The sequence below is a fragment of the Paraburkholderia lycopersici genome (genome assembly GCF_900096975.1).
GTDB classification, from domain to species: Bacteria; Pseudomonadota; Gammaproteobacteria; order Burkholderiales; family Burkholderiaceae; genus Paraburkholderia; species Paraburkholderia lycopersici.
Genome location: NZ_FMYQ01000044.1, coordinates 1 through 41,099 on the forward strand (window position 1 = coordinate 1; position 41,099 = coordinate 41,099).

Annotated in this window: 41 protein-coding genes and 5 pseudogenes; 19 read left to right on the forward strand and 27 right to left on the reverse strand. The window is 63.7% G+C overall.

The genetic code is table 11. The annotated features are described in order from the left end of the window. Nucleotides 1-320: 320 nt before the first annotated feature. Nucleotides 321-749 (forward strand): annotated as a pseudogene (locus tag BLU17_RS30260) (LuxR C-terminal-related transcriptional regulator); the annotation flags it as partial. Here BLU17_RS30260 and tnpB read toward each other — a convergent pair. Continuing rightward, the gene (gene tnpB, locus BLU17_RS34690) at nucleotides 661-981 is read right to left on the reverse strand and encodes an IS66 family insertion sequence element accessory protein TnpB (protein WP_092005829.1); all 321 of its coding nucleotides are present in this window, start codon (nucleotides 979-981) and stop codon (nucleotides 661-663) included. The pseudogene BLU17_RS30260 and the gene tnpB overlap by 89 nt on opposite strands. Further along, nucleotides 978-1,373, reverse strand: a complete 396-nt coding sequence (gene tnpA / locus BLU17_RS34345) for an IS66-like element accessory protein TnpA (protein ID WP_176929237.1) — start codon at nucleotides 1,371-1,373, stop codon at nucleotides 978-980. The genes tnpB and tnpA overlap by 4 nt, the downstream gene beginning before the upstream one ends. A 434-nt stretch (nucleotides 1,374-1,807) precedes the next feature. Between tnpA and BLU17_RS30275 the strand changes: the two genes are divergently transcribed. Next, nucleotides 1,808-2,854, forward strand: a complete 1,047-nt coding sequence (locus BLU17_RS30275) for a flavodoxin family protein (protein WP_245747093.1) — start codon at nucleotides 1,808-1,810, stop codon at nucleotides 2,852-2,854. Next, nucleotides 2,851-3,456, forward strand: coding sequence for a PIG-L deacetylase family protein (locus BLU17_RS30280; protein ID WP_245747087.1), 606 nt, complete (start codon nucleotides 2,851-2,853; stop codon nucleotides 3,454-3,456). The genes BLU17_RS30275 and BLU17_RS30280 overlap by 4 nt, the downstream gene beginning before the upstream one ends. Nucleotides 3,457-3,719: 263 nt before the next feature. On the opposite strand, the gene BLU17_RS30285 is transcribed toward BLU17_RS30280, so the two are convergent. The 9 genes from BLU17_RS30285 to BLU17_RS30325 form a co-directional block, all read right to left on the reverse strand. Continuing rightward, nucleotides 3,720-4,664: a glycosyltransferase family 2 protein gene (locus BLU17_RS30285; RefSeq protein WP_092005838.1), complete on the reverse strand. Its 945-nt coding sequence runs from the start codon at nucleotides 4,662-4,664 to the stop codon at nucleotides 3,720-3,722. Then, nucleotides 4,643-5,686, reverse strand: a complete 1,044-nt coding sequence (locus tag BLU17_RS30290; RefSeq protein WP_092005841.1) for a UDP-glucuronic acid decarboxylase family protein — start codon at nucleotides 5,684-5,686, stop codon at nucleotides 4,643-4,645. The genes BLU17_RS30285 and BLU17_RS30290 overlap by 22 nt, the downstream gene beginning before the upstream one ends. A 37-nt stretch (nucleotides 5,687-5,723) precedes the next feature. After that, entirely contained in the window at nucleotides 5,724-6,680 is a 957-nt protein-coding gene (locus BLU17_RS30295; protein WP_092005937.1) for a glycosyltransferase family 4 protein, read from the reverse strand. After that, a complete protein-coding gene (locus tag BLU17_RS30300; protein WP_425434161.1) occupies nucleotides 6,677-7,807 on the reverse strand; it encodes a glycosyltransferase family 9 protein in 1,131 nt (376 codons plus the stop codon). The genes BLU17_RS30295 and BLU17_RS30300 overlap by 4 nt, the downstream gene beginning before the upstream one ends. A gap of 11 nt (nucleotides 7,808-7,818) precedes the next feature. Then, nucleotides 7,819-8,880 (reverse strand): glycosyltransferase family 2 protein, encoded by a 1,062-nt coding sequence (locus BLU17_RS30305; protein WP_092005843.1) that lies wholly within the window; start codon nucleotides 8,878-8,880, stop codon nucleotides 7,819-7,821. Next, nucleotides 8,877-10,634 carry a carbamoyltransferase family protein gene (locus BLU17_RS30310; RefSeq protein WP_092005846.1) on the reverse strand — a complete coding sequence of 586 codons (1,758 nt, stop codon included), beginning with the start codon at nucleotides 10,632-10,634 and terminating at the stop codon, nucleotides 8,877-8,879. Before BLU17_RS30310 ends, BLU17_RS30305 begins: the two co-directional genes overlap by 4 nt. 35 nt (nucleotides 10,635-10,669) lie before the next feature. Further along, a complete protein-coding gene (locus tag BLU17_RS30315; RefSeq protein WP_342713885.1) occupies nucleotides 10,670-11,731 on the reverse strand; it encodes a glycosyltransferase family 9 protein in 1,062 nt (353 codons plus the stop codon). Between the two features lie 134 nt (nucleotides 11,732-11,865). Further along, nucleotides 11,866-12,522, reverse strand: coding sequence for a D-glycero-alpha-D-manno-heptose-1,7-bisphosphate 7-phosphatase (locus BLU17_RS30320; protein WP_092005852.1), 657 nt, complete (start codon nucleotides 12,520-12,522; stop codon nucleotides 11,866-11,868). Between the two features lie 12 nt (nucleotides 12,523-12,534). Then, the gene (locus BLU17_RS30325; RefSeq protein WP_092005855.1) at nucleotides 12,535-13,824 is read right to left on the reverse strand and encodes a glycosyltransferase family 4 protein; all 1,290 of its coding nucleotides are present in this window, start codon (nucleotides 13,822-13,824) and stop codon (nucleotides 12,535-12,537) included. A gap of 374 nt (nucleotides 13,825-14,198) precedes the next feature. Between BLU17_RS30325 and BLU17_RS30330 the strand changes: the two genes are divergently transcribed. Continuing rightward, a complete protein-coding gene (locus tag BLU17_RS30330; RefSeq protein WP_092005940.1) occupies nucleotides 14,199-16,889 on the forward strand; it encodes an ATP-binding cassette domain-containing protein in 2,691 nt (896 codons plus the stop codon). Nucleotides 16,890-16,903: 14 nt separating this feature from the next. Here BLU17_RS30330 and BLU17_RS30335 read toward each other — a convergent pair whose 3' ends face one another. The 3 genes from BLU17_RS30335 to BLU17_RS30345 form a co-directional block, all read right to left on the reverse strand. After that, a complete protein-coding gene (locus BLU17_RS30335; protein ID WP_092005858.1) occupies nucleotides 16,904-17,767 on the reverse strand; it encodes an SDR family oxidoreductase in 864 nt (287 codons plus the stop codon). 88 nt (nucleotides 17,768-17,855) lie between these two features. Next, the gene (locus BLU17_RS30340) at nucleotides 17,856-18,992 is read right to left on the reverse strand and encodes a glutathione-independent formaldehyde dehydrogenase (RefSeq protein WP_092005860.1); all 1,137 of its coding nucleotides are present in this window, start codon (nucleotides 18,990-18,992) and stop codon (nucleotides 17,856-17,858) included. A gap of 165 nt (nucleotides 18,993-19,157) precedes the next feature. Then, a complete protein-coding gene (locus BLU17_RS30345; protein ID WP_092005863.1) occupies nucleotides 19,158-19,871 on the reverse strand; it encodes a phophatidylserine decarboxylase associated domain-containing protein in 714 nt (237 codons plus the stop codon). Between the two features lie 180 nt (nucleotides 19,872-20,051). Between BLU17_RS30345 and BLU17_RS30350 the strand changes: the two are divergent. The 8 genes and pseudogenes from BLU17_RS30350 to BLU17_RS30380 all read left to right on the forward strand — a co-directional run bounded on the left by BLU17_RS30350 (nucleotide 20,052) and on the right by BLU17_RS30380 (nucleotide 24,847). Then, a pseudogene (locus BLU17_RS30350) lies at nucleotides 20,052-20,578 on the forward strand (Dps family protein). Between the two features lie 82 nt (nucleotides 20,579-20,660). After that, nucleotides 20,661-20,855 carry a hypothetical protein gene (locus BLU17_RS30355; RefSeq protein WP_092005866.1) on the forward strand — a complete coding sequence of 65 codons (195 nt, stop codon included), beginning with the start codon at nucleotides 20,661-20,663 and terminating at the stop codon, nucleotides 20,853-20,855. Between the two features lie 179 nt (nucleotides 20,856-21,034). Further along, the gene (locus tag BLU17_RS30360; protein WP_245747088.1) at nucleotides 21,035-21,520 is read left to right on the forward strand and encodes a phosphoglycerate mutase family protein; all 486 of its coding nucleotides are present in this window, start codon (nucleotides 21,035-21,037) and stop codon (nucleotides 21,518-21,520) included. Between the two features lie 116 nt (nucleotides 21,521-21,636). Continuing rightward, nucleotides 21,637-21,792, forward strand: coding sequence for an NAD-dependent epimerase/dehydratase family protein (locus tag BLU17_RS34485; RefSeq protein WP_342713887.1), 156 nt, complete (start codon nucleotides 21,637-21,639; stop codon nucleotides 21,790-21,792). 206 nt (nucleotides 21,793-21,998) lie between these two features. Next, complete coding sequence (locus BLU17_RS34490; protein ID WP_342713888.1) at nucleotides 21,999-22,511, forward strand: Rossmann-fold NAD(P)-binding domain-containing protein; 513 nt, start codon at nucleotides 21,999-22,001, stop codon at nucleotides 22,509-22,511. 97 nt (nucleotides 22,512-22,608) lie between these two features. Continuing rightward, nucleotides 22,609-22,886: pseudogene (locus BLU17_RS30370) on the forward strand (SDR family oxidoreductase); the annotation flags it as partial. Nucleotides 22,887-22,997: 111 nt separating this feature from the next. Continuing rightward, the gene (locus tag BLU17_RS30375) at nucleotides 22,998-23,270 is read left to right on the forward strand and encodes a DUF4148 domain-containing protein (protein WP_245747089.1); all 273 of its coding nucleotides are present in this window, start codon (nucleotides 22,998-23,000) and stop codon (nucleotides 23,268-23,270) included. A 266-nt stretch (nucleotides 23,271-23,536) separates the two neighbouring features. After that, nucleotides 23,537-24,847 (forward strand): DNA topoisomerase IB, encoded by a 1,311-nt coding sequence (locus tag BLU17_RS30380; protein WP_092005875.1) that lies wholly within the window; start codon nucleotides 23,537-23,539, stop codon nucleotides 24,845-24,847. A 43-nt stretch (nucleotides 24,848-24,890) separates the two neighbouring features. Here BLU17_RS30380 and BLU17_RS30385 read toward each other — a convergent pair whose 3' ends face one another. The 3 genes and pseudogenes from BLU17_RS30385 to BLU17_RS34695 all read right to left on the reverse strand — a co-directional run. Beyond that, nucleotides 24,891-26,303, reverse strand: a complete 1,413-nt coding sequence (locus tag BLU17_RS30385; protein ID WP_092005878.1) for a hypothetical protein — start codon at nucleotides 26,301-26,303, stop codon at nucleotides 24,891-24,893. A 15-nt stretch (nucleotides 26,304-26,318) separates the two neighbouring features. After that, nucleotides 26,319-26,933 carry an alpha/beta fold hydrolase gene (locus tag BLU17_RS30390; protein ID WP_176929239.1) on the reverse strand — a complete coding sequence of 205 codons (615 nt, stop codon included), beginning with the start codon at nucleotides 26,931-26,933 and terminating at the stop codon, nucleotides 26,319-26,321. 7 nt (nucleotides 26,934-26,940) lie between these two features. Further along, nucleotides 26,941-27,060 (reverse strand): annotated as a pseudogene (locus BLU17_RS34695) (alpha/beta fold hydrolase); the annotation flags it as partial. Between the two features lie 1,161 nt (nucleotides 27,061-28,221). Between BLU17_RS34695 and BLU17_RS33400 the strand changes: the two are divergent. The 3 genes from BLU17_RS33400 to BLU17_RS30415 all read left to right on the forward strand — a co-directional run bounded on the left by BLU17_RS33400 (nucleotide 28,222) and on the right by BLU17_RS30415 (nucleotide 30,347). After that, nucleotides 28,222-28,557: a hypothetical protein gene (locus BLU17_RS33400; protein WP_092005887.1), complete on the forward strand. Its 336-nt coding sequence runs from the start codon at nucleotides 28,222-28,224 to the stop codon at nucleotides 28,555-28,557. A 396-nt stretch (nucleotides 28,558-28,953) separates the two neighbouring features. Further along, entirely contained in the window at nucleotides 28,954-29,958 is a 1,005-nt protein-coding gene (locus BLU17_RS30410; protein ID WP_092005890.1) for a GNAT family N-acetyltransferase, read from the forward strand. Between the two features lie 68 nt (nucleotides 29,959-30,026). Then, entirely contained in the window at nucleotides 30,027-30,347 is a 321-nt protein-coding gene (locus BLU17_RS30415) for a hypothetical protein (protein WP_092005893.1), read from the forward strand. A gap of 207 nt (nucleotides 30,348-30,554) precedes the next feature. Here the strand turns inward: BLU17_RS30415 and BLU17_RS30420 are convergent, their stop codons facing one another. The 3 genes from BLU17_RS30420 to BLU17_RS30430 form a co-directional block, all read right to left on the reverse strand. Beyond that, a complete protein-coding gene (locus BLU17_RS30420; protein ID WP_092005896.1) occupies nucleotides 30,555-30,824 on the reverse strand; it encodes a DUF1488 family protein in 270 nt (89 codons plus the stop codon). A 416-nt stretch (nucleotides 30,825-31,240) separates the two neighbouring features. After that, nucleotides 31,241-31,771, reverse strand: a complete 531-nt coding sequence (phaP, locus tag BLU17_RS30425) for a phasin family protein (protein WP_092005901.1) — start codon at nucleotides 31,769-31,771, stop codon at nucleotides 31,241-31,243. A gap of 129 nt (nucleotides 31,772-31,900) precedes the next feature. Then, complete coding sequence (locus BLU17_RS30430; protein ID WP_092005905.1) at nucleotides 31,901-32,098, reverse strand: hypothetical protein; 198 nt, start codon at nucleotides 32,096-32,098, stop codon at nucleotides 31,901-31,903. Between the two features lie 1,558 nt (nucleotides 32,099-33,656). Here BLU17_RS30430 and BLU17_RS30435 point away from each other — a divergent pair. After that, the gene (locus BLU17_RS30435; protein ID WP_092005908.1) at nucleotides 33,657-33,998 is read left to right on the forward strand and encodes a hypothetical protein; all 342 of its coding nucleotides are present in this window, start codon (nucleotides 33,657-33,659) and stop codon (nucleotides 33,996-33,998) included. A gap of 283 nt (nucleotides 33,999-34,281) precedes the next feature. On the opposite strand, the gene hfq is transcribed toward BLU17_RS30435, so the two are convergent. From hfq to BLU17_RS30450, 4 genes are all read right to left on the reverse strand, one after another. Beyond that, nucleotides 34,282-34,605, reverse strand: coding sequence for an RNA chaperone Hfq (hfq, locus tag BLU17_RS30440; RefSeq protein ID WP_092005911.1), 324 nt, complete (start codon nucleotides 34,603-34,605; stop codon nucleotides 34,282-34,284). Nucleotides 34,606-34,817: 212 nt separating this feature from the next. Continuing rightward, the gene (locus BLU17_RS34105) at nucleotides 34,818-35,189 is read right to left on the reverse strand and encodes a CHAD domain-containing protein (RefSeq protein WP_245747090.1); all 372 of its coding nucleotides are present in this window, start codon (nucleotides 35,187-35,189) and stop codon (nucleotides 34,818-34,820) included. Between the two features lie 122 nt (nucleotides 35,190-35,311). After that, nucleotides 35,312-35,509 (reverse strand): hypothetical protein, encoded by a 198-nt coding sequence (locus BLU17_RS34110; RefSeq protein WP_245747091.1) that lies wholly within the window; start codon nucleotides 35,507-35,509, stop codon nucleotides 35,312-35,314. A 56-nt stretch (nucleotides 35,510-35,565) separates the two neighbouring features. Then, nucleotides 35,566-36,861, reverse strand: coding sequence for an Nramp family divalent metal transporter (locus BLU17_RS30450; protein ID WP_245747092.1), 1,296 nt, complete (start codon nucleotides 36,859-36,861; stop codon nucleotides 35,566-35,568). 265 nt (nucleotides 36,862-37,126) lie between these two features. On the opposite strand from BLU17_RS30450, the gene BLU17_RS30455 reads away from it, so the two are divergent. After that, nucleotides 37,127-37,483 (forward strand): response regulator, encoded by a 357-nt coding sequence (locus tag BLU17_RS30455; RefSeq protein WP_092005917.1) that lies wholly within the window; start codon nucleotides 37,127-37,129, stop codon nucleotides 37,481-37,483. A 559-nt stretch (nucleotides 37,484-38,042) separates the two neighbouring features. Continuing rightward, a complete protein-coding gene (locus BLU17_RS30460) occupies nucleotides 38,043-38,204 on the forward strand; it encodes a DUF1328 family protein (RefSeq protein WP_092005919.1) in 162 nt (53 codons plus the stop codon). 126 nt (nucleotides 38,205-38,330) lie between these two features. Here BLU17_RS30460 and BLU17_RS34745 read toward each other — a convergent pair. Then, nucleotides 38,331-38,498 (reverse strand): annotated as a pseudogene (locus tag BLU17_RS34745) (hypothetical protein); the annotation flags it as partial. Between the two features lie 148 nt (nucleotides 38,499-38,646). On the opposite strand from BLU17_RS34745, the gene BLU17_RS30465 reads away from it, so the two are divergent. Beyond that, the gene (locus BLU17_RS30465) at nucleotides 38,647-39,663 is read left to right on the forward strand and encodes an SDR family oxidoreductase (protein ID WP_092005922.1); all 1,017 of its coding nucleotides are present in this window, start codon (nucleotides 38,647-38,649) and stop codon (nucleotides 39,661-39,663) included. Nucleotides 39,664-39,734: 71 nt separating this feature from the next. Here BLU17_RS30465 and BLU17_RS30470 read toward each other — a convergent pair whose 3' ends face one another. Both BLU17_RS30470 and BLU17_RS33405 read right to left on the reverse strand, forming a co-directional pair. Beyond that, on the reverse strand, nucleotides 39,735-40,829 hold the full coding sequence (locus tag BLU17_RS30470) for an enolase C-terminal domain-like protein (protein WP_092005925.1): 1,095 nt from the start codon (nucleotides 40,827-40,829) through the stop codon (nucleotides 39,735-39,737). Next, nucleotides 40,826-41,017 (reverse strand): hypothetical protein, encoded by a 192-nt coding sequence (locus BLU17_RS33405; protein ID WP_092005928.1) that lies wholly within the window; start codon nucleotides 41,015-41,017, stop codon nucleotides 40,826-40,828. The genes BLU17_RS30470 and BLU17_RS33405 overlap by 4 nt, the downstream gene beginning before the upstream one ends. Nucleotides 41,018-41,099 lie beyond the last annotated feature (82 nt).

Sequence of the window (41,099 nt, forward strand, 5' to 3'; positions counted from 1 at the left end):
GGCATCGCTTCCTGTCGGGCAAAACAAGACAGGAAGTTAACACCAAGTCAGAAAAGTTAACAGCCCAGAAACTTAATTTCGCAACAGCTTCTTAGCTGAAGTCGCGGGAGCAGTGGAAAGAAATATATTTGCCAACTGAATCTCTTGTGTGCCGCGTTCCTAAAATATGCTTGGGATCGTCGGGTATAAAGTGAGGGTGATATGCATAAGTAGAGAATCATTTCGGGCCAGTGACTCCCGGGCAGGACGGTGAGCGATGAGCGCCTGAAAAGCGATTTTTAAAAGTAAAAATAGCAGTTCGAGAATCGCAAGTGGGCGAGCCCTCCCTGCGGATTCTTGTGGTAACGATGCATACGGGCCCCGCAAATGCGGCACGCGCCTTCAGGGCCGGGGCCTCCGGCTATCTGACCAAGGAAAGCGCCAGCAGGGAGTTGATCAGCGCAATGACCAGAATCGCTTCCGGCGGGGTCTATATGAGCAACGCGGTCGCTGAGCGTCTTGCGCGGAACCTGAACGAACCCATTGAGACAATGCCGCATCAACGACTGACAGACCGCGAGTTCGAGATTTTCAGGGCAATTGTTGAGGGAAAGAGCCTGACGGAGATCGCGGCTGAACTGCAACTGAGCGTGAAAACCGTCAGCAGTCACAAGGCGCACATCATCGAGAAGATGGAGATCCCCAATGATAACGGCCTGATCCGGTACGCAATCCGTCAAAGGCTTTTCGAAGATCCAGGTGCTGCTTAGGCTGCCATGCCCTCCAGTACCTTATGTGTCGCCGACCGCCGAGATCAGAGCCATGGCATAACAGCCTGCTTGCCTCCTCGCGGTCGGCCGCAACATATTTCGCGGAGACACATAAGAACGGATCTTTCGCCAGCACGGTCTGCACCTTCGCGGCCAGGCCGTCGAAGCCACAGCGCATATCCGTAAATCCGGCGGCAACCCAGATGCGTGTGTTCGCCAGCGAGCCGATCATCGGCTCAGGCACTGGATCACCACGCGCAGTGTGTCGGGATCGATGCGCCCTTCAACGTGTATCTCGCCTCGAGGCAACTGGATGCGTATCTTGCCGTTCGTTGGTGCGGCAGGGGTGGATGCTGCCGGTTCGGTGACGCCGCTGTCGCTGGTCTCATTTACGCTGACAGGCAGCAAGGTACATTCGCGCGCATCGGCACCAAGCCGTCCTTCGAGATACTGCTTACGCCAATCGAACACCTGATTCGCGTTCACTTCGTGACTACGCGCGATCTCCGCCACCGAACGTCCACTGGATAACGTCTCCTCGACGATCTGGCGCTTCTCGTCCGGTGTACGCCGCCGATACTTGCGGGCGCCTTGGACTTCGGTGAATTCGGTCACTGTGTCCATGATTTCCTTTATGGGCACAGTGACATATGTGCCCCGGGAAAAGCATGGCGACAGCTTCATCAGGCGTCTATACGGTCACAGTCGGACGGTTACCCTTCGAGCTTGCTCGCGGCCACGATGGATGGGCCTGGGCCGGCCGCGGTCTCACTGCCTTTACCGACGATACGCGCGCCAGTCTGCGGGGAATCGGCGTTCGTCGCCATGATAGGCTCCTGAGATGATCGAAGGTTGCGTGATGGATTCGCATCGCCTGCGCGCAGACGGTGCATCGATCGTTTCGCAACCCGCGCGCCCGGGCCGGGACGCCATGGCAGCGAGGCCAGGCCGGAACGCCAATTGCGCGACAGAGACGTTCGACGAGCCCTATCGCGAAGGAATCCACCATGAAACAGAAGTTGGGAGAAGCGCGCACGCCGCAGGTGCGAAAAGGACAGATGAGGCAAGGTCTGTCGCGCGAGGCGTTTCGGGTGCGCTATATGGCGCGCTATCACGATCCCGCGTTTCGAGCCGAGGACGCCGCGCTCGCGCGCCTCGAAACAATTGCCTGGGACGCCTATAGCGAAGGACGCAAGGCGCCGATGACCTCGAGGGCGGGGGAGGGTTACGCCGATCCGGAGTATGATCTCTCCACCGAATGGCGTCTGACGCACGAGCGCCTTGAAGCCGCGCAGCGGCGCCAGCAGCAGAGCGATACGCGCTCCCGCGTGCTCGTGGTTAATGCATCGTCGCGCAATGACTATACGTGCCCGGGAGAAATGTCGAAGAGTTTCCGGCTCGCGCAGATCTGCGAGCATGAACTGACGCAGGCTGGGATCGAAGCCGACATGCTGGACCTCTCGCGCCTCGCCGCCGAACCCGATCTCCACATTTATCCGTGCAAGGCCTGTGTTTCCACGGCAATGCCGCTATGCCACTGGCCGTGCAGCTGCTATCCGAACCATTCGCTCGGTCAGGTCAACGACTGGATGGCGGAGATCTATGAGCGCTTTGCGGCCTGCCACGGTGCGATTTTCGTGACGCCGGTGTACTGGTATCAGGTGAGTAGCCCGCTCAAGCTGATGATAGACCGGCTCGTATGCGCGGACGGCGGCAATCCCGACCCTTCCTCGACTCACGGGAAGCATCCGGACGAAGCGAAAGCGCTTGAACTGGCGGGCTGGCATTATCCCAAGCATCTTGCGGGACGAGCGTACGGCGCGATCGTGCATGGCGATGTGGCAGGCATCGAGGACACGCGCCGCGCGCTTTCCGACTGGCTCGACTGGATGGGATGGGTGGACGCCGGTGCGTCGGCGCGCATCGACCGCATGGTGGGCTACTACGAACCCTACGCGAGCTCGCATGACACGCTCGACGCCGACGTGCGCTTCCAGCAGGAGGTGGCCAACGTGGCGCGTGCGGTGGGGAAAGCGGTGGTCGCGCTCCGCGCGGGCAAGCTGCATCGCGCCGACGAAGGTATCGAGCCGCCACGTGCGAAATGAATCTGGTCAGCATTGCACAGGAATGTGCAGTTGTACAAGCTACGGGCGAGCGCTTCAAGCTGTACGATTGGGACCCGCCGCGCCATCTCGCGTGCATGCCATTGTGCGTCTGGACTCCAAAAGGAGAGACGATGTCGCTTGTTTTGCCTCACGACGTGAGCGACGGCGCGCCGCGGCTGATCGTGGTTTCGCCACATCTGGACGACGCAGTGCTCGGCTGCGCAGGTCTCATCGCAAGGTGCCCTGGTTCGATCGTTTGCACGGTGTTCGCGGGCGAGCCCCCGGCGCCGATGCATACGCAACGGGATGAAGCCAGCGGCTTTGCCGATGCGCAGGAAGCCGTGCGCGCGCGCAAGCGGGAGGACGAGCGAGCGCTAGCGATGTGTGGCGCCACGCCGTTGTGGCTGGATTTTCTGGATGGCCAGTATGGCGCGACGCCGGACGTCAAAGACGTTGCGCACCTTGGCCGACCAGTTCGCGCGTTTTGGCGCCTATTTGCCCGTATGCCCATTCGGCCTGTGGCATTCCGATCATCAACTCGTTGGCGCCGCGTGCCGTTTGCTGCTGCAAAGGGAGTGTCTTGCACGATATATCGCCTATGAGGACGCTATTTACCGCGCAATGCCCGGTGTGCTCGATGAGGGTTTCCAGCGCCTCGAAGCAGATCGCCTGCGGGTGAGCCCAATCCGAGCGCAGGCATTCGGCCGGTATCCGGCTCGGCGGCTCGCGGCGATCAAGCGACGCGCAGTGGGGGCATATCCGAGCCAGATGCGTGCATTCGGGCCGTTTCCGCCGGATGTGGAGCGGCCCGAGCGTTACTGGCAGGTGGAACGGCATGCATTGCCCACATAGGCCAGCGCCGCCACTACCAATCTGAAGCGGACGTGTCCGCTTGTTCGAACGCCCCACGCGGCGCGCAATCGCCTCGGTTTCTTTCTGCCTCTCGCACGTCCGCGCGCATGCGCAGCACGTGAGCAGCAACGGGCCGTCGGCGGCGCATGGCCCAGTCAATCCCCCGCCAAAGCTCCCAAAGATCCTCGCCTGGCCGACCCGCACGGCACGCGCCGCCGAGAGCCCGCCACGTCGCCGTCAGCGCTTCGCCACGTGGCAGACGCAGCCACGCGACGAGCGCCGCATTGCGCGCGAGCATTCGGCGGCGCAGCGCGCTGTCACGCGCGAGCGAAGGCCGATGGTGCACTGCGAGCTCGCTCGCATAAGCGATATCGTAGCCGTCCTGCAAGACATCAAGCGAAAGTAATGCTTCCTCGCCGCCGATGAAAAGACGCGGTTCATAGCCGCCCAACGCGTTAAAGAGCGTGGTGCGGAACACGCATGCGCCTGCCATGAAGCCGACCAGATTCGGCAGAGGATGAGCTGCATGCGCCAATGGGCTCGCGGCCATCAGCGCGCAGGTGGGATCGAGTTTGTAGTCCTTGCCTACGCGTACGGACGCGGAGAGCACGCCAATGCTTGCATGACGGTCCAGCAATTCGACAGCGCGCGCAAGCGACCCCGGCTGCCAGTCGGTGTCGTCGTCACTGAACGCCACGTAGTCGGTGGTCACACGTGAGGCGCCTGCATTACGCGCAGCGGCACCCAGATTGGCTTCGCAGCGCAGCACGCGCAAACCCGGAAACGTCTGGGCGAGCAGGTTTGGCGTGCCGTCAGTCGAGCCATTATCCACCACGATGACTTCGGGCCGCTCCGGCAGACGCAACAGCGAGGCGACCGTGCGCATGACTTCGGCGCGCCGGTTGTGCGTGAGCACGACCACGCTGATGCGGCGGTTCAGGAAGAAGAGACCTTGCATACCTGCGTCTCCGCTCGGTTTGTCGTCGCCGCTGCTGCGGCGGTGCTCACAAGCAAGCCTCCTGGATCAGCGCTTGCGATCTCGCGCTGGAAGTACGCAATGGTCGCGTTCAAGCCGGCATCGAACGACGTGTGCGGCGACCAGCCGAGCAGCACGCGCGCGCGTTCAATGGAAGGGCAACGGCGGCACGGATCGTCCACGGGCAGCGGTGCGAATGCGATCTCCGAGATCGATCGCGCGGCGGCGATGACGCGGCGGGCCGTGTCGAGCATCGAGATTTCCTGCGGATTGCCGATATTGACGGGGCCGTCGGGAGGCGTTGCGCGGCTCATCAGCAGCACGAGGGCGTCGATCAGATCATCCACGTAGCAGAAACATCGCGTTTGCGATCCGTCGCCATAGACGGTGAGCGGTTCGCCGGCCAGCGCCTGCATGACGAAGTTCGAGATGACACGGCCGTCGCGGGGATGCATGCGCGGCCCGTAAGTATTGAAGATCCGCGCAATGCGAATATCGAGGCCATGCTGGCGCATGTAGTCCATGCACAGCGTTTCGGCGCAGCGCTTGCCTTCGTCGTAGCACGAGCGCGGGCCAATGGGATTCACGTGGCCCCAGTAGTCCTCTGTTTGCGGATGGCGGCGCGCGTCGCCGTAGACTTCGCTGGTGGAAGCCTGCAGCAGTTTCGCCCGCACGCGCTTGGCGAGCCCGAGCATGTTGATCGCGCCGTGCACGCTCGTTTTGGTCGTTTGCACCGGATCGTGCTGATAGTGCACCGGCGAGGCGGGGCAGGCGAGGTTGTAGATCTCGTCCACTTCCACGTACAGCGGAAAGGTGACGTCGTGGCGCATCAGTTCAAAGTTGGCGTTGTCGAGCAGATGCGCCACGTTGCGCTTGGAGCCGGTATAGAAGTTATCCACGCACAGCACGTCGTGGCCAAGCGCCACGAGCCGCTCGCACAAATGCGAGCCGAGAAAGCCCGCGCCGCCGGTGACGAGAATGCGTTTGCGGTTCAGTTCTTTCACGTTTGTCGTCCTTTGAAAAGTGCTGCAAGCCACACGTTCACGCGGTCACTTCCCGCAACGCGAGATCCCAGTCGTGCGCGAAGCGATCGATGGAAAAGCGTTCGAGCGCGTCGCGCCGCGCGCGTTCGCCGAGGCACCGTGCGAGTGCGGGATCACGGATGAGCGCGCGCATGCAGTCGACCAGCCGGTCGATGCGTGTATCGACGAAGCCGTTCTCGCCATCGCGTATCACGCTTGCGAGTTCCGTCGTGGCGAGCCCGACAATGGGCAGTCCGACCATCATTGCCTCGACAATGGCCAGACCGAGGCTGGTCCAGCGGATCGGATTGAAGAAGAAGCGGTAGCGTGACACGAACTGCGCGAGCTCGATATTCGAAATCTCGCCGATGCCGCCGAGGCTTTGCGCGTCCATGCCCACGAGATCGAGCGGCACCCTGTGACGAACCTGCTCGAACACATCCGCACCGAGTCGCCGTCCGCGCTCGCGCAGATGATTGACGACGACGATGCCGCGCGACGTTGCGCCCGTGTAGCGCGCGCCTTCAGGCACGAGCACCCCATGCTCAATCACACGGGTAGGCGTCGCGCCGCTGTCCCACATCAGCGCGTTGAAGGGCGTCACGTGCACGAGCAACGCGCCGCCGTCGTCTACCCAGTGCCGCTGCGCAAACGGCGCCTCCTGCGGCGGGTCGTGCTCGATATACACGCGCGGCAAGCGGCGCTGCGCGTCGCTCAGCAGCTCGAACCGGTCATGCTCCCAATGGCTGCGCTGCTGGTACACGACTACGTCGAACTCATGCGACGCAACGTCTTCGGCAGCGACCTCATGGACGTTCGCGCCCCAGGGAAGCACACCCGCGCGGCCCGCATAGCCCGCCGGCCGCCCCGGTTTGGTCACGACATGGAAGTCGTGCGGCGCCTGCGTGAGGTAGTAAAGATAGTTGCCGTGCACGTGCCAGGAAAGCACACGCAAGGGCCGCGTGTTTCGCATCAGCATGGCGGGGTCCTCCTCGTCGGCATGGCGGCACCGTAGCCCCGGGCCGTGAAGCCGGCCATGCCCTGGGTGTCGAGCAAGTGAGCTTGCGCAACGGCCGCGACCTGCTCCGCGCTCACGTTGAGCGCGCAAGGGTGGCCGTACGGGCAGGCATGGAACGAGCAAGGGCGGCAAGCGGGCCAGTCGGCGAGCACGCGGTGCCGGGCGCGGTCGAGCGGCGCCCAGCGCCGCGTATCGCTGCCAGAGGCGACGACCACGCTCGGCGTGCGCATAGCGGCCGCCACATGCGAGATGCCCGTGTCGTTGCAGAGCACGAGCCGGGCCTTGCGCACGAGCGCCGCGAGCGCACCGAGCGTGGTTTCGCCCGCAAGGTGATGAGCGGTCTGCGTCATGCCGCCCAGTACGCTCGCGGTCAACTCCCGTTCGCCTGCGGTGCCGGTCACGGCGATCTGCCAGCCGTCAAAGGCGAGTGCGTCGGCAACGGCGGCGAAGCGCTGGGCCGGCCAGCGCCGCGAGGGCAGCTGCGCACCCGGATGCACGAGCACGAGCCGCCCGGGGTCGAGTCCAAAGCGCTCGACGAGGTCGTCGCACGCAGCGTAGTCCGCGTCGTAGAGCGGAAACCAGAGGGTGTCGTCGCGCAGCGCATGGCCTCGCGCGCCCAGCGCGTGCATCAGCGCGAGGTAGCGCTGCGGCTCGGGCAGCGCGTCGGGCCACGGCAGGTAACAGCCGGGCGGCGGCGCTTCGCCGGGCTGGCTAAAGCCTCCGAGCGCGCGCGCGCCGAACTCATCAACCAGCACGTTTGCCACGCCTCCGCTGCCATGAAGCTGGATCGCGAGATCGAAGCGGCGCATGCGCATCGCGTCGAGAAACGCAGGCAGGCCGCGCTCGTCCTCGGCCTGTTCGGGAAAGCCGCGCGCGCCGGGAAAGACAATGTGCTCATCGACCAGCGTGGGGTAGCGCGCCACAAAATCGGCTGACCACGGCAGACCGACGAGGGCGATGTGCGCGCGGGGGCAGGCTGCACGCAACGCGCGCAACGCGGGCACGCTGCAGAGCATGTCGCCGAGCTGCAGCGCGCGGAAGATCACGATGCGGCGGGGGGCGAGGGCGTCGAGCAGAGTCGGCATGGGCACATCCGTTAGAGGAACCACACGCGGTAACTGGCGGCTCCCTGGAGCCGCCAGAAAATCGAAAGAAACGGAATCCACAGCGACGTCCAGATCATTTCGGCTACATGGAGCGCGTCGCGACGCGTACCGCGCAAGCGGCGTACGCAGAACGCAGCGGTGCAGGCGATCCATGCGGCGAACGCAGCCAGGGCGACCCTCGGCTGACCCCAGGCGAGAGAAGCTAGCAGCACGAGTACGCTGATCAGCACCGCGTAGTAAAGGAGCGGCGGCCCCGCCCCGATGCGCTCGCGATACAGCGCCGGATGCTTGCGGAACAACAGCGCCTCGAAGCGGCTCTTGCGCTGCTGCGCGAGACTCACACCCCAGCGCGCGGGACGCACAGGGTGCACGACCACGGCATCGTCGGCGCGTACTACACTCGCGCCCGCCTGCAGCAATGCGAACTGCAGGTCCGAATCCTCGCGCCACGCCGCTGTGAAGCGCTCGTCGAAGCCGCCGATCTGCGAGAGCGTCGCGCGCTGCACGAACGCATTGGCCGTAGCGAATTCGGCGTGCGCAAGGCCGCTTGCGTCGCGCTCATAATCGCTCGGTGCCACGCCCAGCGGTACGACGATGCGGCCCGCGGCGGCTTGCGCGTGCGCGAGCGCGGCAAGCCCCGCGCGCAGCCAGCCGGGGTCGGCAATCGTGTCGTCGTCGGTGAACGCGATGAGCGGCGCGCGCGCCGCGCGCCAGCCCGCATTGCGCGCCGCAGCCGGCCCTTGGGTGGCGCGCACCGGCACGTAACGGATCGCCAGCCCGCGGGCGGCTTGCATCGCCGCCATGCGTTCCACCGTCGCGCGCGTCTCGTCGTCCGGTCCGTCGTCGCACACGACGATTTCATAGTCGTCAGGCGAGAGATCCTGCGCGCACAGCGCGGTGAGGCACTGTCCGAGCAGCGTCGCGCGATGGTACGTCGGCACGACCACGGCAATGCGCAGGTGTTCGAGCAATGCGCCCGCATAGCCATCGAACCGGGGTTCCTCCGCGCCGATGGGCCGCGGCTCGCGCAACTCGACGTCGGCGGGTCTCATGCGCGTGCCTCGCTCTTGCGCACGAGGAAGGGGCCGATCACGAGCGCATCGAGCGGCGAGGTCCAGAACGATTCGAGCGCGTCGCGCGGCGAGTTGACCATCGGCTCGCCGCGGGTATTGAACGACGTGTTGACGAGCACCGGCACGCCGGTGCGCCGTTCGAACGCCGCGATCAGGTCGTAGTAGAGCGGATGCTGGTCGCGGTTTACGGTCTGGATGCGCGCGGTGCCGTCCACGTGGCGCACGGCGGGAATGCGTTCGGCCTTCCCGGGCTGCACGTCGAAGATGAACAGCATGAACGGCGCGCGCCTCGCGCCCACGAACCATTGCGCGGCGCGCTCTTCCAGCACGACCGGCGCGACCGGCCGAAAGTCCTCGCGGTCCTTGATCTCGTTGAGCTTCGCCTGCATGCCGGGATCGACGGGCGAAGCGAGTATCGAACGGGCGCCGAGCGCACGGGGGCCGAACTCCGTGCGGCCCTGATACCAGCCAATCACATGTCCGTCGGCGAGCAGTTGCGCGGCTTCCTCGGCGATATTGTCAAGCCTCCGGTAGGAGGTTTTCGACCAGCGCAGGAACTGCTCGATGGTCTCGTCGTCGAACGCCGGCCCGAGGTAGGCGTGGTCCATCTGCCAGCGGCGTTCCGCGCGTTCGCCTGCGGCTTGCGCCGCTTCGCTGCGCAAGCGGTAGTCGGTCCAGAGCGCAGCGCCGAGCGCGGTGCCTGCGTCGCCCGCGGCGGGCTGCACCCAGATGTCGTCGAACGGGCCGTTATCCCGCACATACGAGTTCATCACGCAGTTCAGCGCTACGCCGCCCGCCATGCACAGCTTCGGCAGTCCCGTGCGCGTATGGAGCCAGCGCGCCATCTCCAGCACCGTTTCTTCCAGCACGCACTGCAGCGAGGCGGCGATATCGAAATGCCGCTGCTCCAGGGGGCCGCCGCGTTCGCGCGGTACGCCGAAGCGGTCCACGAGGTGCGGGTCGGCGACGGTGTAATGGCCATTGCCGTTGTACTGTACGATTTCGCGGAACTGGTCGGCATAGGCCGGTTCGCCAAACGAGGCGAGGGCCATGACCTTGTACTCGTCGGAAGAATGCAGGAAGCCGAGCCAGCCTGTCACGGCTTCGTAGAGCAGCCCGAGCGAATGCGGCAACTCCACCTGGGTGATGCGCTTGTACTTGCCGTCGCGAAATTCGCCAAGGCTCGTGGTGACGCCTTCGCCGCGACCGTCCATGGTCAGAACGGCGCATGCGTCGAAGGGGCTTGCGAGAAACGCGCTCGCTTCGTGAGCGAGGTGGTGCTCGACGTTATGCCAGACGAAGCCGTTTTCGCGGTCCACGCCCGCAAAGCGCTTGCGCAGATGATGCGGCGCGCCGTCCAGCAACTGCGCCTTCGCATTCACGATATAGCTGAGAAAGAGCGGGTCCCATGGCGACGCGTTGGCTTCGATGCGCGCGCGCGAGGGGTCGAGTGGCAACGCGATGGTCGCGCCGGGCCGGGTCGGCATATCCGGAAAGAGAGCCGGGTCGTAGGAGTAGGCAACGTGGTCGACGTCGGCTAGCGTGATGCCGGCTTCCCTGAGGCAGGCGTCGATGGCGTCGAAGGGCAGTTGCCATGTCGAGAACGGCACGGGACGCTTGGCGTGCTTGACGTGCGTGAAGCGCTCGTCTTCGGCGGCGGCGATCACCACGCCGTCATGGACCAGCGCCGCGGCGCTGTCGTGATAAACGGCATTGATTCCGAGTGTGTACATGAACGGTCTCCCGTTGCGGGCGGTGGGTTGCAGGGTCAGGCGGGCTGCGGCGCATGCGCGCCGGCTTCCTCGAGCAGTTCGCGCGCCGCTCGCGCGACGTCGCCCGGGGGCACGCCGCGCAGGCAGGCGTGGTGGCCTTCGGGGCACTCGCCGCGATAGCACCATCGGCACGCCACGTCCCGATAGAGCAGGCGGTGCGGCGTCATCCACGGCGAGTGCTGCGGATTCGTGAGCGCGTAGAGATCGACCACGGGTTTGCCGAGCGCGGCGGCCAGATGCGCCGGCCCGCTGTTGTTGGCGATGAGCAGTGAAGCCTGGTCGAGCAATGCGATCAATTCGCCGAGCGTGAGCGCCCCCGCGAGATCGACCAGGCGCGTGCTGCCCGGAGAGCGCGAGAAACGCATCACGTCGCGCGTCAACGCGCTTTCCCCGAGGCTTCCGGTGAGCAGCAACGGGCAACGCACTGTGGGCGCGAGCAGATCGAGCGCTTCGGCGAAGAGCGCCGGGGGATACCGCCGGGAAGGCGCGCTCGCGCCCGCATGCACGACGATGCAAGGCTCGGCAGGATCGACGCCATACATGCGCAGCTTCTGCGCGAGCGTGATGCGCGCGGCGGGGTCCACGCTCATGCGCATGCGTGAATCGGCCGGGTCGGCGAGATCGGCGCCCACGCTGCGCACGAGCGCGAGCTGCCGCTCGACTTCGTGGCGCACGTCCGTCTGCGGCTCGCGCTCCGGCAGCCAGTTAGTCAGCAATGCGTAAGGATTCTCGCGGCAATGCGCGAGACGCCGCTCGATCCCCGCGAAGAAGCACAGCGTTGCGGCCGGCAGCGGATTCTGGCTGTAGACCGTGAAGATCGCCGCGGCGTCGAAGCGCCCGGCGCGCACGCGCGCGAGCACGGCGTCTTCGTTGCCCGCGCCGTCGGCGTGTCCTTTGGCTGATGCGTGAGCGCCGTTGGCCCATGGCGCGTCGTATTCGATGACGTCGTCCACGTCGGGCAGATAGGGCGCCATGGCCGCGCCTGCGGCCGAAGTCAGCAGGGTGATATGACGGCGCGGCGCGCTTTCGCGCAGCGCGTGCATTGCGGGCGTGGTCATCAGCACGTCGCCTAGTTGATCGAGGCGTACGCAGAGAATGCGTCTGACCTCGGTCCCCCAGGGCCTGCATGCAGGCTGCCGGCGTGGCGAGCGCGAGTGCGCATCGCGCGGCGTGATGGCAAAGGCGGTTCCGTTCATCGCAGCGCCGCCTCCTGTGCGCCGTGGTGCGTTGGCACCCGTACGCGCCGTTCGTGCTCGTAACGCTCGATGATCAGCTGTGCCGCCTCGTGCAGATCTGCAACGATCGCGTAGGGCAGGCGCGCTGGCGCGCTTTGCCACAAGGTCTCATTGCCGCAATCGGCGAGGATCGCGCGGCAACCCGCGCGATTGCCCGCTTCCACGTCGTCGAGGATGTCGCCGACCATCCAGCTGCGCGCGAGGTCGATGCCATGCTCGCGGCTCGCGCGCAGCAGCATGCCGGGCGCAGGCTTGCGACAGGTGCAGTTGCACGCGTAGGGCGCTACATGGCCGAGCGGGTCGTGCGGACACCAGTACGCAGCATGCAGCGTGGCGCCGCAGCCGACGAACATGCGGCGCAACTGCGCCTCCACGCCGCCGAGCGCCGCGTGCGCGAAGCGCCCGAGCGCAACGCCGCGCTGGTTGCTCACCACGAATAGCGGTAGTTGCGTTCGCGCGAGCAGCGCGAGCGCCCGCGCGGCGCCTGGGGCGAAACGCATGCGTGAGGGATCGACGTTGTGCGGCACGTCTTCGAGCAGTGTGCCATCCTTGTCCAGGAACACCGCTGGGCGGGTAGCGAGCAATCCGCGGGGCCCTGTGGTTCGTTTCAGCATATGGTTCGCTCCTCAGCCCACGGCGCGCAGCACGCGGCCCTGGGTGGTTTCCCTCGCGTGCTCGCGCGTGTCGAGGCGCACTCCGGCAAGCTGCGCATACACGTCTTCGAGTTCGAGACCGATCTGCCGCCACGTAAAGTACGCCTGGGCGCGCTTGCGTCCCGCTTCGCCCATCGCGCGGGCGTGCGCGGGGTCGTCATGAATGGCAAGCAGGCGCTCGGCGAGCGCCTGGGGATCGCGCGGCGGCACGAGCCATCCCGTTTCGCCGTGACGTACCGAATGGCGAATGCCACCCACATCCGCGCCGATGACAGGCGTGGCGCATGCCATTGCCTCCACGGGCGTGATGCCGAATGGCTCGTACCACGGCGTGGTCACGAACACGTCGGCGGCGCTATAGAAGTCGCGCAACTGCGAACGCTCACGGCGGCCCACGAAGGTCACGCGTGGCTCGATCCCGCAGCGGTGCGCAATTCCGCGCAGTCGGGCGATCTCGGGTGTGGCGATTTCGTTTGGCGTGTCCGCGTCGCCGCCAACGACATAGAGCCGGGCTTTCACGCCGTGGCGCGCCTCGAGCGCGGCCACACCGCGCACGACGTTGTCGATACCCTTGCGCTCCACGAGGCGGCCGAGTTGCAACACGCAGAATTCGCTGGTGGCCCAGCCCAGACGGCGGCGCGCCTGCCGCTGGTCCACGGGCGAAAACTCGTCGGGATCGAAACCGCAGGCGATGACGGCAATCCGCGCGGGGTCGGCGCGATAATGCTCGACGAGGTCGGCTTCGTCGGCCGGACACTCGGCGACGATACAGTCCGCGCGCCGCACGAGCTCATCTTCGATCGCAAAGCGCTCATCGGGAAAACCGTCGTTCGCACCCTGGTGCAGGCGCCGCACGCGTCCGAGCGCATGGAACGTCATGACGAGCGGCACATGAAGCGCGTCCTTGACCGCGAGCGCCGCCAGGCCCGACATGAAGAAGTTGGCGTGAATGACGTCGTAGGGACGCCTTTCGGCGCGGCAAAAGTCCACGAGAAACTCGGCGAACCGGGGCATGTGGGGCAGCAGCAGTTCCTTGGGCAGCTGCATGGGCGGCCCGGCGGGGACGTGAATCACGCGTACGCCGTCCATCTCCAGAAGGGGCGGCAGCAAGGCGCGGTCGCGCCGCGTGAAGACGTCGACCTGATGTCCGGCGCGCTGGAGTTGACGCGCGACATGCGCGACGTAGATGTTCTGTCCGCCGGTATCGACGCCGCCCGCCACGGCGAGCGGCGATGCGTGTTCACTGACGAGTGCGATTTTCATGACGTGTCCTCGCGAGAAGTGGGTGGCGAGCAATGTGCCGCATGCAAAAGGGGGCACGGAACAGCTCCCCGAATGTTGCACCCGGTGCAACGGCGCAAGCGCATTTGCTGTGCCGTTGGTTGGGAGTGCGCAAGGATGGGAGGCGCGGCGCGCGAGTCATGCGGGTACCGCTCGAAGCGGGTATCTGCGGACCGTCCGCAACGAGGCCGTCATCGCGTGACGAAAACCGGTACACATGTGTCAAAAGGCGACGCGTTTTTACATCGGGCCGCAAGACGTTTCGACACGCTCGGGCAATGCCAGCTGGCTGGCCGTCGCGGGAGCGTCGATTGCGCAACGGTCCGCTCCACTATCACTTCTGGGGCATCAGCGCGATGAATGGAGCAACGCCCAGTCGGCGTGCCGTGCGCTCGCGCATCCTGCACACGCTCGGCGAGGCGCTGTGGCGGCATCGCAGTGCCACCGCAGCGGCGGCGTCGCTGATGATCCTGGCGCGTCTAGGCGCCGTCTCGGTGCCGATCGCACTCAAGCATCTGATCGACGATCTCGGCCGCATTCACTCGCTGGCGATGCTGCCGGCGCTGCTCGCCATCGTCTATGCGCTGCTGCGCTTCCTGTCGGACGCGCTCGGCGAGGCACGCGATGTGGCGTTCAGCATCGTCGTGCAGCGCGCGGTGGCCACGCTGCGCGAACGTACGTTCGCTCAGCTACACCGTCTGGGCGCGCGCTTTCATGCGCAACGCGAAACGGGTGCGATCGTGCGCGACGTCCAAAAGGGCGCGGACGGGCTGGGCTTCCTGCTTGGCACCGCGCTGTTTTCTGTGCTGCCCACGGTGTTCGAAATCGCAGTGGTTGTGGCGATCGTCGCGTCGCACTACGACAGCGCCTTCGTGCTCGCCATCGCCGGGACCTTTGCGTGCTATGGGACCTGGACCGCGATTTACACGCGCCGCCGGTTCGCGTTCCAGCGCGCGGTGAACGCGCTGGAGGCGCAGGCGGACGGTCGGCTCGTCGACAGCCTCCTCAATCACGACACGGTCAAGTACTTTTCGACGGAGCAGCACGAAGTCGCACGGCTGCGCAGCGTGCTCGACGACTGGGTCCTCGCGCGCACGGCGAACCAGCGCGCGCTGACCGTGCTGCACGTGGGCCAGAGTGGCGTGGTGGCGACAGGTATTGCGGCAGTGATGGTGATCGCCGTGCAGAACGTGCTGACTCGCTCGATGACGGTGGGCGATCTTATCCTCATCAACGCATACATCATTCAGGTGTGCGCGCCGCTCAATACACTCGGCTTCGTGTTTCGCGAGGCCAACGATGCCTTCGTCGATGTCGAGAGGCTCTTCGCCATCCTCTGTGTGCGCGGCACGCCGGGCGAAGATGAGGACATGCCTGGAGCGCGCGCGCTGGTCGTGCGAGAAGGCGAGGTGGCGTTCCGGCACGTCGATTTTGGCTACGACGCGGGGCGCCCCCTGCTGCACGATGTGGGATTCCTGGCCGAGCCAGGGCGCACCGTTGCCGTGGTGGGTGGCAGCGGCTCGGGTAAATCCACGCTGATCCGTCTGCTGTTCCGCTTCTACCAGCCGCAGCGCGGGACCATCGCCATCGACGGCCACGACATTGCGCACAGCACGCAATCGAGCCTGCGCGAAGCGATCGGCATCGTGCCGCAGGACACGGTGCTGTTCAATGAGACAATAGCGTACAACATCGCCTACGGCCAGCCCGATGCCACCCGGGCCGATGTGGTGCGCGCGGCGCGCGCGGCCCAGCTCGACGACTTGATCGAGCGCCTGCCCGACCACTATGAAACGCGTGTGGGCGAGCGCGGCGTACGCCTGTCGGGGGGAGAACGGCAGCGCATCGCAATCGCTCGCGCGATCCTCAAAAACCCGCGCATCATGGTGTTCGACGAAGCGACCTCGGCGCTCGACACGCGCTCGGAGCGGGCGATCCAGAACGAATTGCAGCGCCTCGCACACGGGCGCACGACGATCGTGATCGCGCACCGTCTTTCAACGATTGTCGATGCAGATTTGATACTCGTGATGGAGCACGGCCGAATTGTCGAGCAGGGGCGGCACGACGCGCTGCTCGCCCGCGAGGGCGTGTATGCGAAGATGTGGGCGATGCAATGGCAGCAGGACGATCTCGAGCACGCTGAGCGGCGGCTCGTGACGACGCCCGTGAACGTGGCGAACCTGCTTGGACGGGTGGCCGAGCGTGTTCGTGATTCGCTGGGCGGAGCGGCGGCGCGGCTCGTCACGCAACCCGACGACGGGCTCTATGCCACTGTCGCGAACGGCGACGCGTTACTGGTGGCGCTCACGCTGCTCGTGGAGAACGAAGTGCAGAATGCGGCGTTGATCGCGGCTTCTGTTACCTCGGCAGGGGCCACGCGAGAAACGCGCGGCGTGCAACTGGCCGCGCGGCGCAGCGCCAATACGGTCTTGCTCGGCGTGGCGGGCGGCGCGCGGCCCGTACCGCTCGACGACAGCGCCCTCGCGCGTATCGAAGCGCTGCTGCGCAAGGCGGGCGCGAGTCTCACGCTAGATCCCGAAGGCCGCCGCGTGCACTACGCCGTGGCGCTGCCGCTGCATGCGCTGCTGCCCGAGCGCACCCCGGAGCGCGGAGGCGAACTCGCCGGACTGCGCATAGCCGTGCTCGACGACGAAGAGCAAACGCGCGACGCGCTGGAAGCTGCGCTCACATTGCATGGGGCGATCGTGCAGCTCGAAAGTAGCGGCGCGCGATGGCTCGCCGGGTTGCGCGAGACGCCGCGCGCCAGGTGGCCAGATGTACTGCTGTGCGACTTGCAGCTAGACGGCGAAGACGGAACGCAAATCGTCGCAGCGCTACGAGACATGGAAGCGCGCGGCGACTATGCAGGCAAAGTGCTTCCTGCCATCGCCATGACGGGCCAGGTTGCGCGTGCCGATTCCCCCGGCGAAGAACGCAGCCTGTTCGCCGCGCGGCTCACCAAGCCAGTTGCGGTGCCGGCGCTGCTGGCCGCGATCGTCGCGGCAACGCAAGGCGGTAACGAAGGCGCCGGCGCCAGCCACTGACTCTGGCCCGCCGTCTAGATGAGGGGCGTGCCGCCCGTCACCGCAACAGTGGCGCCAGAGATGTAGCTGCCCTCGTGCGACGCGAGCAGCACATACGCACCGGCTAGCTCCGCAGGTTGCCCTGGCCGCCCCATTGGCGTCGCCTTGCCGAAGTCGCGCACGTCTTCGGCCGGCATGGTCGACGGAATGAGCGGTGTCCAGATCGGGCCCGGCGCGACGCAATTCACACGGATGCCGCGCCCGGCCACGAGTTGGGCGAGACCGCCGGTGAGGTTCTGGATCGCGCCCTTCGTGGCGGCATAGGCAAGCAGTGTGGGCTTGGGCTTGTCCGCGTTGATTGACGCGGTATTGATGATGGCAGCGCCCGGCTGCATGAGCGCGACCGCCTCGCGTGAAATGCGGAACATGGCGCCGATATTGGTATCGAAGGTGCGATCCCATTCCTCGTCGCTGATCGATTCGATCGACTCATGCGTCATCTGGTACGCGGCGTTGTTCACGAGTATGTCGAGCTTGCCCAGCTCGCGCGCGGTCGTGCTCACGAGCTCGCGGCACCACGCACGGTCGCGGATGTCGCCGGGCAGAAGGAGCGCGCGGCGTCCGGCGTCTTCCACCCAGCGCGCCGTTTCCTTCGCATCGTCGTGCTCGTCGTAGAACGCGATGGCCACGTCAGCACCCTCGCGCGCAAACGCGATGCATACCGCGCGGCCAATGCCGCTGTCGCCGCCCGTGACGAGGGCGACCTTGCCGGCAAGCCGTCCCGACCCGCGATAACTCTTTTCGCCGTGATCGGGTTGCGGGTCCATAGGTGCGGTGCGCCCAGGCGTGCGGTCCTGCTGCTGATCGGGCATGGGCGGGGCGGGGCGATGTTCGTTCATGGTCCTTACCTCTTCGAAATGACGTTGCATGTTTTCTGCGTACCGCGCGAAGCGCAAGACATATGCCGCACGCCCTGCGAGGCTCCGCTCAGCCGGCGGGCTTGAGCACGACCTTGGTCCAACCCTCGTTGCGCGCGTCGAATTGCTGGTAAGCATCGGGCGCTTGCCCGAGCGGTAAGGTATGCGAAATGATCTGTGAGGGCCGCGCCTTGCCTGCCGCGATGAGATCGCGCAGCTTGCGGTTATACGCCTTCACGTTGGCCTGACCCGTGGCGATGTGCTGCCCCTTCATCCACAACTGGCCGAAGTCGAAAGCCAACTGGCCCTTCTTCGCCAACTCGTCCTGCGCACCCGGATCCTCCGGCACGAATACGCCCACCACGCCGATGCCGCCCGTTGGCCGCACGGCCTTCACGAGATTGTTCATCGTCAGGTTCGGCACTTCGCGGCCGTGACAGGTGCACTGATACCCCACGCACTCGCAGCCGCGGTCGGCCCCTTCGCCGCCGGTCATTTCGACGATGCGCTGTGCGGAATTGCCGTCGCTATCGTCGATGGGAATCGCGCCGAGCTTTTCCGCCAGTTGCAGACGGTCCCGGTGAGTATCGACGACCATGATTTTGCTCGCACCCTGAATCTGCGCGGAGAGCGCCGCCATGAGGCCCACGGGTCCCGCACCATAAATGGCGATACTGTCGCCGGGCTGCACGCCCGCGAGCACGGTCGCGTGCCAGCCGGTAGGGAAGATGTCGGACAGGAGCACGTAGTCGTTTTCCTTTTCCTCGGCATCGGGCGGCAGGCGCAGGCAGTTGAAGTCGCCGAACGGCACGCGCAGCAGTTCGGCCTGACCGCCGCTGTATGGACCCATGTTGGCGAAGCCGTACGCCGCGCCCGCCATGCCCGGATTGGCCGTCAGGCAAAAGCCTGTGAGCCCGCGCTCGCAGTTCTTGCAGAACCCGCAGCCGATATTGAATGGCATGCAGACGCGGTCGCCCACCTTCACGCGCACGACAGCGGAGCCCACCTCGATCACCACACCCAGATTTTCGTGGCCGAGGATGCGGCCGGTTTCCATGCTGGTGCGTCCCTCGTACATATGGAGGTCGGAGCCGCAAATGTTGGTGCTGGTGATCTTGACGAGCACGTCGGTAGGGCGCTCGATTTTCGCGTCCGGCATTGCTTTGACGGTGACTTTACGCGGACCTTCGTAGACGACAGCTTTCACTTGACTCTCCTCGGGAAGCGCGCGAGCCCTGCTGCGCGCGGTTGGCCTGACGCACGCGGTGTCTCGCCTCATCGCGAATGCTGCGCGCCCGTTGCTAGCGCATTGACCGTTCCCATTGAGCCGGCGGCAACGGAAGTCACGGCCCCGGGCTGGGTTGCGTCCGGGCTACGTGCCCGCGCCAGTCAAACAGCAGCGAGCGCGAGCCGCGAATTGACCTTGAGGGCGGAAGCGTCGTCGCGGTAGGGCGGGCGCGGTTCGAACGTAGGGTCGCGCGCCTTCGCGCAGGCGTCGCGTGAAGAAGTCGTTCCAGGACGCGAAGCCCCAATAAGGCTGAGAGCGCTCGCATAGATAGTCGTCCAGATGCGTCGTTTCCTGCGCTCGCTGGCTGAACCAGCCGTGCGGCGGCTGCGTGTTGAGATAGGTGCGCGAATGCGGGCCGCTCACGAAACTGCACCAGTACGAGAGTACGTTGCGCAATTGCGCATTGAAGAACGGGTCGCGAAACACGGCGTAGCCTGACGGCATGCACATGGGCCGGTCGAGTACAAGATTGAGCGGCGTGGCGATCGGCACGGAGGCATCTAAGGGCGGCGCGTAAGTCGTGAGGTAATCGACGATCGTCATAAGCTGGTCGATATTCCCGTAACCGAGTCGGAAGCCCGCGCGCAATGCTTCGTCGATCGCACGCGAGAGATTCATACGCGGCACCGTATCACCTCGTACGAGGTCGGCGAGTTCGAGCACAACGTTCGCCAATGGCGTGCCGCGCGCGGCGGCGGCGATCTGGAGACGAACGTCCGCGGCGACCTGTTCTTTTTGTGGCATCCAGTTGCCGAGGCGGCTTCGGGCCTTCACATTGGGCCGGGTGGTGGTGCCCATGCGTCGCTCCTTGTGTTCAGGAAATACGTTGGGAAGCAAGGCGGATACCTCGGGGAAACCCGCCGCGAGTGCTCCGACACCGCTGCCGCCCGCCGCTACTTGTGCGGCGCGGCCGCCAGGCACAGCGAGTGCGCAGACAAGACGACAGCCGAACGTTTGCATCTAAAAGGAATAAGCACCATGGCAAATACGGACTCGAATCGCAAAGGAGCCGCCGCCACGAATGTGACCACACCGACCGACTTGGGCGAAGACGCCCGAAGGGAAGTCTCGGCAGGGCGCACGAAGCTGCTCGCGGACGTTTTCGCGCTCTTCGCGAAGACGAAGAATTTCCATTGGCACGTCAGCGGTCCGCACTTTCGCGACTATCATCTGCTTCTCGACGATCAGGCTGCCCTGGTCTTTGCGATGATCGACCCCGTAGCGGAACGCGCGCGCAAGCTTGGTGGCACGACGCTGCGCTCGATAGGCGAGATCGCCTCACCTCAAGCGACTCTCCGACAACGACGCATCGTTCGTGGCCCCGGAGTCAATGCTCGAGGAGTTGCGACGCGACAACGAATCGCTTCAGACGTACATGCGTGATCTGCACGAAATTTGCGAAGAACGACGTCGCCACGGCGAGCCTGATCGAGAACTGGATCGACCAAACCGAAGAGCGCGTCTGGTTCCTGTTCGAGACGACGCGTCATACGCACACACGCTGAATGCGTTCGATTGATAGCATCACAGGAAAGCCAGCGCCTCACAAAGGCGCTGGCGCACGCCCTGCAGACCAGGAGGTCGATAATGGGAGACGAATCCACTACGCGCGCCGATCAACCGCCTGAAGGCACCCGCCGCAACACCGCAACGCCTGCGCACACGCAACAGGAGAAGCGCGACGAGAGCGAGAAGAGCAAGCACGAAGCGTCTGAGAACGACTTGCCGTCCACGCAGGAAAAGAATCCCATCCCGCCGGGGACGACGCGGAATACGTCCTGAAATCGCGTGCGGCGCTCCGCTCGCAGCCAAAGGCGCAGTTACGCAGAACGCCCGGTATTCCAGAAGAGGTGAAACGATCCGCGCGCGCCCCGCGGTATCGGGGGAGGACCAGGATGGGACCGCATCGCATTCTTTTTATCCGGCATGCGGAGAAACCGTGCGCCGCGTCCGGAAGCGGCGTGAATGCCGACGGCTGCACCGACGAAGCGAGCCTTGCCGTGCGAGGCTGGCAGCGCGCGGGAGCGCTTATACAGATCTTCTCAGCGCGCGAGGACGAACACGAAGGGCTGCGGCCCTCTACCGTGTACGCCGCGGGCGCGGGCATGGGCAACGGGAGCAAGCGTTCTATGCAGACTGTCGCACCGCTTGTAGCCGTGTTGCGCGCGCGCGCTCAGGTCAGGTACGAGACGACGTACGCCAAAGACGACGGCGCTGCCTTGATGGCCGACGTACTTATGCAGACCGGTGTGGTCTTGATTGCCTGGGAGCACAAGGTACTACCGTCGCTCGTCGCGCACTTGCCGGCTGCACCCAGTGTGCCTTGCGCATGGCCCGACGATCGGTTTGACGTGATCTGGATGCTCGACCGGACTGCGTGCGGATGGTCGTTTGTGCAGCAGCCGCAACTTCTGCTCGCGGGCGACAGCGCGTTGACCATTGTCTAGGCGGTCTATCGTTGGCGCGAGGAAGGGCACACATCTTGCGAGTGCCTGCCGCTTCTGGAAGCGGTACATCGATTGCTGCTGTTTGAGCCTCGCAGACGCATATCGGGAGCAGCATCATGATTATCCTCGTTACGGGCAGCACTGGTCTGATTGGCAATCAGGTACTCCAACACCTTGACGGCAACGGAGCAGAAGTGCGTGCGCTTACGCGGTCGCCGGAGCGAGCGCAAGTACCGGAAGGTCTCGGTGCGGTGAAGGGAGACCTTGTCTGACGTTGAGTCGATGCGAAAAGCGATGAGGGGCGTCAGCACCTTGTTCCTGCTCGTCCCCAATTCCCCCGGCGAGCTTACGCAAGTGCTCCAAACGCTGAATGTGGCGCGCGAAGCTGCGGTCAAGGGGATTGTCTACCTGTCCGTGTTCAAGGGCGCCGAATACGTCGACGTCCCTCATTTTCGCCAGCAAGTATTCTGCCGAGCGAATGATCGAACAGCTCGATCTACCCGCTACGGTCCTTCGCCCCGCATATTTCATTCAGAACGACAATGGTCAGAAGGAGCCGCTCCTCTCGCAGCGGGTCTATGGCATGCCGATCGGCCGCAAGGGAATCTCGATGGTCGACGCACGCGACATTGGCGAGGCTGCCGCGCTTGAACTGTTGCGTCGCGAGCGCGCTGCACAGTCACGTGCGCGGGAAACGTATGAGCTCGTCGGACCCGAGGTCATCAATGCGGATATGGTGATCTCTATCTGGAGCGAGGTGCTCGGGCGGTCGATCCATTACGCTGGCGACGAGCTCGGTGCGTTTGAGACGCGACTCGGCACGACTGCGCCAGCGTGGATGGCGTACGACATGCGGCTCATGATGAACCGATATCAGCAGGACGGTGCCATCGCATCCGGCGCGGAGGTCGCGCGCCTCGCCGCGCTCTATGGGAGGCCGCCGCGCTCCTGTCGCGATTTCGCAGTTGAGACCGCCGCTGCATGGAAATGAGTCGAGGTCGTCCGGCGGCGCCAACCGAAAGGGAGTACGAGCGGGGCCCTGGGTACGGTGAATGCGGAGAAGGCGAGGCAGAAATCCTTTCGTCAATGCCATGACCAAAGCTGCGATCGCGAACTTTACAAAGGAGCTTGCGAAACAGATGATCAAACGGGGAATCCAGGTGAATGGCGTCGCGCCCGGACTTTCTGGACGGCACTTCAGGTGAGCGGTGGGCAGACCATCGAGAACGTGCAGAAGTTCGGCGAACAGGTACCCGTAGGGCGGGCCAGCCTGCAGAGCTTGCCCTCTGTCGAGCTCGCTTCTGCGCAGGCTTCCTACGTGACAGGGCAAATCTACGGCGCGTCAGGTGGCGCCGGAAATCCGTAAGCGTTCATGCAGCGTAATTGGCGCGACTGGGTGCGATGCTTGCGCCCTCGCGGAAGCCCGTCAGAGGCTTCCATCCGTTTCAGGGAGAGTGAAATGGTAAAGCCACATTCCATGTTGATCATCGCAGTGACGGTGCTTTCTATTGCATTAGCGCCCGGCATGGCCACCGCGCAGACGAGCCCGCCCGACGCGTCAGCGAATGGGAGCACGTCGAAGGCGCAACGCAAGGAAGCACGCAAGCAGGCGCGAGCGCAAAGAAACGCGGAACTGAAGAAGCTCGAAAAAAACGGATATAACCCGGCTGCGGGAAACGATCCCAATTATCCGAATGATATTCAGAATGCCGAAAGAAAGGCGGCGACGCCTGGCGGCGCGAGCCAATAGATGGTGCAGGCGCAATGAGTTGGCCCGAAACGGAGTGCAAACATGAAGCTGATGCTGCGCAGCAATGCGTGATCGTGACCGACACACCCGGAGGCCGACGCACGGTGTCGGGCGCGCGGGGGACGCAGACACCCGTGGTGAAGCCGGCCGCTCTCCATTCCGGCTTGATGCCGCATGCCGCGCGAAAACAGTTGCGATCGCGATGACCGCGGCACGGCTATTGCTCGGCGGTGGCTACCATCGTGGTCACTGGATCGAGGCAAGTCGTGGCGAAAACTCAGAAGAGCACACGAAACCAGAATCGCGCGCCGGGAACGCGCGTCGCGTCCAGTACGAGTTCCGTGCCTTCCGGGCTGCGCTACGTCGACAACACGTGTCGCGGGTATACAAGAAAACGCATTGGCGGAACATTCGTCTACTTCGATCCACACGGCGAGCCCATCGAGGACGACGCCGAGAATCGCCGCATCAACGCGTTGGCGGTACCGCCCGCCTATACCGATGTGTGGATCTGCCCGGACGCGCGTGGTCATTTGCAGGCAACGGGCCGCGACGCACGTGGGCGCAAACAGTACCGCTATCACCCCCTCTGGCGTGAAACGCGCGAGGCGACCAAATACGAGCGCATGCAGGCGTTCGGCGCCATGCTGCCTCGACTGCGTGCGCGGATGGCGCGGGATATTGCGCTTGACGGCATGCCGCGGAACAAAGTGCTCGCCACCATCGTGCGTCTGCTCGACACGACGCTGATCCGCGTAGGCGGCGAGGAATACGCGAGGGAAAACCGCTCATATGGGCTAACGACGCTGCGCAAGCGGCATCTGAAAGTTTCGTCCAATGGGCTGCGCTTCAGGTTTCGCGGCAAGAGCGGTATTGAGCACGACGTTGCCGTCAGCGACGCACGCGTAGCGCGGATCGTCAGACTCTGCATGGAACTGGCGGGCCAGGAACTCTTCCAGTATCTCGACGCAGACGGCTCGAGGCATTCTGTCAACTCCTCGGACATCAACGATTATCTGCATGAGGTTACGGGCGCCGACTTCACGGCGAAGGACTACCGCACGTGGGCAGGCAGCGTCTTCGCACTTGCGGCACTGCGCAAGCTGGAATGGGAAACGGTGGCGCAGGCGCACAGACACGTCGTCGGCACGATCAAGCAGATCTCGCAAATACTGCGCAACACTCCAGCGGTTTGCCGCAAATGCTATATACACCCGGCCGTGATCGAAGCGTTCGAAGCGCGCACGCTGGTTCTAGAGGATCCACCGGCGCGACGCCGCGGACTCAAGGCCGATGAAGCCGCGCTCATTATGTTCCTGAAGGGTGACGCAAAACGCCGGGCGCGCGAGGTGTCGAGCCGCAAGCGCAACGGCGCGTCGAGTGGCCCGAGCCTAAGCGGCCTGCGCGCGCGATCCAGTCAGGAAGCGCGCGCGAACGGTTCAAAAGACACCGCTAAAAGTGACGCGGTGACGTCGCGGAAACCCGCGATGGGACGGCCTCCTTCGCGGCCCGCACGATCGTCTGCAGCGAAGAAGCCTCAACGTGCGCGCTCGCCGTCCGAGGTAGCTTCCCGATAATCCGGCGGGAGTCGTAGCGTGCTATTTCTTCCTGCGCCCCGTGTCACATTTCGGCGCTGATGGGGCGTGCGGGCGCTTCACACTGCACACCAAAAGGTGCGCCATATTCGGCGAGCAATGCTTCGAAGTGCGCGGGTTCGAGCGGCGAGGGAGGTCCGAGTCGGGGCTTCAACTGCGCCAGTTCCCGTCCGTATCGCTCGAATGTGGCGAAATCGCGCGGATAACGCTCGCTGTCGACGCCCGTGAAGCGCCCCTCGTGAGCAGCGTGAGCCAGCAGCACTCGCCAGCGCTGGATCGGCGCGAGCCCGATGCTTTCGGTACCGTGGGAGAACAACGTCATGTCGATGTCTTCGAATGCCGGCGTGCTGTCCAGGAAGCGCTGCAGGGCGTTGGCCGAGGGCTCGACGCCGAACAGCAGCCAGAACGGTATGGCGTGAATCTCGAGCGTCGTGAGTGGATCCATCAGCATGAAAGAATCGACGAGGAGGCGGCGCGTCTCGATGACGCTTTCCTGATACCAGTGCCGATAAACAGCCGCGGTCGCGAAGCTCAGCGCTTCGGGTTCTTCAAAACGGATCTCGACGATCCGCCATTGCATTGGCCCGGCCAGTTCGACGAGATCGTCGCGCAAGGCAGCGTCGAAGCCCCACTCGGCTTCAGGGGCGCGCGCGTCGGGAGCAGGGGGCTCCCAGCGCGTGCGCACGCTGCCATAGTGCGCGAGAAACGCGCGCACGCGCTCGCCGCCGTGCAGATATTCGTCTTCGGTCGCGCCGCCAGTGGCGCCGAACTGGAAGACCGAACGCTCGCTCGTGCGGGTGACTGCCCAATCGCGTGTGCAGTTCACCACATAGAGGGTCCCTCCGCCCTCGAGATTGCCGAGCAGGAACTCGCGAAACGCGAGCGGCAGGCGTCGAAACTTGAGCCGGAAATAGCGCATGCCGTGCAGCATCAGGCGGTCCTGGTTGGGGTCGTGCATCTGGTGAACGGCAATGCGATCGTCGGCGTTGAGCAGTGCGTCCGTGATACGCCGGCTCGTGTCGAAGCCATGCTGCACATCGTCGGGATCGCTGAATGGTGCGCGTACCGGGCATAGAAATGTTTGCGGCAACCAGGGCGCGCGCAGCGCAGCCGCGAGATGGATCATCGCTCCGTTTGACGACCCGATAAATGCGCAGCGGCGGGGGACTTGCGGATATAGGTCCGTTAGCCACTGCGCAATGCGTTCGACGTCGAGGCTCTTCGCGCGGCGAGGATCGATGCCTTCGCTCATGCCGCCCACGATATAGGTCCATTCGCGCTGACGTTTCGGCAGCGCATTGATCGCGGGCATGAAGCGGTCGAGCAGGGGCGACTGGCTCGGGCTCGAAAAACGTCTCCCGTGCAACATGCTCGCCAGTGCCTGGGCCATGGCGGCGGCGGAATCGAAACGGGCGACGCCCGGCGGCGGCTTGTTCATCGAAGCGCTCCCTTGCTATACACCGACGGCAGCGGCCTTGAGGAACGGTGTGATCGCGAACGCGAACGCGTTTGGCGCGGCGTAGTTGAGTGTGTGCGTGCCGCCTTCGATCGGCATCAGCCTGCCGTGCTGCAGTTTGCGCGCGGCCTCTGCGCACCAGCCGGGAGGAGCGACGGGGTCGCGCGTGCCCACGACGACGAGTGCGGGCGCAGCGATGCGCGGGAGCCGCTCGTCGACGGGCTCGCGCGCCAGCATGCGCATGGTGGCAAACGCGCGCCACAATCCCGCCTTGGCGTAGTCGATCCGGCCGGCCTTCGCGGGCGTGTGGGGACGCTCTCGCAGTCCGTTGACCCAGTCGCGCCACGCCTGGCGCGGCAGCGAGCGTGCGCCAGGGTCCGGCGTGGGCGCTTGCAGAACGAGACGATCCACTGCCTGCGGATAGCGCACTGCGAAATCGGCGAGGACCTGACAGCCGAACGAGTTGCCTACGAACATCGCTCGTCCGATGCCGCACGCGTTCAGCCAAAGATGCAGCGCTTCGGCAAGCTGCGCGATGCTCAGCGCGTCGCGCGTCGCGCGCCCGCGCGAGTGGACTCTCGCCGAAGCCGGGCAGGTCGGGAGCGAACACATCAAAGTTGCGCTTGAGCGCATACGCGAGGGGTTCCATGTAACGGCTCGAGACGACGAGGCCGTGGACCAGCACCACGGGCAATCGGCCGGGCGCGCGCGCGTGGCAGCGGGCGACTCGATAGAACATGCGGTATGGGCCGGCCTGCACGAAGGCGCCTTCGATGCCGCAGCGGCGGCTGCCTCGGTCGATGGCGGAGGTTTGCTTGAGCCTGCGCCAGACCACCGTCAGCCACACGATGGCAATGACGCAGACGCACGACAGGCAGACGAGAAAAATGAGCACGGCAGCCCGCTCCTGCGCGCTCGCGGCACGCGGCCGCCGCGCGCTATCGCAATCACAATAGCAAAGCGCGTTCCACCAGGATCAGAACTGCGAGCCCAACACATCGTCGAGAAAGCGCAACACGTGAGCATCACCTCCGCGCTCCCATGCATCGACGTGCGAGGCGCCGGCGATGATAGCGAAGCGCCGGGGCGCCCGGATCGCCGTGAGGAGCCGTGAGAATTGTGCCGTGGGACGATCTGGTCAGCGTCGCCGCCGTAAATGAGGATAGGGGCGCGCACGTTGCCGATCTTGGCGAGATTGTCATAGCGGTCGCGCACGAGCCACCGCAAGGAAACGATGCGCGGCAGCCAGCGCATGCGCATGGCGGCGACATCGGCGATGCTGGTGAACGGGGCTTCGAGCAGCAGGGCGGCGAGTGGGCATTCGGTCGCGATCTGCACTGCCACGCCCGAGGCGAGCGAATAGCCATGCAGGACGAAGTCGCGAGAGTGCCGCGCGGCGAATGCGATGGCAGCGCGGCCGTCGGCGTAGAGCCCCGCTTCGCTGGGACGCCCAGGTGCGCCACGTAACCGCAATAGCCCGCGAGCAGGACGCCGTAGCCCGCGTCGAGCAGCGCGTGCGCGATATGAGTTCGCTGGTAAGGTCCTCTCCGTTGCCATGAAAGAGTACGACCGTGGCGCGGGCAGGGTCCGCGGGCGCCACGTGACCGCAATTCAGTTCGTTGCCGTCGGCGGTGCGCACACGCACGTGTCCGATGCGCCCTTGCGCCTCAGGCCGTAGCGGCCCGCGCTGCAGGCGCTCCGACGGGTAGATCAGCCGGCCTTGCAGCCAGTACAGCAACGCAACGACGCAACCGTAGAGCAGCAAAGCGGCGGCGACAGCGAGGACGCGAGATATAGCGGTGTATTCATGATCTCGTTCTTCGCGCACTGAACATTCCCGATCGGAGGTTCGATTCTTGCGCATCGGTACGGTCAGACAGTTCTTGTTGGAGGACCTGTCGTGGAATTGGTGACCCTGGATGCGGTTGAGTTCACATTCTTTCCGGTTGCGCTCGAAACCGGAAAGGTGGCTCACCGCGCGATGTTCATTGGAACGCTTGCCCTGCCAGTTGTCGTCATATACAGGGCGGACGGGAAAAGGTCTGCGCGCATTGCTTTCGACGTCCCGCGCGACGTCGCGAAAGCAAAGCACTACGCCGACCATGCCGATGTGGTGCGAGACGCCATCGGTCAGGCGATCCGGGATAACCTCTTTGATAACCCGCCAGAAGCGACCAATGCCCTCGCAAATGATGCACCGCGATGGCCGGGAAATCTGCAGCTTGCCCGTACCTGAGATTGCAATCGGCCGCTGGGCACCCCAGCGGCTTCGCCGCGATCTCCGGAATGAGCGTATCTTGCACAGCGTGGCGCAGCGTGAATTTTCACTCAGCGACGACTAAAGTGCCTTGGCGAAACGGTCGGTAAGATCACGAAACTGGCCAGGGAATAACCTGTTCGCATGCAGCTTGGTTTTGGCGTAAGCGGACGGTCGCATTCTTAGACTGGAAACGGTGTGCTAACCGCAGGTTTCTAAAATGGCTGGTCGTTCATCGCAGCGCAGCAATTCAACTTCGAAAACCAGAGCAGAAGCGCTGGCAACGCCTTTTCGCGCGACGTTGCAGCATGGGAGCGAATGGACAACCCGCTGTGTCAACTGCCAGTCAAGGCTTACAGTCAGAACAGACCGGTAATGATGACAACCATAACCGACAGGACGTCGCCCATTCTCGACGCACCACCTGCGACTGCTACGCCGGTGCCGGTACGCGTAGCGCCTTCGATCTTTCATGAACGCTGGTGGCTCGACATCGCCACGCAAGGCGACTGGAAGCTTGCGGTGGTGAATCAGAACGACGAGGTCATCGGCGAGATGCCGTACGCGATGCAGCGCACGCGGCTTTGGCGTGTCTCGCACCTGCCGCCGCTCACGCGCACGCTCGGGCCGGCCATCAAGTCCGTCACGGGCAGCGAGGCCCACCAGCTGCATCATGAACTCGACGTCACCGGCAAGCTGATCGATCAGTTGCCCGACTGTGACAGCTTTTTTCAGGTGCTCGACCCGCGCATCGACGACGCCCTGGCGTTCGCGCTGCATGGCTTTACGGTGACCGCGCGCTACACGTTTCGCATCGACCGGAACACCACGGCCAACGAAGCACGGAAGCGGTTGAACAGCAAGACACGCAACGTGATCCGCAGCGCCTCCCGTGAATTGACCGTCGTGCCGGACATCACGCCAGCCGAGTTCATCGCGTTCTATGAAGCGAATCTTGCGGCGCGTGCGCGTACCAACGCTTACGGGGATTCCATCATGCGCGACCTCGTCAACGCGTTCGTCGAGCGCAAGGCCGGAATGCTGCTCGGCGCCTATGGCCCGGGCAGGAAGCTGGTGGCGGCGGTCGGCATCGTCTGGGACCATCAGGCAATGTATTACCTGTTGTCATCGCGCGCGCAGGACGCGCATAGCGGTTCGATCAGCCTGCTGCTATGGAGTGCCATTGGCCGCGCGCTGGATCGCAAGCTCACCTTCGACTTCGACGGCTTTTCGAGCCCGTCGACATTCAGCTTCCTCCAAGGGTTCGGTGCGACGCTCACGCAGCGGCTGGGCGTCGAGCGCCACGGCACTGCCTATTTGCTCACACGTACGCTCAAGCGCAAGTGGGCGCCGGCGCGTGTGTTCATCCCTAACCTTTGAACGGCGGAATGCAGGCGCGGGGGCACTGACGCCGTGATGCCTTTTCATGGTGACCGGAAGGAGGAGCAATGGCCGAACCTGAAGACATCCTCGTGAAGATCCTGAACCTTGATGCGGAGATCAGATGCTGCGTAGCCACTCTGGCAAGAATAGAGGACGGCGCCGGAGACTGCTTCGTGCCGTGGATCAAGGAGGAGCGAGCCCGCGCGCACGAGCGCCTGACTCATCTGAGAAGGCGCCGCGAAGTTCATTTTCTTGCGCTGAATGAACTGGCCGCCCGTCGGTCACGCTTACGACGCCGCAAGGCGACGGAAACTGCACGAGAGCCGAACAGTCCGTTCCAGAGCCGGGAAGTCAACCCGTCGACTTTGGCACGCAAGACAGGCTGACAGGCGTGCCTTTGATTTTCGTGCGGATTTCCGGTTAGGCAGACCCAGGCCCGGTGCGGGCTTGCCTTGCGGCCCTTTATTAATTGTCTTTCCAATCAAGCGCCTGCTGACTCCATGCTTCACGTGACTGGCTGGGAGGAATTTGGTGCCTTTCGTTTTTGTCTTCAGGTACAGGCGTAGCGGCCAGCTTGTCAACGGACCGTTGTTTCAGTGACGCGCGAAATCCGCCGGCGTCAACTCGAGGCGTGTCGAGGGACGGGCGAGCCACTTCCGTTCGGCTATCGCGCAGATGCGGCCGTAGCCGTCGCGAAACGCCTTGAGGGTGCGGGCGTCACTGGCGCGTGGCTCGAGCCAGAAATACGCTTCCAGTGCCGCGATCATGATTACGCATCCGATCGTGTTGTTCTGGCGCACGAGATAAAACTCAACGCCGAGGCGATTGGCGAGCACCTGCGGTTCAAGTTCGGCGGCTTCCATAGGCGGCAAGGACAGCGCTTTGGATGAGGTCACAATGATTTTTGCACATGTTATGCGTTTCAGGTATCCGCGCAGTGAGCACATTGTACGGTTTGGCGCTTGCCGCTTCCGGATGCGGGCGAGCGTGGCGTCCTCAGTGCCGGCGGCACCTGCCTGCGGTGTCTTTCACGCGTAAAAAGCCGCCCGGATCTGGCTGAACGACTCAAATGACACGTTCGTGATGAGCAGGCATGACGCTGATGCGGAGGGAGCGTCGACGCTTGCAACATTGATCGCTGCGGTCCGGACAAAAAGTAAAAGGCGGTGGTTACGCAACGAGAATCGTGCTTGCCGAATCAGAGGCTCGCGGGCGATGAACCGCTCGCCGTGACACGCCCCGCGCCCCATCAGACCAGTGAATGCTTCGTGTGCGTTTGCTACGCCATGGCACGCCGGGCGTTCGTTGACGCCGTGGAGATCGCCGCTTCGAAGTTGGTTTGCGCAACCTTGACCGCGTGCTGCCCGGCGTTCCCGAGCGTCTGATAGAGCGTGTTTGCTGCGTTGATTGCGGACCTGAATGCAGCTACTGCTGCCTCCGAACCGGCCGGTGCGTGTTTGGTCGTTTCCTCCAGGTACACCTGGATCCGGTGCATACGTGCTTCGCCAGCCTCCCGGGCAACTCTGAGAAGTTCCGTATGCGTCGACGACATGATCCCAAGGCACTCGCGACTGTATTCCTGTACCTTCCTGGTCACCGGCGCTCCAAGCGTGCCGTAGAGCACCGCCCAGTCCTGCGGCTGTTCCGCAGCTTTCGTCGCGAACTCCAACGCTTCCTTGAGCGTCGCGCGCGTGAACTGCGCATTGAGTTCAGCGAGTTTGCCAATGCCTGCAGCCATCGTGTTGGCAAAGCCAAACGCGACATCGAGATTGTCATGCTGTGCGCTCGCAACCAGTTCCTGGGTTTGCATGATCAATATTCTCCTGAAAGGATTGAGCAGCCGTCGGCCTGCGCCTTCCGTCGCATCATCAGATAGCAGTATTGCGGAGTGAGACGCCGCACCGTGTCCGGCACGACAACGCTGATGACCGGGCACCGGTCAACGTTTTCGCGTCATGGCCTGAAGCAGGTATTCACCTTCATCCGTCACATGTGGACGGTGCGCACCGGTGGCGAGGCTCTCGAGTGCTACGAGCTGTTGCTCGAGCAGCGTGTCGAGTTCCTCGCGCGCCATGTCGATCTGGTCAGGCGATGACTTGACCAGCATGAGCGTCGCAAATTCGTGAGGGCTCAGCACTTGTGTCTCCTGGAATCTTGAACGGGCGGATTTCTTGCCCCCATATTTTTACCAACCGAAACTGCACCAGATCGCGTACGTCTCGCCGCGCTGCGTGTTATCGCCCTCGCCGGAGAGGTAAGGGGTTCGTGTTGTTCCCGGGTACGGTCAGCTGCGGACCCGGGCGATCGGTTCGAAACATATCCGCCGCGTTGTGTGTGTCGCCGCCACCCTGGCGGGAAGCGACACCCGATCACAGGGGTGCAAATGAGCGGCACAACGAAACCGGAGGCGGGGAGGGGCGAGATGCGATTGTTGCCTGCAAAGCTCGCTGACCTGCAGCTCGATCACATGGAGCGGATTGCCCGGCAACTGTGTCTGTCCGCGCGGGGGAGTCCGCGCCAGAATGCCTCGAACGTCAATACTGGATCGCCCGGCTGAAAGCCATTGAGGACGCGCATTTTCTTGTCGCGTCGCAACGCATGCGCATTGCAAAACTGCGCGAGATGCTTGCTTCGTGACTGCGCGGGCCACGAGCCGTAGGCGTCAGCCCGGCGTCTGACGGCGTGTGCCGTTCACGGCCGGTATAGGCCGCGTTTCTTCGCGCGCGATGAGGTCGGCTGCGAAAGGAGGGCGCCCGCGCGTTGGCGGGCGGTGCGGTGGGGACTCGTCCACATCAAGCGCGTCGCCCGGTTTTCCCCGGCGCGCCATTGGCAGCGCCTGCATCTGCCCCCCAGTCTGGGAAACAGAACCAGCGGCCCCGTGACCGACGTCAATCACTTTGTCCAGTTGGTCGACTAACGACTCAATCGAGGCAACACTGCGAATACGCGGATGTTCAAGCGTGAATCGCGTTGACGGCCCGGCGTCGCTGTGAAGCATGAAGATTGGTATGAGCTGTGCGGCCCAGACGACTCCCTCGATAAATAGCGGCTCGCAGCATATCCGGCGTTCGAAACAAGAGACGATTGCCGCACAAGGCTGGTCCTGGATCGCGCATCGGAGAGCGGGGAGTGTGCCCACTGACGCTGTGTGATAGCCATACGCCCGAAGCAGCAGGGTCAACGAGTTTCGGAACGCTTCTGAAGGGCTGTAAATCAAGGTGCTGATTGAGCGGCGATGGGCAGACGGATGCGTTACCCCCCTGCTGCGCAGACGCAGTTCACACGACAGCAGGACAAGCCTCGCGAGGTGATACGCGCTCTGTGCTTCGCGCACTGCCGGTGATTCGGCGGAATGGCAACGTATTGCGCGTTCACGCGCGGCAAACCTGGCCTCAAGCACCTCGAGGGCGCTCTCGAATTCCCGCTCCAGAGACCCAGGCTCGGGGTGGGGATTTACCATGGCATCTCCCAACGTTTTGCGACACTCCTATTTTAGCCAGATCCTGGTGCGGTACCGATGGTTGCTGCCTGGCGACATGGAACTGCAGTGCGAGCAGTTTGAACGTAGATACATGATGCACCTTGTTTAGTCATCCGAATCCCTGCGACGGCACCGCGGAATGTTGGGAGCACATGCCTCACGGCGGGACTGGATATTGCTCTCCCCAAGGCATCTCGCAGGATCGTTTTGCGTCATGCAACCCTTGGACACTGTGAATCTGGATTCCGTTGAGTTCACTTTTTTTCCCACGGGAATCGAAGGGGGAGGGGCGGCGCATCGCGCCATGTTCATAGGAACCCTCGCGCTGCCGGTTGTCGTGATCTTCAGGGCAGACGGGAAAAGGTCGGCGAGGATTGCCTTCGATGTTCCTGGCTACGTCGCACAAGCCAGACACTACACCAACCATGCTGACGTGGTGCGTGATGCTATCGGTCAGGCAACGCGCGATAACCTCTTCAATGCCCCACCCGACGGAACTGTCCTGCTTGAGGGCGATGCACCGCGTTGGGCGGGACACCTGCAGCTCGCCTGTTAAGGAGCACGACGGGCAGCCGCGCTGGCGTACGCGCACGGCAGCGGCGGCGCGAAGGAACATGGGGCAGGGGCCGCCGTGCAGTCAGGCACCATCGATGATTCGTAGCGGTTGCGCCAGCTTGCGGTGGCACTGCATGCAAGATGCCGCGCACGGTGCGGGCTACGACGGCGTGAACGCTACCATGGCTCCGTCGTCGCCCCGGGTGGGCAGGTCGATACATTGCGCGAAGCGCTGGCAGCGAGTTCGGCGCCCAGGGAGCGATGACACTCGTGGTGCCGGACTTTCAAGCGCCGGGTTCGGCTGGCGAATATGCTGCTTGTGTGGCAACGCGCCGGCGACGGTTGTGGCCCGTTCGTGTGCCGTCAGTGTCCCGGGTCTGCTGGAAGGGCAGGTGCGGTGCCTTGTGCTCACCATCCTGAATCGTCGACACCGAGTGCTTATAGATTGTCTGCATGCCAGCTGGAGAATCGAGCAGGACAACCCACTGATCGTACGACCGTATGATGCCGCAGAGCCGGATTCCATTGATCAGAAAAATGTTGACCGGAGTACGGCCGTTGATCAGGCTGTCCAGAAATGGCTCCTGTTTTTCGCAAGCGTCTTTCATCTTGTGGGCCCTCGCAGCTGAACGTATAGCCTACAGCGGATTCGGCTGCGTGGGCGATCCGACGCTCGCCAGGCGGTACGCTGCTTTCGGCGGCGACAACGCGCAGTAGTCGCGGTTAGTCGTGGGACGATGCTGCGCTGCGCGCCGTGTGCCACGCCCGGACCCGATGCCCAATCGTGCCTCAGGTGCCGGTTCACCTGTCGCGCGCCGATTCAATGGGGTGTCGAGAGGCGTCTGAAACGATTCCGTAACTTCTTTAACGTTTGATGATCTGCAGCGACGCGCGAAGCGAGATAGCCCAGGGTATAAGCCGCGCCTGGCGCTGCGTCGCTGGACTTGCGCGAAGCTGTCCGCAGAAGCTGATCGGCGACCACCGCATCGTTACGCCAACCGAGATCGTCCTGAAGTGCCGTCAGCGCTTTCACGTAGTGCTGCACGGCCCGCTTCGAGGACAACGACGCAAAAAACTCTGTCACATACCGAACCTTCTTCGCCGCGATACGCGCGCGGTGCCGGCGGTGATCATCGAGATCGGTGAGCCCCTTGCCACGCTTGATCGGCCTGCTGTGCCTGCGCCCCAGCACCCTGGCGGCGAACTGCCTCGCGGGACTGTCGAGCGCTGCGCGTTGTTAGCCGGTCATATCGCCGCGCCATTTTTTGCAGCCCAGTCACGACGCGACTTCCGGCAGCAGATGCGTGTAGCGGATCAGATTCGACCGCGGCCGCCGCACGCTGCCGGATGTCGACGTCGACCAGCGCGCACGCCTGCCGCACCTTCCTTCGCCTGACCACGCATCGTCACCAAAGGCAGGGATTCGGTCAGCGGTATAAGGGTGGCCGCGAACGCATCCCATTGCAACAGGATCAGTTCCATGTCTCGCGAAATATAGTCAGCGAGCTGCATATCGAACCTCTGGGGACCGATGGTCTGGGAAAAAGAACGGAATGATGTTGCCACGCCTAGCCAGGGATGAACATGCCGAAAGATGCGACTGCCATGAGCGCGGTCGCAACCCACCCGCCCACCCTTAGTAATCCAGATATGGCGAACTTGCCCATGACTCGTTGACTGCTGGCCATCAGCATTACGACTACCATGATGGGCACAGCGGCGAGGCCATTAATGACGGCGCTCCAGTAAAGGGCCTTGAGAGGATCCAGATGGAAGAATGTTATTGCAACGCCGCCAACGATCGCAATGACAATGACCGAATAAAACTCGCGTGCGATCGTCAGTTGGAGGGAGAGACTGCTGCGCCAGCGGAAAGCGCCTGCAGCGCCATATGCGGCAGATCCAGCGAGAACCGGTAAGGCGAGCAGCCCGGTGCCCACGATCCCCGCGGCGAAAACCAGCGAAGCAACCCGGCCAGCCACAGGCGCGAGGGCCCGCGCAGCGTCTGCCGATGTTTTTATTTCGATGTGGTGCGCGTGCAGTGTCGCCGCGGCAGTCAACATGATGAAAAACCCGACTCCATTTGAGACGGCCATTCCTATCCAGGTGTCCGCAGTGATCCGGTCAATCTGCCGGTATGCCTTGAATGACGAAACCCACCGAAGCGGATGGTCCCCCGGCTTTGAGCGAAGCTCTTCCACCTCCTGCGAAGCCTGCCAGAAGAACAGATACGGGCTAATTGTCGTCCCCAGCACAGCTAGCACGGTAGTCAGATAGTCGCTGGAAAGCCGAACTCGTGGCCGGACGAGGGAAAGCCCTACCTGGGCCCAGTCTATCGGGACGATGAACGCCACCGCGACGTAGGCGAACAGCACAAGGGTCAACCATTTCAGCAGTCCCGCGTAACGCTCGTAGGGCAGCCAGATCTGGAGGGTGGCAGACATTGCGCCGAGAGCGACGACATAGAGCTGCTCTGGGCCGCGCACGAGCAGGTGGATTGCCGCTCCCATTGCAGCGAGGTCGGCCGCAATGTTAACCGTATTGGCAGCGGCGAGGAGAAGTACCAGAGCGACAACGATCCATCGCGGGCCGAATGCCCGCATGTTAGACGCAAGGCCTTTACCCGTAACGCGGCCGATCCGCGCGCTGATCATCTGGATCGCGACCATCAGTGGATAACTTAGCGCCAGAGTCCATAGCAGCGAGTAGCCGTATCGGGCACCGGCCTGCGAATACGTACCGATTCCACTCGGATCGTCATCCGCAGCGCCCGTTACGAGTCCAGGGCCGAGGCGCGAAAGCCACGACCGTTCAGTGCGGTCAATGACCGCAGTTTCGGGCTCAAGCTTGTCATTGGCGGCCACGTGGGTGCTCCAGTTCAGGAGAGCGACCATTAACGATGCGAGCATGCGCAATCGGCGTGCCAACTAGGGTTCGCTGGTCGGATCAGCAAGTAAGTTAGTGCGACGTATGATTGAGCGGGCTGTATAGGATAACCGCCCAAAGGCCGGTTTGGCCTGAAAGCACTCCCGTCGAGTCCGAAGTACCATTGTGTTCACAACGGAGATATTCCAAAGGTGACCCGGGACGCGGCTGACGCGATTGGTGCCAAAATGCCAAGGATCGAAATTGGCCACCGTACTTCTTGTGGATGACGACCGGCGACTGCTCGATGCGCTTGCCGCCCTTGCCGAGGAGGAAGGATACGTTGTGCAGAAGGCTTTCGACGGCTGCCAGGCATTGCGTTGCGCACGCGCTGAACGGCCCGCGCTAATTGTGACCGACAACATGATGCCCGGAATGAGCGGCGAGGAATTGGTGCGCGCGCTAGCCAACGATCCGGCGCTCGCGGATGTACCGGTCGTCATGAGTTCGGCCGTGGCGGCGCCGCCCTCAAGCTTGCCGGTCGTGGCGTTTATCCGGAAGCCGTTTGCAGCGGCACGCTTTCTTGAGTTGCTCCGGCAGCACACGGCCGGCAGCAAGTAAATATTCCGGAGCGGGAGGGAGGTTGCTTCATCCGCGCTGCATACGCGGTCAGGATGGGCCGCCCGAAACATGCCGCTTCGCTGACCTCTGCCTGTCCGGCGGCTCCCGGATCGATCTTGCCCGGGCTGCACTACAGCTGGCACCAGCGCTGCGTATCGGCCTTGCGTCGGGCATCGAGCCATTGTCTACGAGTGACCTAGGGTTCGAATGCGTGTTCCTGCGCAAGCCGTTCTCGCTCGAGCAGTTACGCGAACTCATTGAAGCAGTTGGGCGGTCCCCAGGCGAGAAGGACTAAGTCAAGCGCACGTGCGCGCAGACGCAAGTGCGTTACGCAAGGTGCCGTAGGACACGGGGAAGCCGAACGTAGCGGAGCTACCGTCGCAATTTTCACACGCCTTTGTTGCCTGAAAATCGTGGTGGAAAGAGCGTTAGCATGGCGTTGACCGCGACACGGGTGCGGGGCACGCGGGTTGCTCTTTACGACTCGCGGCTCAGTGCTCCCGGTTTCTTTCAGATCGAGACGTAGACGGGAGACGTCGCCAAAATCAGGAGTTCTACCATGCTCTACTATGCGATCGTTTTCCTGGTAATAGCCCTGGTCGCCGCGCTTTTCGGCTTCGGCGGCATTGCGGCTGGTGCAGCGAGCATTGCCAAGATTCTCTTTGTGATCTTCCTTGTGCTCTTTCTCGTCAGTTTGCTCTTTGGCTACAGGCGGCGTTGAACGGATGCTCGCTGGACCCGCAAAAAAGCTTGTCCACGGAAGTCGGGGTCGGCGCGTCGTCGCGTGCGCAGCAAACATGGGATCTCGCGTGAAAGCCCAAGGTAACCTTGGCGCCCAATTGCTTCGTCACCCCCCACGAGCTTTCGTCCGCTCTGCGCAGATCAGCGGCGAGCCGCCCGTGATGGCGATAGGTGCGCCCGAGATGTAGCTGCCTTCTCCGGAGGCAAGCAGTACATACGCGCCAGCGAGTTCGGCGTGCTGGCCAGCGCGCTTCATGGGCGTGGCCTGTCCGAATTCGCGTACCTCTTGCGAGACACGTTAGTGCGCTGTTTGGTGATCCGCGACGTAAGCGCCACATTCAGGCATAGGGGTTGCGTGGTTGCGTTTACCCGTCTCGCTTCATTCACGGTACCCAGTGAAATCGCGAATTATGTTTAAGCCAATGTCACGCAGGATTGTCGTTGTCACCGGCGCAGGTGCAGGCGTCGGTCGCGCCGCGGTCGAAGAATTCGCGAGCGCTGGCTATGACGTGGCGCTTCTCTCGCGCGAGCCCGAGCGCCTCGAACGCGCCGCAGCCCAACTACGAGCCGCGTGGAACGTTCGCGCCCTTGCGTTACCAGTCGATGTTGCCGACGCGCAGGCCGTTGAAGCAGCAGCGGAGCGGATCGAGCGCGAACTCGGCGAAATCGGCGTTTGGGTAAATATCGCCATGGCGACGGTATTCGCACCCGTCTCCGCGCTTTCCGCACGTGACTTCGAGCGAGCGACACAGGTGACATATCTGGGGCAAGTCTATGGGACGATGGCTGCCCTCGCGCGCATGCGCGAGCGCAATCGCGGCGCAATCGTCAATGTCGGATCGGCGCTCGCTTCGCGCGCCGTGCCGCTGCAATCCGCATACTGCGGTGCGAAGTTCGCGGTGCGGGGATTCACTGATGCCTTGCGCTCGGAACTGATTCACGACGGTCTGAAAGTACACCTTTCGCTTGTCGACCTGCCTGCCGTCAATACACCGCAGTTCGATTGGGCAGCCAACCGTACGGGGAGGCAAGCGCGGCCCGTCGCGCCCGTCTATCAACCTGACGTGGCTGCCCGCGCCATTCGCTTCGCGGCCGAGCATCGCCGGCGTACGCTATGGCTCGGGTGGTCCACGTCGCGCGCGATCGTCGCCGACATGCTCGCGCCGGGTCTCGTCGATCGCTACCTCGCGCGCGCCGGTTATCGCGGTCAGCTCACGGACGAACCGCGCTCACCTGACGCGCCTGACGACCTGTACGCACCGGTCGCGGGCGACTTTTGCGCGCACGGGCGCTTTGACGACGAAGCACGAGACGGGTTCGTGCCGCTCTTCACCGAGCGCCACGTTCATGCCGCGATGGGCGGGGCAATGCTTGGACTCGTTGGACTCGCGATGGCATTTGTGCATTTGCACAGGCAGGCGCGAGAGCATCGCCAGTGATCAATGCCTGGGCACGCCACATTCTCCATTCTGCGACGAGGCGCTTCGATTACCCGCCGCACGGTGAGGGTTCACCCGACCGCAAAGCGCTGGCCGTCAGCGTGCCGGAACACCAGCCCGTTGCCGGGCCGCGCAAGGTCGGGCGTAATCCGGCCACCGCGCAGTTGCGGCGCGCCATCGAACAACATCGCCTCAATTCTCGCGTGGTCATGGAACCACTCGATGTGTATCAGGCGCCGCGTCGCGCATGCCACGTGCAGATGTAGCGCGGGCGCGCAGTGGGCGGAGAGCGGAGTGTGCCAGGCATCGCACAGCGCATCAGCCTGAAGAAAGCCGCTTATTCCGCAGCAGCGCGTGGCGTCGGCCTGCAACACATCGACAGCATGCGTTTCGAGCAGCGCGCGAAAGTCATCGGCGGTATAGCCGTATTCGCCCGCGGCGAGTGCCATGCCTGCGGGCAGTGCCGCTCGCAGTGCTGCGAGGCTGCGGCGGTCGTCCGAAGAGACCGGCTCCTCGAACCACTGCACGCCCTGTGTCGCAAAGCATTGGGCAAGACGCTGCGCCTCCTTGACCTCGTAAGCCCCGTTGGCGTCGACGAATAGCCCCGCGCTGCCAATTGCCTCGCGCGCCGCCTCCACGCGAGTGGAGTCCTCGTGCGGGCGCGATCCCACTTTCATTTTGACCCATTCACAACCATCGTCTTCCACCCAGCCGCGCAGTTGCTGCCTGAGTGTGTCGATGTCGTAGCTCGTGAAGCCACCGCTACCGTACACCGGCACGCTTTCGCGCTGCATGCCGAGTAGCACGCACAGCGGCAAGCCAAGTGCTTTTGCCTTGAGGTCCCAGAGTGCAGCATCTACGGCAGAGATGGCACAGGCCGCGAGTCCGGGCCGGCCGATATTGCGTACTTCACGCTGCATTTCGAGGTTGATACGTGCGATGTCGAAGATGTCATAGCGATGCACCGCATCAGCCAATACACTGCTTATCAGCGGCACGGCGCCCGCATGAGCATAGGTGTAGCCAACGCCAGTAAAACCGATGGCGTCGATTTCGCACAGCACGAGCGTCGTTGAGCGCCATGCAATGGTGCCGTCCGCCTCCGGACTGTCAGTGGGAATCGTAAAGGCGCGCGCTTCGACCCGCGTGACTCGCGATGCGCTCATGATGCCGTCCCCGTTTCGTATTGCAAAGCGTGTGAATGACTCGCGCCCGCGAGTTCCTCCACGTTGCTCACCACGTCGAGCAGCGCCTGCCAGCCAAAGAGCCAGCGCATCTGCTCGACGCAACGGCAGCCTTCCGCGCTGATGCGCACGATCTGGGTGTCTGGGTAGAACGAGAGTAAGCGGTCCATCTTTAACGTCTAGTCCTGATCGACAGGAGCGAGGAGCATAGGGGTCCACCAATTCGAGGTGGACACCTATGCCTGACAAAGA

Excerpts from the sequence above, each read along its gene's own strand:
- BLU17_RS30285 (WP_092005838.1), bottom strand. The coding sequence starts at position 4,664 with ATGCAAGGTCTCTTCTTCCTGAACCGCCGCATCAGCGTGGTCGTGCTC.
- phaP (WP_092005901.1), bottom strand. The coding sequence starts at position 31,771 with ATGCAAACCCAGGAACTGGTTGCGAGCGCACAGCATGACAATCTCGAT.
- BLU17_RS30470 (WP_092005925.1), bottom strand. The coding sequence starts at position 40,829 with ATGAGCGCATCGCGAGTCACGCGGGTCGAAGCGCGCGCCTTTACGATT.
- BLU17_RS34485 (WP_342713887.1), top strand. The coding sequence starts at position 21,637 with ATGATTATCCTCGTTACGGGCAGCACTGGTCTGATTGGCAATCAGGTA.
- BLU17_RS33405 (WP_092005928.1), bottom strand. The coding sequence starts at position 41,017 with ATGGACCGCTTACTCTCGTTCTACCCAGACACCCAGATCGTGCGCATC.
- BLU17_RS30300 (WP_425434161.1), bottom strand. The coding sequence starts at position 7,807 with ATGCCGACTCTGCTCGACGCCCTCGCCCCCCGCCGCATCGTGATCTTC.
- BLU17_RS30385 (WP_092005878.1), bottom strand. The coding sequence starts at position 26,303 with ATGAACAAGCCGCCGCCGGGCGTCGCCCGTTTCGATTCCGCCGCCGCC.
- BLU17_RS34490 (WP_342713888.1), top strand. The coding sequence starts at position 21,999 with ATGATCGAACAGCTCGATCTACCCGCTACGGTCCTTCGCCCCGCATAT.
- BLU17_RS30315 (WP_342713885.1), bottom strand. The coding sequence starts at position 11,731 with ATGACCACGCCCGCAATGCACGCGCTGCGCGAAAGCGCGCCGCGCCGT.
- BLU17_RS30465 (WP_092005922.1), top strand. The coding sequence starts at position 38,647 with ATGTCACGCAGGATTGTCGTTGTCACCGGCGCAGGTGCAGGCGTCGGT.
- BLU17_RS30320 (WP_092005852.1), bottom strand. The coding sequence starts at position 12,522 with ATGCTGAAACGAACCACAGGGCCCCGCGGATTGCTCGCTACCCGCCCA.
- tnpB (WP_092005829.1), bottom strand. The coding sequence starts at position 981 with ATGATCGGCTCGCTGGCGAACACACGCATCTGGGTTGCCGCCGGATTT.
- BLU17_RS30330 (WP_092005940.1), top strand. The coding sequence starts at position 14,199 with ATGAATGGAGCAACGCCCAGTCGGCGTGCCGTGCGCTCGCGCATCCTG.
- BLU17_RS30275 (WP_245747093.1), top strand. The coding sequence starts at position 1,808 with ATGAGGCAAGGTCTGTCGCGCGAGGCGTTTCGGGTGCGCTATATGGCG.
- BLU17_RS30390 (WP_176929239.1), bottom strand. The coding sequence starts at position 26,933 with ATGTGTTCGCTCCCGACCTGCCCGGCTTCGGCGAGAGTCCACTCGCGC.
- BLU17_RS30460 (WP_092005919.1), top strand. The coding sequence starts at position 38,043 with ATGCTCTACTATGCGATCGTTTTCCTGGTAATAGCCCTGGTCGCCGCG.
- BLU17_RS30280 (WP_245747087.1), top strand. The coding sequence starts at position 2,851 with ATGAATCTGGTCAGCATTGCACAGGAATGTGCAGTTGTACAAGCTACG.
- BLU17_RS30415 (WP_092005893.1), top strand. The coding sequence starts at position 30,027 with ATGGCCGAACCTGAAGACATCCTCGTGAAGATCCTGAACCTTGATGCG.
- BLU17_RS30420 (WP_092005896.1), bottom strand. The coding sequence starts at position 30,824 with ATGGAAGCCGCCGAACTTGAACCGCAGGTGCTCGCCAATCGCCTCGGC.
- BLU17_RS30310 (WP_092005846.1), bottom strand. The coding sequence starts at position 10,634 with ATGTACACACTCGGAATCAATGCCGTTTATCACGACAGCGCCGCGGCG.
- hfq (WP_092005911.1), bottom strand. The coding sequence starts at position 34,605 with ATGAAAGACGCTTGCGAAAAACAGGAGCCATTTCTGGACAGCCTGATC.
- BLU17_RS30355 (WP_092005866.1), top strand. The coding sequence starts at position 20,661 with ATGGGAGACGAATCCACTACGCGCGCCGATCAACCGCCTGAAGGCACC.
- BLU17_RS30335 (WP_092005858.1), bottom strand. The coding sequence starts at position 17,767 with ATGAACGAACATCGCCCCGCCCCGCCCATGCCCGATCAGCAGCAGGAC.
- BLU17_RS30305 (WP_092005843.1), bottom strand. The coding sequence starts at position 8,880 with ATGAGACCCGCCGACGTCGAGTTGCGCGAGCCGCGGCCCATCGGCGCG.
- BLU17_RS30435 (WP_092005908.1), top strand. The coding sequence starts at position 33,657 with ATGCAACCCTTGGACACTGTGAATCTGGATTCCGTTGAGTTCACTTTT.
- tnpA (WP_176929237.1), bottom strand. The coding sequence starts at position 1,373 with ATGGACACAGTGACCGAATTCACCGAAGTCCAAGGCGCCCGCAAGTAT.
- BLU17_RS30345 (WP_092005863.1), bottom strand. The coding sequence starts at position 19,871 with ATGGGCACCACCACCCGGCCCAATGTGAAGGCCCGAAGCCGCCTCGGC.
- BLU17_RS34110 (WP_245747091.1), bottom strand. The coding sequence starts at position 35,509 with ATGCAGCTCGCTGACTATATTTCGCGAGACATGGAACTGATCCTGTTG.
- BLU17_RS30325 (WP_092005855.1), bottom strand. The coding sequence starts at position 13,824 with ATGAAAATCGCACTCGTCAGTGAACACGCATCGCCGCTCGCCGTGGCG.
- BLU17_RS30410 (WP_092005890.1), top strand. The coding sequence starts at position 28,954 with ATGATGACAACCATAACCGACAGGACGTCGCCCATTCTCGACGCACCA.
- BLU17_RS30375 (WP_245747089.1), top strand. The coding sequence starts at position 22,998 with ATGTTGATCATCGCAGTGACGGTGCTTTCTATTGCATTAGCGCCCGGC.